Source organism: Simiduia sp. (assembly GCF_058345725.1).
Window position 1 is genome coordinate 1 of sequence record NZ_JBTUOC010000065.1, and the last position, 57671, is coordinate 57671.

The window sequence follows — 57671 nt, forward strand, 5'->3', positions numbered from 1 at the left end:
GGGGGGGTTTTTTCGGGGGGGGGGCGGGGGGGCTTCACCCCCCCCCCCCCCTGCATCGGTTCCCCCCCCACTCCCCCCCACAAACACCACATGAGGCCCCTGGTTGGGGGCGGCCCGGTAGCCCGGGTGCAAATCCAAAAGCGCCACCTGATCATCGGTGAGTGGCAACCGTACTTCCACCACTTGGCTATCAAAGATACGGGCCACACGCGTACCCGGGCTCACGTACTGGCCGAGATTCACGTAGGTTTCGCGAACGCGGCCGTCAAAGGGCGCCGCTATGGCAGTTTTTGCCAAATCCAGTTGGGCCTGGGTCAGGTCGGCCTCGGCCGACGCCAAGGCGGCCTCCGCGGCCGCCAGTTGCGGCTCGCGCAGAAACAGGGCGTTGGCCTCTGGGTTACCCAGATCCCGCCATTCGCGTTGGGCTTGGCGCGCGCGGCCCTTTTCTGTGGCCAGCAGTTGCACCGCCTCGGCCACGCGGGCGCGCGCGCGCACCAGTGCCAGCTGGTAGTTGGCATCGTCGATATGCACCAGCGGCGCCGAGGCCGCAAAGAAATCGCCGGCTACGAAATTATCGGCCACCTGGGTCACCCGGCCCGCCACTTCGGCCACCAGGTCAATTTCGCGCAAGGGCGCCACCGTGCCCTCCGACGCCACCGTCAGTGCCATCGTCTCGGGCGCAATGGTAACCACCGGCACCTGGGGTGGCACAGGCGGCGCCTCGGGTTTGGGCTGTGGGCGCGGCTTCAGCAGCACCAGTGCGGCGGCCACGACTAGGCCCGCCAGCAGAATTACCACCCACAAATAACGGCGCTGCAATTGCATGAAAACTCCTCGGCAATGATTTTGGCTCGATTGTAATGAGGCCCGTCAGCAAGTTCACACCACTTTACGCAACTTGACGCCCGTTGGTCTAAACCTTAGCCAGCGTCACAGTTCAGGGCGAATTTCAAGGCTGTTTTTGGCGGGGCTTTTGCGCATAATGCGCCAGGCCGTGCGCCCCTGCGCACCCGAGAGAGCTAGTTAAAGAGGTTTGCATGAAGAGCATCGCCCTGCGCATCGCAGAAGAATTATCCGTCAAAGAAGCCCAGGTAGCCGCCGCGGTGGCGCTACTGGATGAAGGTGCCACCGTACCCTTTATCTCGCGCTACCGGAAAGAGGTCACGGGCGGGCTAGACGACACCCAGATGCGCAATCTGGAGGACCGGTTGCGCTATCTGCGCGAGCTGGAAGATCGGCGTGCTGCCATTCTCAAGAGCATTGAAGAACAAGAAAAGCTCACCGACGCGCTGGCGCCCCAAAACAACGCCGCCGACACCAAGACCGAACTGTAATATCTGTACCTACCATATAAACCCAAACGCCGCACCAAGGCCATGATCGCCCGCGAGGCAGGCCTGGAACCTCTGGCATTGGGCTTACTGGAAGACCCCACGATAGACCCAGAAGCGGAAGCGGCCAAATATTTCAACGCCGAGCACAAAATTGAAGACACCAAAGCGGCCCTGGATGGCGCCAAGCAAATTCTGATGGAAAAATTTTCAGAAGATGCTCAACTGCTGGGCAAGTTGCGCGATTACCTCAAACAAGAGGCGCACATCACCGCCAAGTTGATCGACGGCAAAGAACAAGAGGGCGCTAAATTCCGCGACTATTTCGAGCACTCGGAGTTGCTCAAAGACATTCCCTCGCACCGGGCTTTGGCGCTGTTTCGCGCCCGCAACGAAGGCATCATTACCTTGTCGATGACCGTCGGCGACGAAGAGGCCAATCGCCTGTCGCACCCCTGTGAGCCCATGGTGGCCGAACACTGGCAGGTAAAAGACCTGGGCCGCCCAGCCGATAAATGGCTGGCCGAATGTGTGCGCTGGACCTGGCGGGTCAAGCTGTTAACCCACCTGGAAACGGACCTCTTTAACGAAGTGCGCGAGCGCGCAGAAGAGGGCGCGATCGGCGTGTTTGCCAGCAACCTGAAAGACCTGCTACTGGCAGCTCCAGCGGGCCAAAAAGCCACCATTGGCCTGGACCCCGGTCTGCGCACGGGCGTTAAGGTAGCCGTGGTAGACGCCACCGGCAAAGTGCTGGATCACGGCGCTATGTTTCCCACGCCGCCGCAAAATCGCGTACGCGAGGCCGAGGCCATGTTGGTAGCATTTTGCAAAAAATACGATGTGGGGCTAATCGCCATCGGCAACGGTACCGCCTCGCGGGAAACCGATAAATTTGTGGGCGACGTGCTCAAAGCCCACAAGGATATTAAGGCGCAAAAAGTCATGGTGAACGAAGCCGGTGCCTCGGTGTATTCCGCCTCCGAATTTGCCGCCAAGGAATTTCCAGATTTAGACGTGACTATACGCGGCGCCATATCCATCGCCCGTCGCCTGCAGGACCCCCTTGCGGAATTGGTAAAAATTGACCCGAAATCCATCGGGGTAGGCCAGTACCAGCACGATGTGTCGCAGGTACAGTTGGCGCGTTCACTGGACGCAGTAGTCGAGGATTGTGTAAACGCCGTCGGCGTGGAAGTGAACACCGCCTCTAGTGCATTGCTTTCCCGGGTCTCCGGCTTGAACCAAACACTGGCCAATAATATCGTCGAGTTCCGCAACGCCAACGGCGCCTTTAAAAGCCGCGACCAGCTCAAAAAAGTGCCTCGTTTGGGCGAAAAAACCTTTGAACAAGCGGCGGGCTTTTTGCGCATACGCGATGGTGAGAACCCTTTGGATGCCTCGGGCGTCCACCCCGAGTCCTACGCGGTGGTGGAACGCATTGCCGGCAGCCAGAACCGCAATTTAAAGGGCATCATTGGCGACACGCAATTTTTGCGATCCATCGACGCCAAGGCCTACGTGGATGAGAAATTTGGTCTGCCCACCATCACCGATATTCTGAAAGAACTCGACAAGCCTGGGCGCGATCCGCGCCCCGAATTTAAAACCGCGCAATTTACCGATGGCGTAGAAGAGCTCAAAGATTTGGAACCGGGGATGATCCTCGAAGGCACCGTTACCAACGTCACCAATTTTGGCGCCTTTGTTGATGTGGGCGTGCACCAGGACGGCCTGGTACACATTTCGGCGCTGTCGAACACCTTTGTGAAGGACCCGCGCGAGGTGGTCAAAGCAGGCGACATCGTGAAGGTCAAAGTAATGGAGGTAGATATTCCGCGCAAGCGCATTGGTCTATCTATGCGCATGGATGACCAGCCCGGCGAAAAGGTCAGCAGCGGCAGTCAAAGTCGGCGCGCCAGTACCCACAATCGCGCAGCTGCGCCGGCCAAACCACAACAGGGCACCATGGCGGCACTCTTTGCGCAGGCCAATAAAAATAAAAACAATCGCCTTTAGGTGAGCGCCTTCTAAACCCATAAAAAAACCCACCGATCGGTGGGTTTTTTTATGGCTGTTATTGCCTCAAATGGGCCGGGAGCCGTAATTGCTGGTGGGCTTGCGCGGCGGATCGGCGGTAACATTGTTGTCCACATGATTGATCTTGCCGCCGCGCGACAAATACTCTTCGATCTGCGCATTTAACGCCGCGCGGGTGGCCTCACGGGATTTCACCGAGTAGTCCACCAGGTGGTCGTCCGGTATGGCTGGACTGCTGTCGTCATCACTGTCGCTGTCGCCATCAAAATCTGCCGAGGCCGAAACGTCGCTGCTGTCGTCGTCATCGCTGTCGTCTGCCGCCTCCAGTCCCGACTCAACCAGGTCTTCCGCCTCTTCTGCCTGAGGCTTGGCTTTTTTGGGTTTACGTGTTGCCATTTTTATCACCTAACAACAGTTGAACTAAGTCTGCAATCCGGGCGCCCGGCGCCTGAATAAGACAGCCAAGTCGCACAGAGGCTTTGCGTGATTTTTAATGACTTTGGGCCCGTTCTGCAAGAGCCCACCATCAAATTTTTTACCCCGTCAAACACCTGCCGCGGGATTGTTACCAGGGGTAACTTTTTGCGATACATCCGGTACAGATCGTGCGCCGGTACTAGCGCCGATGGCGATAAAGCTCCCTCGAACCATACATATAGTTCAAATCGACCGGTGTGGAAAATAATTGATTGTTTTTTTTAGGCCAATTCGTAAGCATGGACCCAATACTGAAAACGCTAGGTTATGTCCCATGACTGCTCTGCCCTCGCTCGCTGCCCCTAAACCAGTCGTTCTAGTCAGCCAGTGCCTGCAGGGGCAAGCCGTGCGCTACGACGGTGGTCATAAAGACCAGCCACTGTTACACCGGCACCTTTGGCCCGCAGCCCAGGCCTTAGGCGTTTGCCCAGAGCTGGCGGCCGGACTGGGCTTGCCACGGCCACCGATACGTCGGCAGCGGGGCCCCGAGGGCGAATATCTAGCGCTGGCTGAAACGGGGGCGCCCGCGGCGGCGCAACTGGTACCTCACTGCCGTACTGCAGCCGGCCGCCTAGCCGAAAACCACCCCAACGGCGCGCTGCTTAAAGCCCGCTCACCCAGCTGTGGCTATGGCACCAGCCCACTGTTCAACGAGCGGGGCCAGCAGGTGGCTATCGGCGATGGCGTGTGGGTGCAGGCTCTGCGCGCCCAGCTGCCGGGCCTGCTCATTGTAGATGAGACGCAGTTGCAATCGGTGTTGGCCTGTCGACAATTTTTAGGGCTGCTGCGATTGCATTGGCTAGTGTCACGGCAGGCGCTGCCGGCGGCCTGGCGGGCCTACTTGCAACAGGCTAACCCGCACCATGCAGGCGCTGATTTAGGTTTGGCGCAAGTGGCCAACGCTGTGGGGAGGGAAGGGGCAGCGCTGAAGTACTTGGAAGAGCTGCCCTGGCGCCATTAACTGGCGGCCGTTAAACGGCTTCTGCGCCGGTTTCACCGGTGCGGATGCGGATAATTTCTTCCAGTGGAGTAATAAAAATTTTGCCGTCGCCAATTTTGCCAGTGTGCGCCGCTTTAGTGATGGCCTCTACCGCCTGCTCAACCATGCCGTCGTCAACGGCCAGCTCCAGTTTCACTTTTGGCAAGAAATCCACCACGTATTCCGCTCCGCGGTACAACTCTGTGTGGCCCTTCTGGCGTCCGAAGCCTTTCACTTCGGTAACGGTCATGCCCTGCACGCCCACTTCAGACAAGGCGGTGCGTACGTCGTCCAATTTGAAAGGTTTTATGACTGCCGTAATCAACTTCATGAGAGGGTCCTTTAATAGCTCGCAACCAATGGAGTGGCGGAACATTACACGCTCAGCGCGACAAAATCACCCGCTAGCCGCGATTTTTTGCGGAGTTACCTGGCCGGCGAGAAAAATGCACAAAAACGGTGCCAAAAAAAATCCAGCCAAAGCGGGCGCCGTTGCCCGATTATAGCTGGATTTTCTTTGCACCTTGTGGGGGTTGGTCGCAGCCAGCGCTCAGCCCCCGGCACATTTACTTGGTGGTGAACTCAGGATAGGCTTCCATACCACACTCTGACAGATCTACACCGTTGTACTCTTCTTCGTCGGTGACGCGGATGCCGATCAACAACTTCAGTACCACCCAGGTGGCGCCACTGGCGACAAACACCCAACCAAAGATTGTCAGTGCACCAATCAGCTGACCGCTCAGCTTTGCATCGGCATTGGTGTAAGGTACAACCAACAGGCCAAACAGACCGACCACACCGTGCACCGAGATGGCACCCACGGGGTCATCGATTTTCAGCTTGTCTAAGGTGAGAATTGAGCCCACCACTAACAAACCACCGATGGCACCGATCACTGTCGCTTGCAGTGCAGAGGGTGTATCGGGACCCGCGGTAATGGCTACCAGCCCCGCCAGTGCACCGTTGAGGGCCATGGTCAAATCCGCTTTGCCAAACAGAATCTGTGCCAGCAATAGTGCGCCAATCAAGCCGCCGGCGGCAGCGGCGTTGGTGTTCATGAACACGATGGCCACGCTGTTGGCGCTGTCCACTGACGCGGTGGCCAGCACCGAGCCACCATTGAAGCCAAACCAGCCCATCCACAGGATGAAGGTACCCAAGGTTGCCAATGGCAGGTTGGCGCCGGGAATAGCAATAGCTTTGCCGTCGGCTGTGTATTTGCCTTTACGCGCACCGAGAATCAACACACCCGCCAACGCAGCAGCTGCACCGGCCATATGCACAATGCCCGAGCCCGCGAAATCCAGGAAGCCCAACTCGCCCAGGTTGTACAAACCAAAGACGTCGTTGCCACCCCAGGTCCAGCTGCCTTCCATTGGGTAGATAAAACCCGTCATTACCACAGCAAACGCTAAAAACGCCCACAGTTTCATGCGCTCGGCCACGGCGCCAGACACGATTGACATGGCCGTTGCGACAAACACTACCTGAAAGTAAAAGTCGGCAGAGGGCGCGTAGGTGGCATTTTCTTCGCCGCCTTCCACAACACCTGAGCCCAAGATATCACCTAGGAAGAACCACTCGGAGGCCCAGCCTTTGTACATAATGCCGTAACCGCAAATCATGTACATGGTGCAAGAAATGGCAAACAGGGCCACGTTTTTAGTAAGAATTTCGGTGGTGTTTTTGGAGCGAACGAGGCCCGCTTCCAACATGGCAAAACCCGCTGCCATCCACATAACCAGCGCACCGCACACCAAAAAGTAGAAGGTGTCCAAGGCGTACTGGAGCTGAAAAATATCGTTTTCCATGAGAGTCTCCACAGAGCTAATAATTAAAATATTTATTACAGTGCGTCTTCGCCGGTTTCCCCGGTACGAATACGAATCACCTGCTCAAGAGGCGACACAAAAATTTTGCCATCACCAATTTTTCCGCTGTTAGCAGCTTTGGTGATCGCTTCCACAATGGTATCTACCTGGGCGTCGCCGACGGCCACTTCCACTTTGGTTTTCGGCAAAAAGTCCACCACATACTCTGCGCCGCGGTAGAGTTCTGTGTGGCCTTTTTGTCGGCCAAAGCCTTTGACTTCGGTGACGGTAATACCCTGCACGCCGTTTTCAGACAGCGCCTCGCGCACAGCGTCCAACTTGAACGGCTTGATTACTGCGGTAATCAGTTTCATCGCTTTCACTCCTTAGGGGAAAGCGCCCGTCGGACGACGGGCGCGAATGTCATTACAGATCGAAAGACTTGCTAATGGAGAAGTTAAAGGCCTGACCGCCTGTGGCTTCACCCTGTGAATTCAGCTGATCGGATAACTCCTCGCTGTTAAAAATTACAGCGGCGCCAAAATCGATTTCGCTGATGGTGGTGCCGTAGCCAAACTCCAGGTACTCACCTTCAAAGTCTTTGCTGTAAGAGCCCACTTTGCCGTAGAAACCGTTGTGCGACAGGGTCACTTCCAGGAAGCCGTACTTGTTGTCTGAACCGCCGTCAACGCCGTGAACACCGTCTGAGTAACCGATGCTCAAGAATTTGTAATCCAGGCCCAGGTTCACTTCGCGATAGTAGGTATCGAATTCACCGGTGTACTCGTAATCGGTCACGCCCACGGTGAGCGACAGATCTTCAGTGGCAGTAAACGTGTAACCACCGTATAGATCCACTTCTAAGCCATCGCCCACATCGGCACCCCAAACGCCTGCGTAGAAACCGTTGGCTTCCACGTCAAAACCACCGTTCGCAGAAGATGCTTTTTGTAAAATACCGCGGTAGTAGTACTCGGTGTTAAAGCCCAGGTTTGCGCTGACATCGGCAGCCATAGTGGGTACTGCAACGCTTGAAGCGGCCAGCACGGCCGAGGCAATAAGAGATTTGACAACCAGTTTCATGTTTTCCTCCTCAGGAATTTTTTTAAGCCCGAACTTTGTTGTGTATTTGAGCGGACTACCCCGTAATCAGGTAGAAGGCCTTATACAAAACCCTTGCCAACTTTAAATTAGGCTTTTAATAACAAAGACTTACCTAATTTTATGGCACTCCCGTTTTGGCCAGCTAAGAAGCGACACCCACCTTTTGCTTTATATTGGTGCGCACCGAGCAGCCTGCGCACCAAGGATAGGCACAGCCCACAGGCGCGTGCATTTATCGCCGTAAAAAGATTGAAAAAGCCCCAAAAAGGGGCCCAAATAGACGCCTGAGCAGGTAAACTCATGGGGCAGGAAAGGAGCTATGGCTATGTTGCCCCACGAATTACTGAACGAATTTAAACAAGCGCTAAACACCGGGGCGCCCGCCGGTGCGAACGAGGCTCGCGCACTGCTCAACAGCCTAATGACGCGCTTTAACCTGGTGAGCCGAGAGGAATTTGACGCCCAGACGGCCGTGCTCGCGCGCACCCGGGCAAAGCTGGAAAAAATGGAGGCCGAGTTGGCGGCCCTGAGCCAGCAGCTGAACGGCAAATCCCGCTAACGCCTAAGTGACCACAACTGGATTCAAGGAAGAAACGCTGACAAAGGAGTGTCTATGTCCCTCGCAATCGTCCACTCGCGCGCCCGCGCCGGTATTGACGCCCCCCCAGTCACCGTCGAGGTACACCTGTCGAACGGCCTACCGGGCCTGGCCATCGTCGGGCTTCCGGAAACCGCCGTAAAAGAGAGCAAGGATCGCGTGCGCAGCGCGCTGATCAACAGCCACTTCGAATTCCCCAGTCGGCGCATTACCATCAATTTGGCACCGGCCGATCTGCCCAAGGACGGCGGCCGCTTCGACCTGCCCATTGCGCTGGGCATTCTGGCGGCCTCCGGGCAGCTGCCTTTGACGGCGCTTAAAAATCTGGAGTTTATCGGCGAGCTGGCGCTGTCGGGCGAGCTGCGCGGGGTGACCGCCTGTTTGCCCGCTGCCATGGCCAGCCACAGCGCCGGACGACAATTGGTGGTGGCCCGCGCCAATGGCGCCGAGGTGGCCTTGTTTGATCGGGGCCAGTCGCTGGTGGCCGACAATCTGCTGCAAGTGTGCGCACACCTGCAGGGCCAGGCATCGCTACCGGTGGCCGAATCACAGCCGCCCACGCCACTCTGCACCAACCAAGACCTGGCCGATGTGCGCGGTCAGCCCCAGGCGCGCCGCGCCCTGGAAATCGCCGCCGCAGGGCAGCACAACTTACTGCTCTACGGCCCCCCCGGCACCGGTAAAACACTGCTGGCCAGCCGCTTGAACACCTTATTGCCGCCACTGAGCGCGGCCGAGGCGCTGGATGTGGCGCTGGTGCATTCGGTGGCCGGCGCGCCGTTGCACTGGGGCCAGCGCCCCTTCCGACACCCCCACCACACAGCCTCGGCGCCGGCGCTGGTGGGTGGCGGCTCGCAGCCCAAACCGGGCGAAATATCCCTGGCCCACCGCGGCGTGCTGTTTTTGGACGAGCTGCCGGAATTCGCGCGACCGGTGTTGGAAGTACTGCGCGAGCCCATCGAGCACGGCGAAGTGCGCATTGCGCGCGCGCAGGCCCAGGCCAATTTTCCCTGCCACTTTCAATTGATCGCCGCCATGAACCCCTGCCCGTGCGGCTATTTCGGCGACAGCCGAGGCCGCTGTCGCTGTAAACGACAACATAAAGCAGGAATAAACAACGCTAAATGGGAATATACAAAGTTAGGATGGAACATGAATACAGACCACCCGTTAGATAAGTGTGCATGACAAAAGAGCGGGGGAAACCTCTAATGGAGGGATTTACGGCGAGGGTGTTCATGACACCATAGTTTGGCCACGTTTTGACACCATAGATTGGCCATTCGAAGGCTTACTTTCAACTGCCCCCCTGTTTACTCAAGATTCGCGGCAGGTGCAGTGTCAAAGCTCAGACTCCAGTGGGGATTCTGGATCGCAAGGCCAAAACCCTCACAACAGGTCAGACGTCGCCCAATAAACCACGCTAAGGATCTTCGCTCTTCGTTCAATGCTCCGGCTTGGCTATACACCACTTATAAGCATCTTAAGTGTGTTCCATAACGTCGGCATATATTGACCGTTGCCGACATTATGGAACATAATTGACGTATGAAAAGTGCCGGCCAACAAATCCTAGAACTGGCTCGTACCCAAGGGCTTATCCGTCCCCGCGATATTTCCTCACAGGGGCTGCCCCGCGTCACCCTCACCAGGCTAGTTCGGAATGAGCAACTTGTTCGAGTTGGTCGCGGTCTGTATGCACTCCCTAACAGGCAGTCCTCAGAACATAGCTCACTTGCAGAAGTTGCCAGCAAATATCCTGAAGGAATCATTTGCCTACTCTCCGCGCTGCGTGTACACGAACTTACCACGGCATCGCCATTTGAAGTTTGGCTTGCCATACCTCATAAAGGGCGAGCGCCGAAAATAGACTACCCGCCACTGCGAATTATTCGGTTCTCAGGGAAAGCACTAACCGAGGGCATTGAAGAGCACTCAGTCGACGGAGCAACGGTCAAAGTGTCTAATGTCGCGCGCACGGTAGCCGACTGCTTTAAATTTCGAAATAAGATCGGGCTGGATGTTGCACTGGAAGCCCTACGAGAGGCTTGGGACAGCAAGCGGGCCAGTATGGATGACCTGTGGCGGTACGCAACGATGTTCCGAGTTGCGAATATTATGCGGCCATACATGGAGAGTCTTTCATGACCAAGCGAAATGTGGCCGCTTCAGTGCGAGAAAACTGGCTGAATGGCTGAAAAGTGCTAGGGAAGCGCGCGGCTGGAGTATGCGTGATCTGGGTGACCTAATCGAAGAGCCCCACTCCTTCGTTCAAAAGACAGAAAGCATGGAGCGCCGCTTAGATCTATTCGAGTATGTTCAATATTGCTCTGTTTTAGGGGTGAACCCTGAAGAGGGAATCTCGCTTATCAAGCGGAAGTGATTCTGCCATTCTGAATAGTGAGAAACGAAAACTAAATCACGGCTTTTATTTTGTTCCATTCCTCGGTATTTATTCGGATTTACCTAGATTTCGTAACAGAGGAGCTAAGAGGAATACATAATCTTCAGGGGACTGATGATTTGCAGTGAGCCTACCTTTTCGGAATTGGAAAGCCCTGGGCGGCGGCGCGGCCGATGGGGCTATTTGCCAAATGGACTTTGGCGTCAAACTTCCCTTCCTTTCGAGCTTTTTCCATTGCCTGCCGCTCTAACTCAGGCATATCTGCAATATGCCTAGGTAATGGTTGGTGTTTCAAATTATCTTCAGGTTGCGCCTTTTTCACAATAGTCGTACCTGTTTACTGGCCGTTTATAGTAAGTTTGATGATATCTTAGCTCGATTTACCCCAAGCTAATAAGGGCTGACTCTCAGGTAAAGAGGAGCCAGGCAACCTGCCAGGCTCCTCAATAGGTTGACCGGAACCGCCTCTGGGACCATGCACCAAGCCGGGCGGGCGGCCATCTTTCTGAGGCGTTTGCTATGGCAAACGCCTTTGAATCACCTTTGTTTTGCGAAACTCACCCAATCTAGAGAGAAGTGTTCGATACAGTTTGTACCTTAGCACATTTCATAATAGCTGGTGGAACCTGCATCATATCCAAGCGGTTTAGCTTGGTCCAAGAAGGAATAGCTATACCTTTCTCAATCTGATCTTCGATAAGGGGCCAACAGACTTCAACGTCCTCGACGGAGCTTTGGAGCTTGCCCTGAATGCAAATAAGAAACGATTTAAGCGTGTTGTAGTGATCCCTGAGAGCCGTTGTTTGTTGTTTGAATAATTGGCGGTAGTAGAGAGTTAAAACGGGTAACTGTCAGATCAAGTCTGAGCTACTACATCTAACTTAATCCCAAAATTTCAGGCCATCTGCGTGCACCAGCAAGGCCTTCGAAAGATGGTCGCCCGCTTGGCTTGGTGCTTGGTCCCACAAGCGGATCCGACCAACCTCTTTAGACTGAATGCATGAGGTTTTGGCAACCTTTTATCCTAAACCTAATTGTTTGAAAGCAAAAAAACTCTACTAAGAACAGCGCTCACTTTATGTGGGATCTAACCCTAAGAATAATTTAGGACGCAAAATTAACCTGGCAATCTAACTTCGCGGAAAGACTCTCCAAGCTGGAGAGCTGCGCTACGTCGATCTCCCATATCAACCAAAATATCGAGTATTCTCAAAAATTTCTGAGCCAACTCTAAATTAAGTGGCGTATCACGATGCGCAAAAAACTGAACCAATTCAGCTATCCGAGCAGGAATAAATGTTCCGTGCCATCCCTTTAGGTTATCGCTCCCTCCATGGATTATTGAGATAATTTGATCTGCAAATACCTCAGCCGGATAACATTCCTTGGATCTCTCGCAAAGAGTCAAATATGGATCCATTACGGACGCAGCCCAACCCCCAGCCCTAATAAATTTATCGACCAAAGGAATAATAAACCGAATATCCGACCAGTCCCCATTTACAAACCTGGCCGCTAGCTCTGCACGTTCGATGGAGACAAACATCAATGTCTCTACCAACCTCGGTTGATCAAACCCTGAAAATTTCCCACTTCTATAGCTATCACGTTTGAAGACAGGAGCTTCCAGAAATCTATCAAGGCAAAGATCCAGTATCTGCTTGGCATCCTCTGGCATCACAGTCGCATCATATACATACCCACAAATATAAGTATTTGCGAATGGAGACAATAAAGCCCAGCAATTTTCATCTTCCAACCGCATTACTGGATCAAACAGAATGGGCTGAAACTCTTCAAAAGGAATAAGACCTGCTACGTGCCCCAGCCGCGAACCCAAAGCATGGGTCCATTCCATAATACGAGTGGACGATTGATTTCTTCGTCCTCGCTTTACCCATGGAGGAGAGTTTTTTTCATTGGTCCAAACGAGTACAGATGCTAAAAAATCAATAAGTAAACCTTTTGCTTCACTATTTAACACCTCTTCAAATGGAATTTTACTGATAATTTCCGAAGCTTTCTTTGAATTCCAGAAAACATTAGGCTCACCCCAGCTGACTGAAGTGTCTTCAATATCATTCCATTCGTAGTCTTCATGAAAATGAAATCTGTTCGCTTTTTCTTTACTGACTCGAACCCATGCGGGAGGAGGTAATGGCAGAGCCGGCCATTCTTCACTCTGGGTATAAAACTCTATTGCCTTATGAATTGTAAGAACTAAATCGTCTGCACTATCATCCGACGGTTCATCGTACTTCTGTCGACGAGGGACATGACACAACGAAAAAGCCAGCCAAAGTATGACCCAAACCAACTTCGGATCATCAGACCACAGTTTGACAGCCTCTTCAATTGCAGACAGGGACACTATCTCGAGTGGATATGCAACAAGACAAATCAAATCGATTATTGCGCTTTCAGTTGCAGTACCATATCGAATTTCAGAACCAATAGCTTTCGCAACGAAAATTAAATGGTGCCATGGAATAAGACTTTGCTCAGACCACATTGGTCCACGTTTTTCTTTTAGACCAATTGCCCTGGATAATATGCGACGCCCCCAATCAAGATCACTGTCGCTAACACCATCTCGAAAAGTTAGAGCTATGGCAGATGCCGATGCAACTGCTCCACGACGAGTACCTATTTCTAGTCGCTGATCTTCATCTTCAATCAAATCATCTGAATTCTCAAATAACGCTTCGGAATCAATTTCCTTAGCAAACTTTATTGCTCCTTCTACGGTAAACCCTTCTCGCAAAACTCTATCTTTCAAACATTCTGATGCCCAGTTCCAAAGATTCGATTGTCGTAGGTATGTCGATGCTTCTTTTGCCTTAACAACATTTTCCGGAGTTGACGCAGATGGGCTCACATGAACAATAGCAATATCATCAGATTTTTCTTCCACTCGATATGCTTGATAATTTTTCTCGTCTACCAGTTCGGCATACTTATTCGCTTGTGCAGTCAAATGTTCAGTCGCGGCTGTAATTTTACGATGTTCTTCATATTGATAGGGAAGGTTATGCTTAAAATTTAAGATGGCCTCGCTTATTCGCTGGCTGATTGATTCCCTAGAAAAAACAAACCTGGGCACCATCCAGCTCAACTCTTTTTTTCGTGCCAGGCGATCGTTAGCAGCCCGAATTGCATCCACGTGAGGCATATCGGCTTTATTCATAAATCCCATCAGATTTGCTGAAGACGAGAGATCTTGTCTCATGCGATTGAAATCTGCAGCCAAAAGCCGTTGAGAAGAAACTAGAGATAGTGTTACTTCAGAAACAACCTCAGTATGAATTGTAATCATTGATGCAATACCCAATGCTGCGATGCATTCGTTTCCTTCAAGGATTTCCTTAATCAACTCGTCAACATTCCTGCCTCGTTCTAATTCAGAAAAACACCACTCTTCTAACGCCATGAATCCACAGCCAATTGCATCCGGCGCCCACATCGATCGAAACCATAAATACTCTCTATCCGTCCCCCAAAATAATTGCTCTCCCCAGGGAAACATAATTTTTAAAGGCAAAGGTTTGCCTTTTGGGTCATGAGAAAATTTGTGCATTTGTCGCCATGCGGTCATAGCATGATTGCAAAGATCTTTTAAAAGGATAAGTGCATACTTAGGCTGAGATTTAAAAAGAGATAAAAAGGGCTCTCTAAGTGGAGAGGGAGGATTAAAGTTTCGATGGTCATCATTCAAGCATGCACCATCTGTTTCGAAACTCATGGAGTCATAACCTATCTCAAACCCAAAATCCAGCATCAAATTTTCATCATCTGTTCGATCAATCTCATTTTTTGCCAATATAGCGTCTCGAGCATCCTGCTCCTTCTGTCGTTCTCGTTTCTTACGTTCAAACTTATCTTGAGGCAGTTCTTCTTTTAAATATCTCAACGTAAGCTCTACTAGAAGTTCTGGTATAACATCAGCAATAATCGGGCTAAAGCTAATAATTGAACGAAATTCTTTCTCGTCGATGCGATTAGACTTTATTAATCGCTGTAAATAACTTGTGACGAATTTCGGCTCGGATTTTGACGACCTCAGTAGCATCTGTTCCAGTGATTTTCTAAACTCGGCTTGATTTGGAACTTCCTGCCAAAATGTAGTATTTTCGTCTGGCTGCTTCGATTCGGTTGCAATATCAATTCGATCCAACCATGAAGCACAGAGATTCAAAATCGCTCGTGATGTTGGATTAGACAATTCAGAAAGCCCGTTTTGCCAAACTTCGAAAATAGCAACAACATCTGGATAGAGCTTCTGGGGGATCGATGAAATACGCCGAACAACAAAATTGATTAGCCGCCACCAGGCAGAAAAATCTGAAGGCCAGCCAAGGTAATCAGCAATACGTTGACGCTGCTCAACAGGGAGTTCTCCTGCAATAATTTCAGTGTTTGGCGAGGTTTTTTCAGCCTGAAACCATACCAAAACCTTCTTTAAAAATCGAAAATCATCAGTAAATGTCGCTTTCTCAAATTGCTCTTCATGCTGTTCGAATTTGGCATTTCCAACTGGGCCCGCAAGCCATGCTCGTTGCCATTGCGACCTTAGCTCCGGATCTTCGGTCTGACTGAGGTAGTCTATCCAGCCATCCCCATTAAAAAACTCCCATTGAGAAACCAGTTCTACAACCCTGGCAACGGCTGGAGGCTCGCCGCACGCCTTTATTTCGCGGATCCATTCTGCTTCTTGATCTGCCAAGACATAAAAGTAAGCCCATTCGAAAAAGATATCGTGTGTGAACCTGACTGATATTCCTCTACGTACTTGCTGAAGAATCCCGTCGGCAATTAGTCCATCAATTTGATCTACCGAGCCAAGCTGACTTATTCGAATTGGCTTACTCAGTTCTCTTGAGCGAATTCTCGCAAGGTCAAGCAAAGCTCGCTGACGCAATAATACATTTTTGCCATCAGTGTCGTATCCACCACGAAGCCACCAATGCTCAATTAAATCTACCTCGGACCCGGGAACGAATTTAGTAGTGCTTGTATCACCTCTATAACTTTGATCAAGAATCTTCGCAAAAAAGGGACGACGAACAATTTCTTGTACCTGTGGCACGCCGAAAAGAAGACTCTTCAAATGAGGTTTTGCTTTCGCCAGAATTTCAGCCTCATCATCGTTCAAGTGATTTACGGGAAGTGTTTCGATCGTTTCCTGGCTCAAAAAGCTTTCAAGCCAATTTCGAAGCATTTCAATCCCGGTATCACGAAGAGAAACAACAATTTTCCAGTTGCCCAACAATTCCGATTGTGTGATAACCCGAAACAAGTCCAGAACAATCGGCTGCTGTGACTTTTCAATACGATCGATGGCATCTATAAACAGAATTGGTGTACCTGACGCTCCAACCTCTACGAGTAATGTTTCCAAAGAAACACCAGAAAGTCCCTGCGAAGCTGCATAGCTAATCCAACTGGTACCTTCGAGTTGTTCCGCTTTTAAGAAGAGTGTCGGACCAATCTCTAATGATCGTTGAACTTCACTACGAACTAAAACAGATTTACCGCTGCCTGGCAGGCCTGTTATTTGGACAAGCCTTGCCTGCTTCAGTTTTGAACTCAATTTATCAACAAGTGAGCCTCTATCAAGCTTTGTTCCACCTACATCATCAGGTATTAGTGCAGCATATCCTTTCGCCAGCGCTGAAATTTTATTCAGATCGCCGCGCAAGGAGTTTGCACCATTAAGACGTGTATTTTGGGAAATTAATCGCACAAGCCGGGCACGATTAAACTGACCTGACCTTCCCGCAGATGATCTCGCGAGTTGTACAAGTTGAGACCACACCAGTGGAGCTTTCGAGGCCTCGTCCGGCGACAAACAACCCCGAATTCGATTGATTGCTTCTGCCAGATCTGTCTCACCTTCTCGAAGGAAGCCAAACTCAATAATTACAAAGTGTGAAAGAAATTGATAAACCTCATCGTTTGTACAGGTGCTTCCCTTTGCAAGCTCAAGCAACGATACAATATCATTCTTAACTGCAACAATATCTTCACTGGCGTTGCCCCCTTCGGCAAACCGAGAATCAAAGTGGTCGCAAGTCACACTTTCACGAGCCAGGTCACAGAGTGTGGCTAGGGCTCGCTTTTTGGCGGCACTTATTGTGCCAACAGCGGCGCCATAACGATCGACGTCAATACGAAAATCGGTATTTTTAAGAGTAAGCCAGCTATCACGAATGATTTCGCGAAAATCCTCATTGGATTTAGCACTGCTTATTGTGAGAGACCGTTTTACCTGTAAACTCAGTCGTGCGGGATTATCGTTCGAGTCTTCGAAATCGACTATTACGTCGTCAAGTGGTTGGCCAAAGTCTCGCTGTTGAACGGAGACCCGAACAACAGCTCGATCGTTAATACCCGGAGCATAAGCTTCCGCCAGAAGTGTAGAAAGATAATACGCAGCAACATCGCCTTCATAGGTAAAGCCTTCACCTCCGGCCAACTCTGATGATTGCTTCATCGTCTCTCCATCTATTTACCTGATTACCGCCTAACCTATGCCAAGCTTCAATCGGTCGCGCTGTGACAAAGCTAGCGAAGCGTTAGAAACCTAGAGCTATTCTCCAACCTCATAATTCAGTCTAGCCAAACGAAAACCCAAAGCCTGCTCACTCACGCCTAAGCGTTTAGCGAGCGAGCCTGTTTCAAACTCATCAAAGAAATCAACACGAAGTTCATCCAACAAAGCTTGAACTATCGCTTTGGGCATCAATAGTGAAGAAGCAAATAAATTCGCCTCTCTCTCCTTTTCAATGGTACCCAAGCTAGATTTATGATCTCTGTGGTGAACTGTATATTTCTTATCTATAAACAAGCCCTCTTCAGACTCCACATGAAGAACATAGTGGCCCAACTCATGAGCAATCGTGAATCGCTGCCTATTCGGATGGTGATTTTCGTTAATTACTGCAACTGATCTGCTGGGATCTACGGATAGAAACCCGGAAACATCATCATCTAAATCGTCGAATTCGATCTCAACTCCCAAGGTTCTCGCAACCAACTCCACATCGACAGGTGCCGAGGTGATGCCAGACCGCTCTAACAGTTTACGCGCTTTAGCTTCGACCCTTTTCGAACTCATCATAAAATAGCCTCCACCAGTCTTTCGTTGTTATCAAACATTTCGAATACGCTTCAATGCTGCCATCGTTTTACCACCTATTTCGACACCACTATCACTCTGATTTGCCTCAACTTTATGACGAAGCAAGTCGTCAAATTCAGGCATTACATCAAGAATATTGACTTCTAACTCATGGCAAATTCGATACAACACAGGAATCGTGACCATCTGCTTGCCAGCTTCGATGTTGGTGATTGAGGTTCTCTTCAAATCCACCGCAGATGCTAACTCTAGTTGCTTCTTGCCTGACTTAGTACGCAATTCCTTGATGCGCATTCCAATTATTTTCTTGAGCTGTTCTTCATCTATCACTGGCTATTGCTCTTAAGCGATTTTAATCATAACTCAAGGATAGCAGGTTTTACTGACCGATGTCAGTAAAAATGACATTTCACCAACTAAAAGGTTATTTATATTGACTTACGTCATCCTTGTTGACATTTCAAAAAGACTGCCTCATCATATTGTCTAGCAATTGCACAACAGTTGGTGGCCCTAACTAGGAGAGCACGGTTGAGATTCCAGATACTTGCATTGTCGGGCGGAGGCGTTCGAGGTTTATATACAATTTCCATATTGGCACAGTTAGAGCAAGCTTTAGCTGAGACACATAACGATAACTCTTACAACATTGCTCAGCATTTTGATCTAATCGCTGGAACATCGATTGGAGGCATCTTAGCGTTGGGGCTTGCTTCAGGAATAAATGCCAGGCAGCTATGCAACGTCTTAGACGAGAACCGTAAACAAATTTTCCCAAGAAAACGCGGCAAAATGTTTTGGCAGGCTTTTGGCTCGCTCTACAGTAGCGACCCTTTAAGATCCGTACTTGAGCAATGCTTTGAAAATAAGTGCATTAAAGACCTCAACACTCGCGTCACTATCCCTGCTGTAAATGGAACCTCCGGTTCACCAAAAGTTTACAAAACACCTCACCATCAAAACTTTCGAATAGATAAAAACCTAACTTTAGTAGATGTTGCATTGTCGACCAGCGCCGCGCCGACTTTCTTCTCGCCCCACTTGATGAATGATTCCTTCAATGTTGACGGCGGACTTGTCGCCAATGGGCCGGCACTCATTGCGTACCATGAAGCAACACATTTTATAAATGTTCCAAAAGAATGTATTCACTTAATGGGTGTGGGAACAATGGGATCGAAGAGAGTGCTGAATAGCGAGCGCGGTTGGCTACGTGGGTGGGGCTATCTCACTGGCTGGGGGGTTGGCCGAAAACTTATTGAAATGACGTTAAGTGCAAATGAAGAAATGCAAAACAAAATGGTAGAGCACCTTCTCGGCGATCAATGCACCTTTATTGATGAAGAACTCACTCCGGATCAAAGCAAAAGCATCACCTTGGATAATGCAAGTGACAATGCAGCTCAAATGCTTCGAGGAAGGGGGAAAGAGAGAGGACAAAAAGCGATTGGGCAAAGCAATATTATGGAATTTTTTAACCACAACGCTCAGCAACAAGTTTTTACCCAGGAGTGATCAAAGAAATGAAATACGATGCGCATAAATTGCTAGCACAGCAATTTCTTTCCCGACTTGAGCCTGATGCAGAAGATGTTGCTGAGCTTAGAGCGGCCAAAACGCTAATTCGAATTGCAATTCGCGACGCATTCACGGAAACCCATCGAAGCGTCACACCAGACCAGAATGGACGTTTTTTCATTGATGAAACCAAATTATCTCCAAGCCTTGTAGAATCGATAAGAAAGCTAGACTCCAGACAAAAAGAAGCGCTTCGTCAAACAAAACCTAAATTCGCACCGCAAGGCTCTTTCGTATATAAAACAGCTAACAGTCCATGTCACATACCTCCCCAACAAATCGATTTTGATGACGGCGTCTATCTTCCAACCGATTTATTTGAAGATAAACCCATAGTGAGCAAAGATTTATTTTTTAAGATTGTTGATAACTCCCTGATTAAACTTTGCGATTCAAAGCCTGGATGGAAGTTTGACGATTCCAAACCGACCTGCGCACGAATCATTCTAGACAAGAAAAAACATATCGATGTACCACTATACGCCATACCGAGAAAAAAATTCGAAGAGATGGCTCAAGCCATAAATAAATCGCACTTCAGAGATACAAGCATCGAAAGAACGCTGCTTGACAGTAAGAATGTATTCATGGCGATGAGAAACAAAGAACATTGGATAAAGTCCGACCCGAAACAAATCAACCAATGGTTTGTCGGTAATGTAAAGGACTATGGTGAAATAGTTCGCCGCACTAGCCGCTACATGAAAGCTTGGCGTGATTACGAATTCAAAAAAGGTGGTCCATCCTCCATCACTCTCATGGCTTGCGTAGTGAAAACCTTCGAAGACCACGCTTCAAAAGGCGCCATTTTCAAGAATGACAGTGAAGCCCTTTTATGCTGCGCTAATAATTTATACACCCAGCTATCCAGTGGAGTAGATAGCCCGATTGACGAAACCGAGCCCGCGCTTTTCCCAAGAAATATTTCCGATGATGAACGGAATATAATTTTGGGAAAGGCACGTGAATTTGGCTTGCTCGTAAAGTCTGCACTACTGCATGCAAGTAGTAGCCAGGAAGCAAATCAAAAACTACTTGCCGCTTTTGGTTCCAGAATGCCATTTATGCCTTCACTAATCACTACAACGGCTGCGGCAATCGTTAGGCAGAGTAAACCTCGCCCCCAACCCCAACCAGAAGTTAAAAATATGTCGGGTGGCTAATGGCTTTAGGGGCACAACAATTATCGGAATGCATGGTAAGCCTTGGCTACATACCAAAACGTACGCCACCGAGTTTTGACCAAGTATTTGTTGGCGAGGTGCAATCAGAGTTTGGCCCAGTCAAAGTACGGCTCGAAGAAATTTATGAAGAGCTGATACCCTATCCTAAAGCCTATATCGTCGAGCTTCCTCCTGAGCTAGAGAACAGGTTTCTACCCCACCTTAATAGTGACAAATCACTTTGCTATTTAGATGAGGAGACAACCAGCTTATGGGTCATTGATCCAGAAACAACGTTAGCAACGTTTGTGGAAGCGATTAAGACTCGCATTCAGGAATGGGGAAAAGACACCATCACATCTCGCGATTTTCAGCAAGAGTTGACGTCATATTGGAATGGAGAATACCAAGTATTTGACGTTAGTAGCGATAGAGAAAATGGTATTTACACATTTTATAAGCGTCAGTCAATTCATGGAGAGGACCAAACTGAAGTAGTGCTTTCAAACACTTTAGAAGAGGCGGAACAGTGGATAAAAAAGCGTAAAGGATCAAAAACACAATGCACGGGAACCTTTATCCCAGTTGAATTTAGGCAACCTCCCACTGTACCGCACCATATTGAATGGCCACCGAAAAATTTTAGCGATTTTATAAACTGGTTATCAAGCATCGATCCTCACGCAAAAAACTCTCTAATACATAAGGTGATTAAATATGTTGATAAAAAAGGAATCATATTTATTAGCCTTAGGTATCAAGAGGAAGACATCGGCTTTTCTGTTGATATAACAAAACAATCAATCCCGATTATCCAGCGATTTAAACCAAAAAAGAATGGCGTAAAGAAATCACAAAAGCGGCAATCTAACATTCATCAAGCCGCGTCAAGCATGGCCAAGCTAACACGATCATTTACAAGAGCAAACGTAAAAGACGTATCAAATAGTTTTATTATAAAGCGCAATAGAAATTCCGACGATGACAATGGACTTGAAGGCAAGCGAGTGGCGCTAATTGGCTGTGGAACTATTGGGAGTTATGCTGCGCATTCTTTAGTTCAAATCGGAGCTGGGTCTGGCTCTACAGGCGAATTACATTTGTACGATGACGACACCCTTGGGCCAGGTAACCTTGGCCGACACCTTCTTGGTGTTGAATATCTAGAAGAACAAAAGTCTTTTGCCCTAAAACATTTTCTCGATAATCAAGGCATCGCTAACACAATCGTTGGACATGGTAAATTTCGTAGTAAAGACATTGAAAAACGCTGGGACATAATTATAGATGTGACAGGTCACACTGAGTTCTCCCTTAATTTGTCTCGCTGGGTAAACACAGCTCAATGGAAAGCAAAAAGGCCTTCCTTAATACATGGCTGGATTGATGCTTATGGCATGGCTTCACGAGCCTTACTCAATACAACTGACACAGCTTGCTTTGGATGTCTCACAGTCGAAAGTGGTGAGTCAAGGAAACCACGGTTTGCATTATTCAAGTCAGGTAATGAACCAGATCACGCAGAACAATTTCGCCGAGGTTGTGGAAAAACTTACATGCCGTTTAGTGCACAACCTAGTCTCAGTGCAGCCGGGATGATTCAGCAGTTATGCTTACAAACTGGGCCGACGTTTATGCAAACGCGATTTTCAGATCAAGTACTATTTGTAAAGAACCAAAGGCTAACGCCTTTGAGCTGCTGCTCAATATGTTCGAAGTAGCCACCCAACTGCCGACCGGAGGAATCCTCTTGATTGAGGCGGACGTGATGTCCATAGTCAAGTCTTTCAGACAAAATACGCCCACCGCTACTGAATCAGCGGGTGTTTTAATTGGTGAATATCGGGAGCACCAGCATATCCGTATTGTTGATGCTACTAAGCCCAGTAAATACGATAAAAGCACACGAGTGAGCTTTTGCCGCCAAAGCTCCCATCATCAACGATCAGTGCTTTCTGCGTGGCACTCATCGGGGAAGACACAAACATGGGTGGGGGAATGGCATACCCACCCTGAGGCATACCCCAAGCCCTCATCCCTGGATATTGCTGAATGGAAGAAGACGCTTCCAAGTCGCCCAATGATACTACTTATACAGGGGACAAAGGCATATTGGCTCGGTTTATCGATTAACGCCAAGATAACGACAATTACTGCCCCAACAGGCCAATATTGGACATCAAACAAACAACATTAAAGATAGACGCCAAACTGTGGAGAGAAACCCAGATTGAGACCATTTTAGTTCCCCCATATTTAGGTTTTTGAGTATGATCTCACCCTGTTATTGGCGTTGTAACCTAAATTGAAACCCTGCTACCAAGGAATCTCGAATGACAAACGATGACTTTTTCAAGAAAAAGCTCGATTTACTAAAAAAGGACAAACAAGGGGTATTCGGAGATATCGCAGACCCCCTGAGCAGCCAGGTGGGCAAACAAAAGAATAATGTGTTTGAGGTGCCGTCTGATGGCAACTGGTTCAAGGTGTCGTTCTCGGCAGTTCAAATAAAGGTAGACCGCCTTGTAATCACGGCAGAACGCATCCGAGAGGGATTCCTTGGTGAGCAATATGTAGTCGAATTCCGTGGTACACGGGCCGCTTATTTGCGGGGCTTTTACGAACACTCTCATAGAGCAGGGCGCTGGCCCTACATACACTGGGACATTCGCTCCTATGCAAATCATCCGCAAGATCCAACTAAACGGGTGTACGTTTCTGGTTTCTATGCGCACCAGGAACTAAAAAAAATGATTCAGCGAATGGAGCAGCGTTTTGGAGTTAAAAATATCGTCAACACTTACATTAACGACAACCTTCTCCGCCTTCAGCTTGGGACTCGTACAGGAAAGTCGCCGGAACAAATAGAAAAAGAGTGGTCAAAAGGTATGATGGAATCTCTCGGTTATCGGCATGTTGAAGCGCTTGATACAGGTATAAAAAAAGGTGCCTGGCAAGCAGCGAAAGTACATTGGTTTAAAAATAAGGAGGATGCCTTGTTATGAGTGATAGGAAACCAGACCTTTACTCCATTGAAAACCCTCTTATCGACAGCGTTCCACAGGCACACGTTAATCGGTTCAAGACAGACATTGATAGCGGCATCTTACCGTCACAAGCCTTAGCAACGTTCATCAATGAACAGCGCCTCTCCAGCCTAGACTCATCAATTATTCTTGATCTTCTCCGTCGTGCTTACCCCGGTATCGACATTAGTGCTATTTCTGGGCGCATTCATGATTCTGGCTACCCCTTTGGCGATCAATCAGACCTCAGTGACGCAGATTTTAACTCAATAATCAAAGAAGCCTACGAAAACCCAGCAGAGTGGTAACCAAGTACACCACGACTGCTCGGCGGAATGATACGTTTTCTAGGTACTTGTAAATAAATACCGAGAAAACGTAACATTCACCCTGATTTTCGCGCCAACATCTATGGGGAATGCCTAGAGCAAATATCGTGAGCGCCACTTGAGGCCGGCCCTCCCAGATTGCACTTTGCTCAACCCAATTGACCAAGTGGGCTACCGAAACCTATAATAAGCAGTGACCGGGTATGAATCCCCCCTGTCTATAAACAGCAATGGGATCTGCGAAGCGCCATAGGTGGCCAGCGATAAGAGCAAATAGCCTACAGAGCCTGAGAGCAGCAGGTCATCCATACTATAGTAGCCTTCGGGACACCACTATCAGCCTATAACGTCAAGATTCGTCTTTACCCAGTCTAAAATAAAGCTGTATTTGAGTCCCACGAGGCACTTCTTTTTGTTGTCTAGCGCCAACAGAACTCCATATGGAACAGAGATACCATCTTTATAGACCAGATGCATCATCCCTCCACTCATGCCTTTGAGCTCTCTTCTATCTATGGGTACACCGTCATCATCACACAGATTTTTCTCATCATAGTGGTATGCAAAATGAATATCAGGTAAGTAACGATCGTCTGGAAAATAGTGGTAATTTGGATGATGAAGAACAACATGATGGAAGTTTTTTACAACTGGCTTTCCACGACTTTTCATCTTATTTCGATTAGCAGGAAACCCTTCCAAAATGCAAATTGATTGTTCATCAATCTGGAAAAACATTTCTTTGCAAACGACATGTGCCTCTTCAAACACCTTATCGATTTCGTCATTTATCAATTCTGTGACAGAGATATCTGCTTCGAAATTAGTATGTACTTTCTTATTTTCGAGAGATAATACATCGTTGTTTAGTTTTAGAAATACAGGCTTTCCTTCTGCATACTGGGCGGCGTGTGCAGGCGTCACAATAAAAAATCGATTCTCAACACATGCGACGGTTGCAGATGCGAATGTTGCAGGTAGTTGATTTCTATCTTGATCCACGGAAATTAATGGGAGCGTGATAAACTTTTTAATTCCTCTTAGATCTGAGATGTTCGCCATGAGATTTCCTTATTGTCTAGAAGGAGATTCGACTTTCGGTATTACGACATGATGGTTTATTGTCTTTACCCCGATAATTTGAGCATCCCCAGAATCCCTGCGGCCTCCGACGCATATCGCCCGCACACAGTTTACATAGTGGCACTTTCCAACCACAAGATAGACAGGTTTTAAATTTTTCTTCTCGGCACATCACACTACTACACTTTTCACAGCATGACTCAGTGTACTTACAACGACTATAATGAGAGCAACCGACAAATTTCATACCCGTTAGACTATTTTCCCGAATCGATAATGTTCCGGTATTGCACTCTGGGCAGCGCAGCGATTCGTATTCGGCTTGCTCGACAGGCGTATCAAATTCATCCAGACACAAATCATACTCTCCCTTGCGCAAAAGCTCGCTCATAAAAACCGATGCTTTTTCCATATCGGCTACGATATAGGCGCGTTTTTTCGCCCGCGTGAGCGCGACATAGAATAATCGCCTTTCCTCAGCGAAAGGGTATAATTCTAAGCTAGGGAGGAATAGGTCTAACAATGGGTGGGTGATCTTTTCTGAGGGAAAACCATTCTTACCTTTTTCCAAACCAATTATTACAACGTAATCAGCCTCCTTCCCTTTGCTTGCGTGCATAGAAACTGGCTTAATCGTTAACATTGGAAATGTGTTGTTAAATAATTTAAAAAGGTCACGACTTTTCTGTGTTGAAAAAGTGTATTTATAACGGCATATTACATAGACTGTGGAGGGCCTCTCCGCTATCCTCGAAATGTTTTCCAGTGCTAACCTAACATGGTCCAAATCAGTCGCGTTTTTTCTCCTCAAAATAGAAACTGCTGGATCAGACACTAGAGTATGGGTATGCAGAGTTTTTTTAACCTGAACTGGATTGGCCGTAATAAATTTAGATGCGACATCACAAATACTGTTGTTAAAACGATAGGTTTTATCCAGCGAGGTCACCGAGTACGAACCAAAGTACTTTTCAAACTGGGTTGTGAAATTTAAATCACTTCCAGTAAACCGATAAATTGACTGCCAATCATCACCAACACAAAATAGCGTTGCGTCTGGGCAAGCATCTCTCAAAGCTCGAATCAAATCTGCCCTAGCCGATGCAATATCCTGAAACTCGTCAACCAAGATATATTTCCATCTCGGCACAAATTTCCCGTCAAGTGTATACTGAACCGCCCGATGAATCATATCGCTGAAGTCAATCTCGCCGGCCGATTTCAAATGATTTTCATAGGCTTCTAAAATGGGAGTAAGCAGATCCATTGCTGCAGACGCCTGTTCGGAATTATTGGCATTTCGTGCAATCTCCTTCGCCTCACCTATATTGCGACATCTAGATTTCACGCTTGTCATGAGTTCACTCAGCAACCGAGACAACATGGATATTTGCCCAAACTCATTTAGTGTAGCTAGCACACTTTCCTCTGGCAAAGGAGATAAAGTTACACCGTTTTCCAACAATAGTTTTGTTAGTTTGCTAAGGAGTGAACCCTCAACTTTTTCGTAATGATATAATTCAAGACACTCTGTTTCATTTGCTTTGTGTAGCTCGCGCTTCCATTCAATATCCGAATTATATTTTTCAGCATCTATATATGGTGCTGTCCTGCCTTGACGATCAATACCGTAGTACTCAAGATAAATACCATACTCCGGCAAATAGAAATCCGGGCGGTATTGTTGAAATGACTCAGTGTACGTCGTCACCTTATAAGGCGCTTCATACTGGTACTCAACCCCATTTAAGAAAAGGTAGTTCGCGATTAGAAGCTCACCGTAGCTCTTTACCTCATCACCTTTTAGTGACCGTATTTCATTACTTTCTAAGTAGTCGAGATACTCACCTTTCGATTTAAAATCAAATGGGTTTTCGTCCGGGAACAAATAACGATCGAAATACAGAATCACTTTCTTTTCATATTCTGGATCCTTTAAAAGATCGCTGAGACAATCATCAACGAACTTGTTGAATTTCCTTCCATCTGTTGCCATGTCCGATATCGAAGGCGATCGTTTTTCTACCGACGCGATAATACTTTTACCGATAGAGTGAAACGTTGCTGATCTAACTTCAGGGTTATTTAATTTTATATTTATACGCTCTTGCAGCTCTTTAGCAGCTTCGTTACCGAAAGCCAACATAAGGATGTCATTCGGTTTAGCCTTTCCACTCGCGACAAGATAACCTGCCTTCCCTACCATCGTGCTCGTCTTTCCTGTACCAGCACCCGCTAAAACCAAGTTATTGTCATTATCAATAACGCACGCCTCACGCTGTCTTCCTGTTAAAGGGTTGCTTTCAACAGAATCAAATAACTCTTTATATTTTTCAGTTTCACGTTTTGTAAAAACACTACGAGCCTCCTGTATAACAGAATCAGTATGACGGATTAGTCGTTCTACGAAGAAAAATGGGTGCGCTTGTTCAGCGTCTAGAAGATCTGTCGGTGGCGGTGTGATATACCAATTTTGTATTTCCTTTGCCTTGGATACAAAATTCACAACCTGTGACTCGCGTATGTAGCGAGATATGAACTCAGACTTACAATATGACACGAACGATGCTACCTTTTCGCGCCGAAATAAATACCAACCTGAGCCAACAATCTTAACTAATGATAAGGCAGAACGTCTTTTAAACCCCCAGTATTTATTTCCATCAATTTCAATTGAATAGAACATGATAGAGGGCTCCATCTTTGGAGGAGCACTCAAACTAGACAGGTCGATGACCGAACGATTGTTTTTTGAAATAATTTCGATGCTAGATTTATAAACATGAATGCTGTAGTCAAACCAGGGCAATGCACGAACATACCAAGGTGGGCTAAATAAATAATGAGGGTTTTTCATTTAGATGCGTTTTCTACTTTACTAAACACGAAAAGCCTACTGAACGGATTCCGCCAGCATTCCTGATAGTTTATGGCCAAGGACCAGATTCCCTGGAGCGCTGTCCAAAGGGGTCATTCCAAACCGACTCAAGAATGCTACAGCGCCCGACCCGGTGTCTATAAATGGCATCTTGTAGTGAAGTAGAATACCAACCGTATTTTTAGACATCCCTTCGAAAATATTCTGAAACATTAATCCCCACTTGCCGACTAACTTTCGCATTGTTATCTGCATTTCATCGATATCAGCGTATACGCCCCGAGCGCTGACTCCGACAGCTTTATGAATCATTTTCGAAACTGAAAGTGCAACAACTCCTCGACACGCTGGATCGCCATTGCAGCGTCTATCAACCTGACTCATAGCTTCGATTACCAAATTGTATAGACGCTTCTCATCAAAAACACGCTTACACTCAACGTGAAAGCGCATGCTACTAAAGCTAAATTCAACATCAGATATTGACTCTAACCCAACATTAAATCCGGCTCGTGCCAATCTAGCGGCACAATACAACTCAAACGTATAATTTCTTCCTTTATTTCCGCCTGCTTTGACAGATTCGTCATCCAATAACAACGGCCCTTTCATGGCTAGCTTCAAGTTCTGGATAAATTCAGGAGATGTGTGTTGTGAAAGATATTTGTGAATCTGGCAAATATCATCAAGCTCAACGTTCATCCATAGATATTGGAAACTTTCTTCTACGTCTCCGGTGTAATCTGCTCGCTCAAGTATTTTTCGATACTGGTTAAAGCGAGAGGGGTTAATATTGATTCCAATTGACTCTAACCAACGCTTGGCTTCGGTATAGCGCTCCAACACAGCCTCAGTCGGCAATTGCGTAATACAAAACGTATCTCGTAGCTGCATACGGCTCTCTTCCAACTTTGGTTACATAAAGTTAATCAAAAACGACTAGGTCGAACGTTTTGTGCAAGTCACTCCATACCCACCCACGCTGGCGAACCATGTCTCCCACATTTGCGACAAGGCTTAAGGGAATAGATTGTCTAGCAATATCTTGATAGGCAGCGATAATTTCGTTCGCAAGCAACTCAAACTTTTCCAATTCAGCAATTCGCATGTCGGTCGACGGATTCGCTGAGTCAGTTGCAGGGAGTTCAGGGCCCGCAAATATCGGAATAATTAAACCGATATCTGGATATTCTGCTTTCACCCAATTGATATGATCTGAGAGTTGGCCTATGTTCTTTTTCGTGTACGTCCCTTTGTGCTTCTTACCAGATTTCGCCTCTATACAATACGCAATACCACTATCCATCCATAGCACATCAGGCCCGGTACCCACTTCATTGTCAGGTCTAGAAGCATTCAACCCCAAGTACTGACCTAATGCCCGTAACGACTCTTCCGTTGCATTGCTGCTAGCACTTTGCTTTAACCCCTGCAGACTACTCACCATATTTTTGGGAATTGATATTTTTGATCCGCCCGCCACTTCAAACTGGTCAGCAATCTCAACCACCTGCGTAGGTATAGCAACCTGAGACAAGTCCGATGTCACCGCCAATTTAGGCAAATTCTTCGCTACGCCTGAAGCTCTTCGGTAAAGTGTTTGCGCGTTTTCCTCATCCCCAGCTAACATAAAACAATGACCCAACCAATGAGCATACCATGCGCCCAAACTGTCACTAACTGTAAAGGCTTCATCAAGTATCCCGCTCAGAAACCTTGCAGCTTCCGGGTAGTTTCGGTCCCAGAGACACTCTGAAAACATGACCTCATTTTCTGCAAATCTGATTAAGATACCGGACTCATTTTCGTCAACTTCAACGTTACACTCGTCCATATAATTTTCGTAGAGATCGAGCCACTCTTCATCTCTATCTAAACACTGACGCATCACCTTATAAAGATCATCAAAACCACTTGAAGCACTCGAAATATCATTTCCCAACATAAACTGCTTTTGGATGAACTCGGGTAAACACGCTTGATTTTTAGGTTGGCTCAACCATTTGACGTATTCTCGTTCAATGACAATTACAACGCCGTAGTCGCTCATGCCACGAGAGATACGCCCCATACTCTGAATAATTCGGCAAGCGATGATTGATCGTAGTGACTTTGATAAGCGAAGGGATTCCCATTGAAATTTATCGAGCAGACTTGACCCCATCGGCAACCCATCTAGTACTAGCACTCTACAAGTGTCACCAGGAAGATCGATGCCGTCATATCTAGCAGCGACAACAATCTTGTCTGCATTAGTGGAAGATTTGAAACTATTTATCGCATCAACAAATTCCTGCCGACTGGGGACAAGCGCAACGTCGCTCCAACGGGCCGTACTACTTCGTGAAGGGGTAATGATGAGGGTTTTAGTATGAGATACCAACTCCTTTGCTGACATCAAATCATCCACGACATTTTCAGATTTCGCAGGAAATAAAATAAGCCTCTCACACTGACCCGCCGGCGTATCCGGCATAATCGTTTTCTGTGGTAGCCGGCTAAATGTCCTTACGAAGGCATCTTCTCCTAACATCGTTGCCGTTAAGTACACCCGTCTGACTTTGTTAGAAAAATAAGGAAGCCGAGATACTGGAATAAAAGGTGGCGTAATTTGAATTGTGCCCGCTGAAATCAGCACCGCACATATATCGATGTGGTCTTTAAGATAGTTCCACGCGAACTTGGTATCAGAGTTCTCATTCACTCCTCCGCGTTTCAACAAATCGACAAGCGTGGCGTGGTTAAACAGAACTTCGGAAGGTGGCACCAACTCCACATGGCTATTTTGCCCACTACAGATTTCCGAGAAAGTACCCGCCTTACCCATTTTCTGGTAGTAGGGCTGGAAAACTGCGCAGAGTGCATCGTACAGTTCTTGAAAATGATTCCGTCTGATTTCAAGCGAAAAATGGTTTTTAATCATACCCTCTGCAGTGTGGGCATCGTCAAAAATTACGGCTCCAATATCCTCCTCGAAGAAACGCGACCGGCCATTGAACAGCGCTTGATAGGTTGTAATACACACAGCCTGACACTGATCAAAATTGTCATTACTAAACTCACCACTAATGTACGTAGTTGGTTTAAGACCGTAGCTCTCAAACTTTTCACGAGTTTGCTCGACAAGCTGTATTGAGCCACACGCATAAACCACCTTACCTCGTATTTCGTTAACGAGCGATTGAGATACCAATCCACCGATCAGTGTCTTTCCCGCGCCAGTGTTCAAAACAAGGCAAATATCAGACTCGCCCCTATTTGCGTGCCACTCTCTCAGAGCATCTACCTGCCCAGCCCATAGATCATTGACCCCAGATTCAGACATTCGAGCGCTGTTCTTACGAAAAATTTCAACCGGATCAACGGTAAGTGCTTCCCTTTTTTTAGCTTTGATTTTTGATAGATCCAACATACGAACGAGGCCCCTATATTCTCAATGAATAATGTTTGCCAATGCCTGCTTTAACACCGCAAATTGGGAACCAATATACCCAGACGGTATGAAAATGTCGGCAAAAAAACACCTATATGTTGGAATAAGGCGGAAAATGGCACCTAAGACATCCGCGCCACGCAAAACGCACTTTATAAACAATACATCGATACGTTAGAGTATTCTGCGTTCAAGAGGCCTTACTGCGGTATGACGCCTCAAACGTCAACTAGACACGCGTGAATCAGATGAACAATCAAGCCATCGATAGGATTGTATCGGATCTTCCCGAGGAGGTTCTGTTCAATCTTCTACAAGCATATTATTGCAACAGTCCCAAGATGACCCTAGAAAAACTGCGTGAGTCGTACGATCTTGATGATCTCGCGATACCAGATGCATTTGGTCACTACAAGCACAACGAACGATGCCCGCTGTGTAAAGGCGAAGTAACCTCTCGCTTCGTGAACCGTTCGGCTTCGCTAAAACATACGAAACATGGGAATTGCCTAGATCGCTACAGCCTAATTGATATCCCAAAACGGGCTATAAGAACTGAAGAAGGCTACAAAATAGGGATACCCCAATGCGTGGATTGCAAACATTTTCTTGTTGATGACTGTCGATGTGATGCCTGTTTAGCACTCATGGAAACCAACAAACAATTGGCGATAGAGCAATACGAGGTTGAATTTGAACAGAGCTTTACTGAAAAGCGACTAGAAGATCTCACACCCGAGCAAAGCCTACTGATAGCTTGGTTTAGGCGAGGCCAAAAAAAGGGCGCGGTTTCTCATAAGAATGGAACCAGTTTAATTAAGCATGAAAGCTTTGAACCGCCATGTACTTACTTTCTCAACATGTCAGAGGCAGAAACCATCGATAAACTACGCTCCTATGGCCTCCTTAAGTTGGATCCAGCGTCGCTCTCCGACGCAGTGCATATGACATCTGTGGATAAACATGAACTAATAGAAAGCCGCCTGCGGTTCATACTCCCTTTTGATGGCGCGACGATCGACGACCGACTTACTTCCCACGCCAGATCCCTATTTATCAATTTAGAAACGCGTGACGATGTCCTGCGCTTGATGGGCGAACTGTGTGTCCGCGAAAGCATCCAATTTTTCGTTGACTTGTGCCGAAATAGAAACTTAAACCCTGTTATTTCTAAAGAGTTTGCCAGCGTCATTCGAAAGGCGATACTTAACCTTGGCCTATACAAAACCATTTATGCTATTGACTGGTCGTTCAGAAAACTTACGCCTAACTATACGGATCATGGGGTACCAAAATATGTCGTCGTTAATCAGATCAAATCCAATCTCACCAATTATTGGTTCAACGAGGACAAGGAAAAGAAATTCGATATCGGGCAGCACAACAGAAATGAAACGACATTTCGTGAGCCCGAAATCGTCAGCCTTTTTATAGAAACATTCCTTCCATTCACAATTGATTATGGCGATCCCATAAAAGAAACCGCGAAATATCAACGGCAAAACGAAGAAACAACCTCTGAAGAACTTGAGCCAACTACCGAAGTGTAAGCGAGTACCTACCTAAAAGAGAAGGTAAATAAATGCTAAAACCATTATCAACCTTACCTAAAGATAATCAGACCTATCACGTTGACTCTATTGGCCATATAAGACATAACCCATACTGCAAAACCAATCACATAATAGAGCTCAACGTTTCACCTATTCCGGAGACGTTCGTTCAAAGCTCCGCGCAAGATATCGCGATGCTCTATAAGCGAGATCGACAAGAGCCAGTAGCCATATCAGTAGGTGAATTTTTTGGCTTTCAGGCAGGAAGCCTTCTAAAAAACGGAAACATAGTAAGCAGACCAAGCACATGCAATTTCTCTATTCCTGTTACGATCAACACCGAGACAGTAACAGAAAATATCGTAGCCAATACATTCTTCAGAGATCGTAACAATGCTTCACATAAAATAGGCACCGCTGTCATTCCGTCAAATTTATTTGGCTTTGGAGCTAAGTGGGCGGGGAAGCTTGTAGCAGTGAGACGTGAAAATGACCCCTATGGCCTGCTGATCCCAACGGCAGAGTTAATTCGTTTTTATCATTGCAGCAGTTCTACGCTAAATAAATTACTCTTCTCATCTGCCATCACCGATAAAAATTATTTTGCTAACTTATCAAAATCAAAGTTCAATAGAGAAAAAAGGCAAATTAAAGTCGTTCTTCGCCGAGAATTTCCCGACGAAGATGCTTACGTAATTGCCCGATGGCTAGCTTGTGACAAGTATTATGCCTCAGCACACAGTATGTGGAACCATCTTATTAAAACAAACCGTTCTTCTGATGAGGAAAGAATTGCTATTGACGCTAACTTTCCATTTGAAGGTGAAACCACATTAAGTGGACATGGCATAGAACTTCCGACGCCAAGCGAATATGCACATAGGCGAATTCTTGTTTTGTCTCTTCTAGGCTGCACACACGCACCACCATTTGATCACCTCATTATCGACCGTGAAACACCAGTAGCCGATGACACTGAGGAGGAAGGAAATGATATCAATGGGGAACCGACAGCACGTAAAAAGCGATTGTTAAAATTCACAGGAGCGAACGATGAAGGAAATGGCGTTAACGATCCTTATTCACTGCCAAGCGGGTATTTTGATACTAAACTATTTCGCATTCCATCCAAACGTTTTTACCCTGTAAACATAGAGCGACAATATTCAGTCCGCTACAAACCTAGCGCAGAGACGACTGGGAAGCCACCAGGTAACACCCCAACTAATCAATCCACTTCCGATATATCGTTTACTGACGACGATTCACGCCCAATCTCAATTGTCCCTTCAGACCAAGAGAATGACGAAAAAGATAAGGATGAAAAACCCAGAAAAAATCTTGTCCCAGCGAACTTTTCTACGTTTATTGCCGTTTCCAAGGAGCTTGAGATAAATGAAAATATTGACAGCATATCTGACATCATTACAGTTCCAGCAAATGAGGCTGGCTACGGCGCTGTATCCGAGTTTACTGTACCTAAATCAAAAGTTGGACAAACGTGGTCCAGAATATATCAAGACGGAAAGTATATTCGCCCTCGCCAATATATGCTGAAAAAAGTTCATGCCAGCCGTAGAACCTATTATTTACTCTACATCGAACACAGAAATAACAACCCACACACTCATGAATATTATGCCTTGTATATCTTTCGATCAAAGAGCGAAACAACGCTAAAAACGAGCTACATACAGCTATTACTCGACACATTGGCGCAAAATTCTTTCAATGCCTACAAGCGTGAATTCACTTCATGGGGAATGTATGTAACATCTGTCAAACGAAGCACAAATATATCTTCAATTTGTATGTCAGTCCTACGCGCGCTAGACACGCCGAAATGGCAAACAGCCTCGCCAACAGTTAGCATGAGCCAAAATAGATAAGACAAAGGAATACCATGTCGTCGGAACTAAAACGAATAAGAAAACGAAAAGAAGCGCGCAGACAGATTGAAACGCTATTTGACAGCGCGGAACATGTTTTAATCATCCATTATTCATGCGAATCATTCTACGATATAAAGGATGGACGAACGCCTCGTGTCACATCAATTGCAGTGCGAAATTTAAAAACCGCACAAACCGAAAGCTTCTCTATTCACAAAATAGCAGAACGGCGCAGAGTAGCGATTAAAGATATACCAAATAAATATGATGACCTAGAGAAGGAAATGCTTTCTGATTTTTTTGAATATCTAAAATATCGGCAAACATTTCATTTTATTCATTGGAACATGCGAGATGGAAATTACGGTTTCTCCGCAATCGAACATCGATATCAGGTTCTTGGTGGGGAGCCTTATATTGTTCCCGATGACAAGAAACATGATCTAGCAAGAGTATTGGTATCGCTATTCGGCCGGCAATACACAAATCATGGTGAATTTGGAAGGTTTCAAGAGCTGATCACCATGAATCGAATGACAGATAAAGGCGCTCTGACAGGGAAAGAAGAAGCAGAGGCTTTTGAGAAGGAAGAATATATTAAACTTCACCAATCGACACTTCGGAAAGTTGACTGTATGTCTAATATCGTGGAAAGGATAGTCGACGGTTCCATAGTCACAAACGCTACGTGGAAGGATAAGTATGGCGCGCATCCAAAAGCTATCATCGAGCTTATAAAGGAACATTGGCTGTGGTCGCTATTTGTCATGCTTGCTGTAATTATTGGCCTTGCTGGGCGCATCATTGGACTATTCTAATATAGCCGCCAATCAACCACTACGTTAGTGAGAAATGTTAATCGTATGACGACAGCTCTAAATAATTATGCCACCAGAATTAATCGATTGATGGGAAATGGCACAGCCAAATTTAGTCTTTCTAGCTCGCACACAAATACAGTTATAGATGCGCTTAATCATCAACAGTTTGATAAATTTAAAATTAACTTTGATGAACGTGTCACCCGCCTTAAGAAATGGAGTCAGGGAAATCAACACGCTGAAAACTTTATCATTCACGCGTTAAATGAGCTATCAAGCAAGAACAACTGGGATGGCGCTTATTCGGAATTATCTGCAGCAGATTTTTTTGCAACCACCTGTAACTTACCTTCTCGATACTTAACCTTTGATCAGTCGATTTCTGCAGAAAAAACACTCGCCTCACATCTGGGAATGAATAATATCGACTATGATTTTGGGGTTCAGGGGGGACTTTGCTATTTTGATGTAAAGGTTTTATCGGATAAATCCAAACAAATCATTGAAGGTATTGTAAATCAGGTACAGAAGAAGCTCGGCCTTACTCAGGTTAAAATTCATAGCTTTTACCCGGCGGGCTTAGATTATAACGAATTCATTAATAATCGTGCTCAACTAATAAACGAACTGGACGCAGAACTGAGTGGAGGGAAACAGCCAAACTCCATCAAAAGCCAAATAATTACGGGGTTGAAGTATGAACCAGTATGGTCCTCCCGCGTAGTCAGCAACGCTTCAACATACAGCCCAGAAAAGCATGGTGAGGCTCATCACAAACTGCTTTTCCAACACACAAAAAAGTTTCATAGAACTCGGCCATCACTACTTATATTGGTTCATTTTCCTTGGTCGGGAGAGCCTCTTTTCCCCATGCCATCAAATGACATCCCCAAACAGTTTTTTAAGTCGATGTGCACTGAGTTTTTTCACAATTACAATGGATCTAGCCTGCCAGCCTCTGATCTAATAGGAAAGATTCAAACGGACATCACCGCCGATACTGTTACTCAAAATCTCTCCGGGGTTATTTTCCTTGAAGACAAACTTATAACAAGCGGGCAGCCTAGCTGTGTAAATCTGACTGCAAGCACCTATATGAATCCCCGCTACTCTAGAAGACTCCTTTCTGCCCCCGTATGTTTTTATTTACGAGGTAAAACCGTAGATTTAAATGGTAAACTTTGATCATCACTAAAGAGGTCGGATATCTTTTTTGGCGCATATTAAAATCCTATTGAGACCAACTGTTTATAGAAATTTCCGAACTCTCCAAATATGAATCAAAACTCAATCTATCGAGATTTAAAAGTCAAATTCGCTCTCCTTAGATATTTCAAAGCTACGGAGGAAAACCAGTACGGGTGAACATCCCTCGGCTGGATCCAGTCGCCATAATTTAATTTAAATTCGGCATTAATTGCGATAAATGTATCAGGCCAATCTTCTAGTAACGCATGGGACAGTGTAAGCAAAACAGAAGCCCTATGGAGCGGCAAAAATTCAATTTCTTGTTGAGGTTTCATTCCGTCTGAAAGTAAATTTCTAGCTGCCAAAGAAGAGTTCATAACATAATCTAATAGTCGTGGCTTCAAAACACCCTTCGCCACTAAACGCAAGCCTTGAAAATATAGATGCGAGTACTGCAGTTTAGCTGAACCGATACTGCAATAACCATTTTGGAGTGTTGTTTGATTAAATCTTACTGCATCAATTTGCTGAGGCGTCGCTAACTGCCGAGTTGATAGCCTGTAATCAAAGCCACAACTATAGCAATAACAAAGTGAATCCTTCGGGCAATGATCAACAAGATCTGGATATATGCGATGAGTAGAGACAGGAGAACCGCAATAATCACAGCGATCCTTGAGTTCAATACCATGCTTTGCGCACACAAAGATAAATGCAAGCCTAAACTGAAGCAAATGGCACGGACGCTCCCGCAAGCATAATGGACAGAACCTCATACCATAATGATTCTCTGTTTTTCGGCGGATATATGCAGGGGCCACCCATCTTGGCAACGCTGTCGATGTACCATCATAGGGCGAAAAATTAGCTCGCCAGTACTGTAGACTATTTTCGCAAACATTCTCTGCAGCCAACTTAAGCTTGATTATCCCGAGCACATCCTCAGGAATAACAACATCTAAATCCTGCTTCCACGAATCTGCTCGACTAGGGCAAGTATGAAGAAAAAAAGTGGAGGGAACCTGAAAATGATAAACACCGAGCCGACTAAACCAAGATGTAAAACACTCTCCTGGGAATGGTGAAAAATGTACCGGCCATACTTTCCCAGAGAGTCTTACATGGTTTTTTGTCGTTTTGACGGAAGAATCCAATTTAAAGAATCAAGCATTTCAGTTGTGATTTTTTCCTGACCTCGGCGAAGCGCTATAACCGCTGATTCAGAAATTATTTCAGCCATTTCGCCCAGAATACCCTCAGACATCAAGTAAATTTTCTTGGCCATTTCTTTTGAAACCAAATTAGAAGGTTCTTTCAAAGAGAGTGTTTTTTCAAACGCTCTTAGTAGGTCGAGGTAATCTTGACCAACAGCCCATTTATCTAGGTATACATGCTTAAACCGATTTGAAAGCTGATCGTCAGAACGTATCGCAGAAAAAGCCTCTTTAGTTCCAACAGCTACAATTGGTATTTTAAGTTTTATACCAAGGACTTTAATCGCATTGATCTGTCCCTGTCGACGAAATTCAGGCCCTGCAATCATGTTCTGAATTTCATCAATTATTAGCATTTTAGTTCCAATTGTATTTAAGAGACGACAAACTAATTGGGCTTTTTTTGCTGGCGAATCGGATGTTCTATACGGAGCATAGAGTTCCTCTAATATTTGATCATACAAACGACCTTCGTCAGGTACAGGTGGAGCAACAGTATATAAAACGGGAAATTTTACGGCACCACCATCTGGGTTGTCACAGGGAGGGTACCTATTTACAAAGCGCTTAATGAGAGTTGTTTTGCCATTATTAGTGTGTCCTGCAACGAGGAAATTAGGCATCCTATCGCACTTTGGGTAAGTCAATAGATCTTCTAGCTTATCCAATGTCTCCGTTGCCAATTTATAGTCAAACCATTTTGATTTACGGATATAGTTAATACGCTGATCCAGCGGTAGGCTTAAAGCCGCATGCGCGTTTTTCGTTATCCGATCACCTTCAGCAGTAAATTCAGTCGTCGTCAATGTGCAACTCCTTTCCTTTATCATCGTAATCAAGCAACTCAAACGGGTCCGTTTCTATCGCTGGCTTCATCACTTTATTGTCGCTCATTCGAGACATTTGACGATTGTGATCCCGCTTACGCTGAGCTTCGCGCCTATGCTTTTTCCTCTCAGTTCTAGTTTTATTAACCGCAGATCTCTCGAGTTCTTGGAGGCGATCATGCGCGTCGAAAATAATATCTTCATTGATATTTTTCATGCCCTCAAGGCGAGCAAAACGGTTCGCTTCTTTCAGCTCCCAGAATGAAATAGGTGGATGACGGTTATCCCGGTATGGGATGGAAAAGTATTGTTCAAGATCAGGGTCCCAAAAGTAGTATTTTGATACGTCCCTTGGGTCATAATGAAAGACAAACAGCCTTTTCTTTTTTGTCTCGGGGTCAATGGCATTCACCCATGGACGTAAAACGTCATGGTAGTAGTAAACTTTCTGATTTCTCATACCATAGTTTTGAACGGTTCGTTTTACAAAAGGCATAAAATCGATTCGAAATGTTTCTTCATCGACAACCCTTGGAGCCATACCTACCCCTAACTGCCCGGTCGTCGGATCACCTAAAACACCCTGTTCAAATCGACGGATGGGACTCATATTGATCCCTTCATGAAAACTTTGGTGGTACTTATCAACGATGAACGTTGTTAACCATTCTTCAAACTCTTCGAGTGTGAACGCCGAATATTTCTCTGCGTTGTAATATTCTCTTTCTTCGACGCTCGAGAATGTTGTACCCGGCAATTCATGAATTTTCGCATTGATAGTTCTAAATACCCGCTCTACATGACCGCCATACTGAGGCTCACCAACCGGACGCCATTCCAAATCCATCTGATGCTGGTCGCAAGCGCGCTTAAGTACATTACTCCTAAACTCAAGCGCGTTATCGACATGAATGGTTTTCATTTTTCCAGCAATCGGCCATGCTGACTTGGCTTCTAGTTCATCAAGATAGCGGTCTTTGGGAAGTACAGAGTGAGCAATACATAAGCCAACGGTATGGCAGCTAGGCGAATCAAATGACATATAGAAGCCCGCAACCATCCGACTGAAGACATCAATCGCTAAGGTAATATTCGGGCGCCCAATCGGCTCGCGGCGGACATCATCAACAAGAATGATATCCAGTGGCGTATGATCGATTTGAACATAGCCAAGAGGCCAGTCTGCACCTGGAAACTCACCAATGAGGGGCTCGTACTTCTTGGCAATTTGACGACCACGCCTTTTTTTATCACGGACCACGTCAGGTAAAGCATTAATTCTGGATCTAACCGTATTAAGGTGAGGAGCCGTTAAACCTTTTTTTCGGCAACGAGATACAACTTCTTCGTGTACCGACGTAACGCCTATGCGCTGGGGGGTCAAATACTTCTCTTGAATAACATCGAGAATAATTGACTCCACCTCAGGAGAGATCTTCGAACTGCCTTTGTCAGAACGCTTACTTCTGATTAGCGCGCTCATCAACCCGGTAGCTTCATAAAGGTCTAGCCACCGATAAACGGTTGACAGGCCAACTTTGTGCTCTTTGGCTCTGGCTTCAACTTGCTTCTGAGTGCGATAGAATTTTGGCGTAGCCAGCAGGGGCTTGATTATCTCGTACCTTTTTTGAGCTTGTTCCCACTCTTTCTTAGGGACATCAATAAGGTTTATCAGCTGTGAACTTCTGGTCCCATCTTTTGTGGCTCGCAGTGATTTTATGGGTAAGGGGTAGACCTTATTATCATCATGAGACTTAGCTAGCACAGTATGGAGGTCTAACATCGTGGTTATGGTGTATTGCTTCCCTTCGCTCCATACTGCAGCATCGCGCTCGATTTTAACTACTTCAGGGTCTCTCACTGTAGAAACCATCATGCAGGCCCTCCCAAGCGACGCCAGATCGGACTAGTCATGGTGAGAGGCTCTGACAGGTCGGCACCGATGATCTTGTCTGCCACCAACTGCCAAAATATATGAAGCAACTCCGCTTTGGCTTCATAACTTTGTGCGCTCAGATTGACGAGCTCGTGAGGGGTGCTTTCTTCTAACAGCTCTAGCTTTTCAAGCAACAGGGCGTATCTTGGGTCGTAATCTTCTGTACTGAGATATCTGCTGAGAAACTTGATATTTTTTAGATAGTCCGTTCTGATCTCGCGCTCAGTAATAAGCTTGAACTTGCAATCGTGCTCTTTTCCATAGCGTATAGCCTGTTTAAACTTCGGCTTGAGCTCGCCCCATTTCTCAAAAAGGTTCTCCCGAGGCTTTATTTCATACATAACCCTTGAACCGTTATGGTACTGGACAAACACATCAGGGGTGTATCTCCGTTTGACTCCACTCTTGCATGTGTAATGAATAACCGGCGTCTGGCTCTCGTACGATGCAACGTTCTCGGTGTCAAACCTCAATATCTCAATGAAATCACGCTCGAGAGGGGATTCGAAGGGTGTGCTGACGCCATCTGGCCGTGAATACGAGACACCTGTGATGTTTCTGTGGCTGAGCGGTATATTGCGTCTGAGCATAAAATAGTCTCACGTATTGTTGTAAGTCTGGACTATATGCCACGTGCCCAGACATCAATATTCTAACGTATTGATGTAGATACAACGAAAATGAAACCTTATATTCTCATATACTGATGTCGTTTACAGTCGCTGCACGCCCGATCAGATCCGGCGCTACCGCGGCCGGCTGAGCGGTCCGCTCTTGGATCGCATCGATATGCACGTGCCGGTGCGCGCCATTAGCCCGGATGTGCTGCGCGGTCAGAGCCACGAGGAGTCCAGCGAACAAGTGCGCGAACGGGTGGCCGAGGCGCGCGCGCGGGCGTTGGCGCGCCAGGGCAAATTGAATCAGGCGTTGAGTGTGAAAGAACTGGAAGACCTGTGCCCGCTTACCGAAAATCAGCACAGCTACTTGGCCGGCGCAATGGACAAATTGGGCCTGTCGATTCGAGCCTGGCACCGTATTTTACGGGTTGCGCGCACTCTGGCCGACCTGGAGGCCAGCGATACCTTGGCCGATCGGCACCTGAGTGAAGCGGTGGGCTATCGGCGCCTGGATCGGCCGCTGGTGGTTTAACGCTCGACCCTAGGCGTCCAGTAGCGCGGCGGGCGCGGCTATCAGCGCGAGGATATCGGCCACCGGTTGCGGCGCGCCCAACCAGAAACCCTGCACCTCGTCGCAGCCCAATTCGCGCAACCGGCGCAGCTGCTCGGCGGTCTCTACACCCTCGGCGACAATACTCAGTTTCAGGCTGTGCGCCAGTTGTACCACGGCCATGGTGAGCGCGTGTTTATCGCGGTCCTGGGCCACACCGGCCACCAGTTGCGGGTCTATTTTGAGCCGGCTGAAGGGCAGCTGCTGAATCACCGAGAGCGACGACATAGCAGAGCCGAAGTCGTCCAGCGCGAAACTGGCGCCCGTCACCGACAGCAGCCCCATCACTTCCTGCGCCAGCTTGGCGTCTTTCATCAAGGTGACTTCCGACAACTCAAACTCCAGTTGCGAGCCGCGCATGTCGGCCGCATCCAGCAAGGCCACCACCTTATCCACCAACTTGTCGTCGCGCAGCTGGCGCTGCGACAGGTTGACGCACATCACCACATCGGCCATTCCGTTCAGGCTGAGCTGGCGGTAGTCTTCGCACACCTGCGCCAACACCTGATAACCCAGCTCCACAATCAGCCCGCTGCCCTCGGCCACCTCGAGAAAGGCCGCTGGCGCCAACAGGCCCTGGGCCGGGTGGCGCCAGCGCACCAGCGCCTCCAGCGCGCAGACTTCGCCGGTGATAGTATCCAGACGCGGCTGGTAATAGACCGCTAATTCGCCCCGGCCCAGACCGCGCCGCAGCTCCTGTTCGGTGGCGAGCAATCGCCGGGCGTCCTGGTCCATGACCTCCGCGTAAAAGCAATACTGATTGCCGGACGCCTGCTTGGCGCGGTACATGGCCATGTCGGCCTGACGCTGCAAATCATCGGCATCGCTGCCCGAGCGGAAGGGCGCAATACCCAGGCTGCAACCCACGGTAATCTCCATGCCGCCAATATCGAAGGGCGCGGCGATGGATTGAATCACTTTGCTGGCCAGGTGGGCCATATCGGTACTGGCGCTCATGCCGTCCAGTAGCAGCGTAAACTCGTCGCCACCCACCCGCGCCACGGTATCGCTGGCGCGCACACAGGCCTGCAGCCGCTGCGCCGCCTCGCGAATGAGCTGATCGCCCACATCGTGGCCGTAACAGTCGTTGACGGGCTTGAAACCATCCAGGTCCAGGTACATGAGGGTGAAGGGGTGGTCGCCGCGGCGCGCCAGATCGACGGCGTGATTGAGTCGATCTTTAAACAGGGTGCGGTTGCTGACACCGGTCAGCGAGTCGAAATGGGCCAGCTCCGCCAACCGCGTTTCATTGGCCTTGCGCTCGATGGCGTAGCGCATGGTGCGCTCGAGCAGTTGGGCGTCGATCTTACCCTTAATCAGATAGTCGGAGGCGCCCACGCTCAGGGCTTCGCGATCGACATCGGCCTCCATTTCGTCGGTCATCACCAGAATTGGCGCCTTGGCGCCCTGGTTGCGGGCCGCTTTTATCACGTCCTTTGCGCTGCCCTGGGCCCACTGGTAATTGAGCAGAATAACGTCGTAGTTTTCAGACAGAATTTCGGGCAGCGCTTGCTCCAGGGCGGGCAGCCAAGTGATGTCGTAGGCAGTGTGAAAGATTTCGGACAGAAGGCTGCCGATTAACAGGTATTCAACCTGTTCAGCATCGATAAAAAGCAACCTTATGTGGGTGTCCATGGCGTTAAATCCGGCCGCTGCCGCGCTTCCTGCTAGCTGTGTGTTTTTGTTTTAAATTTTTCTGTGGCAAGCGAGAACTCTAACCCAGCCGCGCCGCCAGGGGAACCAAGCAGAGGCCGATATAGCGTTTTAGTGGTATAAACGGTTTTGACCTACCAGCCAGTTATCAACTTCAGGCTTAATGGATATCACTGGGTGAAGGCCACGGCCAAGCCTGTTAGCATTTGCGCTTTTTTGGGGACGTGAACTTGGCCACCCATATCGCCGGCATCTCAATCCGCGTCCACGGGCTACTGTGGGGCGCGGCACTTCTGCACCTGGCCCTGGCGGGTCTCCTGCCGTTGACTTTCTTCGAAGCCCACTACGCCCTCTACGGTTACTACCTTCAGCTCAGTTACGTCGATCATCCGCCGCTCATGGGTTGGCTACAAGCGCTGGCGCTATGCTTGGGCGATGGGAAAATGGCGCTGCGCCTAATTCCCATCGGCCTGACCCTTGCCACCCAATATTGCCTCATCGCTATCGCCCGCCGCCTGTACCCGGGGCGCCCGGGGCTGGATCTCGCCCTGGCCTGGCTACTGCAACTGATGCCGGTCTGTCACATTGTCTTTGCCGCCGCGCCGGATCTGCCGCTGGCACTGTGTTCCTCCTTGGCCCTGTGGGCGCTGCTGAACATTCTGACCTACGACCGCTGGCGCGACTGGCTGGCCCTGGGCGCCTGCTTCGGCTTGGCGGGTCTGTCCAAATACACCGCCATTGCCCTGGTGCTGTCGCTGCCCCTGGCAATGTGGGTGGGCGGGCGCGGCGGGCGCTGGCTGCTGTCGCCAAAACTCTGGGCAGCGGCTGCACTGGCAACCGCTATTGTCAGCCCGGTGATCATCTGGAATGTCCAACACGACTGGCTGAGCTTCCGTTTTCAGCTGGGCTACCAAGAAGGTGATCAAGGGAGCTGGTCACCGGCCGCCTTTGGCCAGGCCCTGGCAGCCCAATTGGGACTCTATTCACCCTTAGTGCTGTTGGTGCTGGGGTTGATGCGCGCGAGCGCGCCAAGCGTGGCGCGCGCTCACGCACTCTGCCTGACCTGGGCACTACCCGCACTTTTACTGTTCGCCTATCAGGCCGGCGCCGGGCGCAGCTCGCCCCACTGGACCTACACGGCCTGGCTCGCACTAACGCCCGCGCTGGCGCTGCAATGGTTGCATTGGTGGCACAAACCCTGGCTGCGCTACGCCAGCTATGGCTGGGGGGCCTTGGTGGCGGCAGCCTTAATCTTTGCGCTGGCCTTGCCCTGGCTCAGCTTTGACGACTTTAAACACCCGCTGCGCCGCTTTATTGGCTGGCAGCCAGCCACCGCCCACGCACTGGCGCTGCGCGACCAATGGGCGCAAGAGCGCGAGCCAGGCTACCGGACGCCGCCCACGCTGCTGGTTTACAATTGGCACTTTGCCGAGCCCATCGGCTGGTATGGCCGCCCCGCAGCGGTGCGCGACGCGCGCGGTAAGGTGTCGCAATTCAGCCAGTGGTTTGGTCACTGGGGGCCGGGTGATCGAGGACTATTGGTACGACCGCGCAAAACCGAAGAGCCAAATCCGGTACACTTAGACGGCGCCGAGTGCACGCCAGTGGATCGCTACACGGCAACCCTTAACGGCCGCAAGGCGCAGGCCTACCACTTCTACCGCTGTTACTGGCCCGCCCAACCCTAGAGTTATTTGAGTGTCAAAACACGTCAGCAAATTAAACCCGCGCCAGCGCGAAGCCGTCTTGCATATCGACGGTCCCTGCTTGGTATTGGCCGGCGCCGGTTCAGGCAAAACCAGTGTGATCACACGCAAAATTGCCTATCTCATAGAGGAGTGCGGCATACCTGCGCGGCACATTGCGGCGGTGACTTTTACCAACAAGGCCAGCCGCGAAATGAAAGAGCGGGTGAGCGGACTGGTCAAGGGCGCCGCCGCGCGCGGGCTCACCGTGTCGACCTTCCACAATCTGGGCTTGAATATTATTCGGCGCGAGCACAAACAACTGGGCTTTAAACCCGGTTTTTCCATTTTTGATGCCGAAGACGCCCGCGCACTCCTCAAAGAGCTAATGCTGAAGGATGGCGACTTGGATTCCGATCACTTAGATCTGGTGGCCAATCAAATTTCAAATTGGAAAAACGACCTCACGGTGCCAGAATTTGCCGCCTCCAAAGCCCAGAGTGAAGGCGAGGCACAGATTGCCGAAATTTACCGGCGCTACAACCAAGCGCTTAAAGCCTACAACGCCGTGGATTTTGACGATCTGATTTTAACTCCAGTGCGGCTTTTCTCCGAACACCCTGACATACTCGCGCGCTGGCAACGGAAAATACGCTACCTGCTCGTGGACGAATACCAAGACACCAACTCGAGCCAATATTTGCTGGTGAAACTGCTGGTGGGTAATCGCGGCGGCCTTACCGTGGTGGGCGACGACGATCAATCCATTTACGCCTGGCGCGGCGCGCGGCCGGAAAATCTATTTTTACTAAAAAAAGATTTTCCGTCGCTGGTACTCATTAAACTCGAGCAAAATTACCGGTCCACCAGCCGAATTTTGCGCGTGGCCAACCATCTAATCGCGCACAACCCACACGAATTTGAAAAGGCGCTTTGGTCGGAAATGGGCTTGGGCGAAGAAATTCGCGTCATCCGCTGCGCCAACGAAGACGCCGAGGCAGAACGGGTGGCGATGGAAATTTTGTCGCAGCGCTTAAAGCGTCAGATTAAATTTCGCGACTTTGCCATTTTGTATCGGGGCAACCACCAGGCGCGGTTGTTGGAAATTAAGCTTCAGGCGCACCAAATTCCCTACAGTATCTCCGGTGGCACCAGCTTTTTCGCCCGCGCAGAAATTAAAGACGTGATGTCCTACTTGCGATTAATTGTAAACCCCGACGACGACAACGCTTTTTTGCGCATTATTAATACACCGCGCCGGCAAATTGGTACCAGCACACTGGAGGCCTTAGGCCACTACGCCAATCAGCGCCAGATCAGCATGTTTGCCGCCTGCCACGAAATTGGCCTGTCGGAGCACGTGCCCGCCGCCAGTTTGGAGCGCATCCAACGTTTTTGTCACTGGCTCAAACACATTGGCGAATTGTGCCGAGGCGATGATCCAGTTGCCGCAATTCGACAAATGGTGGAAGACATCGACTACGAGGGCTGGCTGCACCAAAATGCCTCCAGCCCTAAAGTGGCCGAAAAGCGCATGGAAAATATTTGGTATTTGCTGGATTCCATTAAAAATATTTTGCAGAAAGCCGACGACGAACACGTCACCATTGAAGATGCCATCGCCAAGTTGGTGCTGCGCGATATGCTGGATCGTCAAGCGGAAGAAGACGAGCTAGACCAGGTGCAGTTAATGACGTTGCACGCCTCAAAGGGGCTCGAGTACCCGCACGTTTTTATGGTGGGTATGGAAGAAGACCTGCTGCCCCATCGCACGAGTATTGAAGAGGACAACATCGAAGAGGAGCGACGCCTCACCTATGTGGGTATCACCCGCGCACAAAAAACACTGACCATGACCTGGGCCGGTAAGCGCAAGCAATACGGGGAAATTATTGAAACCTCCTACTCGCGTTTTCTGGATGAATTGCCCGAAGAAGATGTGCAATGGGAGGGCAATGGCCAACACAATCCCGATGCCAACCGCGCCCAGGGCAGCGCTACCCTGGGCAGCCTGCTCTCCATGCTGGGTGGCCCAAAGCCAAAATAGCCGCACCAGGCCGCCAAGGTTTAGGCTTGACCCGCTGATTTTTTCCCTTTATTGTTATTTTGACCATAAGCTAGCTGTATCGGCCCGTGGCGGTCTGCGCAGAGACGCGGGCCTGATTGGCAGCGATAGCCGCCAGATCCCAACAATAATAAGTGAGACACAGCATGAGCAATCGAATTCAAGCCCCGCAGCGCGGGCAAAAGGCGCAGCCGCGCCCCTTCCAACGCACCGCCCTCGCACTCTGCATTATGGCCGCCAGCGCTGCCGCGGCCCAAAACAGCAGTACCGACATTGAAGAGGTACAGGTACTGGGCGTAAAAGGGGCTCTGCAAAATGCGCAGGATATGAAACGCAATTCCGCGACTGTGGTAGACGCCATTTCCGCGTCGGATATCAATGCGCTGCCCGATAAAAGCGTGCTGGAAGCGTTGCAGCGGGTGCCCGGCATCTCCATAGAAAACTTTGCTGCCGCCGAAGACCCGGACCACTTCTCCATAGAAGGCAGCGGCGCAACCCTGCGCGGCATGCCCCAAACCCGAAGCGAATTTAACGGCCGCGACAGTTTTTCCGCCAACAACGGCCGGGGCCTCAGCTTTCAGGATGTACCACCGGAGCTTATGGGTTCGGTGGAAGTCTTTAAAAACCAGACCGCCGACATGATTGAAGGGGGCATCTCGGGCACCATCAATCTCAATACCCGCAAACCCTTCGACAGCGAGGAGCGGCAGCTGGCGGTTAACGGCGCACTCAATTACAGCGACCTGGCCGAGGCCACCAGCCCGGATTTATCGGGTATCTACAGCGATCGCTGGCAAACCGAGGCGGGCGAATTTGGTCTGTTGGTGAGCCTTGCCAATTCGCGCCTGAAATCCGCTAACAATTCCATGCAAAACGGCGTCAACAACCAGGTGGATGTCCCGGGTGTTGGACTGCGCTGGACGCCCATCAATGCCGGCGCCCGCCAGGTAGAACAGGAGCGCGAACGCACCGGCGGCAGCCTGGCTGTGCAGTGGGCAAACCCCGCTGAAACCTCGCTCACTACCTTTGAATACATTCAATCGGATGCCAGTCAGACTTGGTTGGAGCGCGCCGTTCAATCCGACGATACAGTGGGTACCGCCAGTGCCGACAGCCGCTATAACAGCAATCAGTTTGTAGCGGGCCGGTTGAATGGCGCACCCAATTACAACAGCTACACCCGCCAGAGCGACCAACAATCTAAAGTTGAGGACTTCTCGCTCAATGTGGCGCTAACCCCCAACGATGATTGGTCGATCACTCTCGACGCCCAGTATGTGCGGGCCCACAACAATGTAACCGACCTTTCGGTGTTCGGCGCCCTGGCCGCCGATGTGGCCGTGGACTATTCGGGCAGCAACCCGGAAGTGGCTTTTGTGGCGCCGGAAGCATCTGGCCAGACAGATGCCGACTATTTTACCGACCCGGCAAACTTTTATTACCGCGCAGCCATGGATCATTTGGAAGAATCGGAGGGCACAGAAAAAGCCCTGCAACTGGACGTGGAATACCAAATCAACGACGGCTGGTTGCACTCGGTGAAAGGCGGTCTGCGCGCTTCCGATCGCGACCAGACGACCCGCTGGACCACCTACAACTGGGGTGTATTGTCCGAGTCCTGGGCCGGCGGTCAAAAATTTTTCAATGGCGTCTACGACTCCACGCCCTGGGATGGCCAGCCCGGCACTGAAAGCTACCCAGCGCCCAACTACGATACCGTTAGCTTCGATGATTTTTATCGCGGCCAGGCCGTGGGCGTTAGCGGCGGAAAAATTCTCGCACCGGCCGCCAGCCTAGTGCAAGATTACGATCACTTCCGATCGGAACTCGAGCGCATTTTTGGCTTTGCCCATCTACAAAGTCGCGGCGACCTGGTGGACGACTACTACCTGCCCACTGAGTTAAACAACACCAATGAAAAACGCCAGTCTGCCTATCTGATGCTGAATTTCGGCAGCCCGGATGAAGCCTGGGTGGGTAACGCCGGCCTGCGCTATGTACGCGTCACCAACGAGACTGACGGCGGCGTGTCCTTTGGGTCTTTCGGCAACTCCGCACTCTTACCTGCGGAAGATGTGGCGTTCATGAACGGCGCCAGCTACGCCACGGCGTCCAGCAACGCGTCCAACGCCCTGCTGCCCAGCCTGAATGTTAAATACAATATTAACGACGATTGGCTGGTGCGCTTTGGCTACTCAAAAGCCGTGGCCTTTCCCGATCTTGGCAACCTACGCAACTACATGAATATCTACGGCATCGTAGAAGAAGTGGATATCGATAACGATGGTCAACCGGATTCGGGCAGCGTCAGTGAATACCGCGCCAGTACCGGCAACCCCTACCTTGAGCCCATGGAGGCACACAATTTCGACGTGACACTCGAGTGGTATTTCGACGATGTGGGTGCGGTTACTGCCGGCGCTTTCTACAAAGATCTCAGCAACTTTTTTTCAGCCGGCACCTATCCACAATCAATCACCAATAACGGCATTACCAAAACAGTAGAAGTCGAAGGGCCGGTGAACGCCGGCGACGCCAGCATAAAAGGTTTAGAGCTAGCTTATCAGCAATTCTTTGAAGACTTGCCCGGTGCCTGGAGTGGTTTAGGTATCCAGGCCAACTATACCTACCTGGCCAACAGTGGCGCGCCCAATCAAAACCTTAAACCCGACGAGGGAGCCGTGGTCGACGTAGAGTTTGAGGGCCTGCCGCTACAGGGTATGTCTAAGCACACCTATAACCTGGTGGGCATGTACGAATACGAAAGCGTATCGGCCCGGCTGGCCTGGAACTGGCGCTCGGAATACCTGCTGACCACCCGCGACGTCATCACCAAGCTGCCCATCTACAACGCACCTGAAGGCCAGCTCGACGGGTCAATTTTTTACAATATCAACGATAATGTAAAAGTTGGCTTTGAAGCTACCAACCTGCTCAACAAAACCACTCAAACGAAAATGCAGGTGGATCAGGCGGGCACCAAAGTGGATCGCAGCTGGTTTATTAACGATCGTCGCTTTGCCGCGGTGGTACGCCTGACATTTTAATCTGTATTGCGAAAATTCGAGCGCCGATTACCCTTGCAGCGCTCGAATTTGCGTACTGCCGTTGGGCGCAACGCTGTTGCGCCTTTTTTTCGCCGCGAAACCCGGCAAGCTTCAAGGTCAGTTTCCAAACCGAGGACAATTACTAAGAGCACACCTATGGCAGATTCCGAAGTGCGTATTCGTACCTTACTCATCGTCGGCGGCGGCACTGCGGGTTGGATGGCCGCCGCTGCGCTGGCGCGCGTATTGGGTCGCGGTGACATCCGTATCCAGCTGGTGGAATCCGATGTCATAGGTACCGTGGGTGTTGGCGAAGCCACGCTGCCTGAAATTGTAAAGTTCAACCAAATGCTGGGTATTGATGAAGCGGCGTTTATGCGCGCCACCGGCGCCACTTTTAAACTGGGTATTGAGTTTGTCAATTGGGGCCACCAAGGCGATCGCTACCTGCACCCCTTTGGCAGTTTCGGCGCGGATATTCACGGCATTCCCTTTCACCACTATTGGTTGAAATTTTTCCAGCGCGGGCAGGCATCGCCACTGGCTGATTACTCATTGGCCGTGCGCGCGGCCATGGCCGGCAAATTTTCCCACCTGGCCACACAGCCTCCCATTGTCAGTCCGCCGTACGCCTATCAGTTTGATGCCGGACGCTACGCACAACTGTTGCGCGACTACGCCGAAGCGCGGGGTGTTGAACGCTGCGAAGGGGAAATCACACACACTTCAAAAAATGCCGAAACCGGTGCTATAGCAGCGGTACACCTCGCTGACGGCCGGCAACTGGCGGCGGATTTTTTCATTGACTGCAGTGGCTTTCGCTCGCTGCTTTTGGGTGAAGCGCTAGAAGTTCCCTTTGAAAACTGGCAGCACTGGCTCCCCTGTGATCGCGCCTATGCCGTCGCCAGCACTAACACCGAGCCAACACCACCATTTACCCGCGCCACTGCACACAGCGCTGGCTGGCAATGGCGGATTCCGCTGCAACATCGCACTGGCAACGGCCTGGTATTTAGCAGCCAGCATTGTCGGGAATCACAAGCGCTTGAGCTACTGCTAAACAACCTCTCGGGCGAGCCCCTAGCTGAACCCAAACTATTGAAGTTCACCACCGGCAGGCGCGCCGTCTTTTGGGAAAAAAATTGCGTGGCCATGGGGTTGGCCGCTGGCTTTATGGAACCCTTAGAAAGTACCAGTATTCATCTGGTGCAATCGGCCATCACTAAGCTCATTGCGCTGTTTCCGCGCCATTCCAGTGAAACACACAACCGGCGTGTATTTAACCGGCGCAGTATCTACGAGTTCGACCGCATTCGCGATTTTTTAATATTGCACTACAAGGCCACTGCCCGCGATGACTCGCCCTTTTGGCGCGAATGCGCCGGCATGGCCATTCCCGATTACCTAGCGGAAAAAATGGCGCTTTACCGCAGTACGGGCCGGCTATTTCGGGAGGACAACGAATTATTTAGCGAGTCCAGTTGGTTGGCCGTACTTCAAGGGCAAGGAGTATTCGCACAGGACTATCATCCGGTAGTCGACACGCTGCCCGAGACAGAGGTGCGCCAATTGCTCGAGCAATTTCGCGCGGGCGTTGCAAACTATGTAAACGCCATGCCGAACCACGCCGACTATCTTGACCGCTATTGCTCAAGTGCCGCCGTTAAACACCTTTGACCTTATTGCGCACAGCCGATACCGTGTATACAACGAGCGAACGGAGGGCCTCTCATGTGCGGGCGATTTAATGTGATTCAATCGCCAGCGGTCATAGCGCTGATGGCAGAGCTGGGGTTAAACGGGCAAAGGTTACGCTTTAACGACGATTGTGCACCCTGCAATCCTATCAGTATTATCACTGGATCAGCTCAGGGACCAGCACTGCAAGACGCCATCTGGCACCTTTATTTGGAATCCACTGCCACCGGCTTCAAACCCCATAGTCGCTACTGGTCGATTAATACCAATTGGCAGCAACTGCCCAAAAAACGTGAATTCAAAACCAGCCGCTGCCTAATCCCAGCCACCAGTTTTATCGAGTCGCAAGACGGCAAGCACCCGCATCAACTGTCTTTTGACGAGCAGGCCTTTTGCTTTGGGGGCCTCTATAAAACCTGGACCCACTCCGCCACCGGCGAGACGGTTACCTCGGCATCCATAATCACCTTGCCCGGGCACCCAAAACTGGCACATATCCACCGAAAATCACTGCCATTGATTTTTAATCAGTGCCAAATTGCCGACATGCAAACCTGGTTGGACCCCGCAACCCAAACGAGTTCGCTCGCGCCATTTTTAGTGAGCCAATTGCGGCTACCCCTGCAGGCCTTACCCGTGGATAAATCCAGCACCAAACGCGCCATCGGAGCCGCCTTGGAAATTGCACCGGACACCAGCCAATAGGGGCTAGTGTTCATTGACTGGGCTTTGTGCTGGCACTGGGTAGTGCAGCTGCGATTCCCGCGCCCAGGCCTGCGCGTGCTGCTCGTTGAGAAACAACATTTTTCGGCTGGGTAGATCTACCCGGTGAATAATTTCACCATAGTATGCCTGAAAGAGTTGATTTAGCTCGCCATTATTCACCATGGTAGTGAGACCGCGCTCAATGCGTTGCGCCAACCTTGGGTGCTCTGGCGATACGTAGGTGTAGGTCAGCGCCGGAATATACAACAGCAGGTGCGGCACAATCATCAGGTTGCTGTTGTCGGGATCGCGCCAGTCCAGTTCACCGTACGCTTCGTGGGCTCCGCGCAGCATGTAGTCGAAACGTTGCTGAGCCAGCATGGAAAACAGACCGTCGTAATTATTGCCCGTCTCCATTTCAAATCCGTACTGCGCTAATATTTCGCGAGTTTCCCAGTCATTTTGAACACCCAGTTTAAGCGCCTTAAGTTGTTCGAGAGTGGAGATCTTGCTGAACATGTCGGCGTTATCTTTGTGAATCAATATCACCCGATAATTCAGAATTCCTCTGCGAATTGGAATTGGGATTTCGATGGCATTGGCGCGCCAAAGGGGGCTTTCTACCGAAAAGTACACATTGATCAGATCGCCAAATTTAATGGCGGCCGCCGCGCGCCGGCGATTCATGGCTGGACCATCCCAAATAACGTGGAACGGGCCGTATTCCTCCTCTGTAATTTCCAGTGCTCGCTGCAGAACAGCATTTTTATAATCGTTGCGGACGCCCACGGAGGATTGAGGCTGCGGCATAATAACGATATCTTGTGCCTGTGCCGGCACGCCGGCCGCCAACCACAGCAGCGCTAGCAGGCAAAGTAGGTGGCAAGCGGGTTGCCGTAAAAATAATCGGCTTAGCTGAGGCATTGGCAAGTCAATCACGGAGTGCTGTAGCCGCTAAGTATAGGTGAATATCTTCCACGCGCGCAGCCATTCAGACAGAGGTAACACCTATGACCCACACACTCGACGACGCCGAACTCTACGCCCTTAAAGTGGCATTCAGCTACATGCCACAGCGCATTGAAGTAACCCGCTACGAGTATGGCGAGCGGTACGAAAAAGTACTGGAACACATAGACACGGTGCGCGAAACTTTGCTTGCGCACGGCGTCGACCCCGAAGAAGTCTACGGCGAGATCCACAGCGATATAGCACCCAATTCCTCTTATTGATTGCGCGCCAATCTTTGGGCCCGACGCTTTTAGCAACTTGCCCTGTGTTAATCTGCCCAGCGGGCGCCGACACAACCGCCGTATGGCCCCAGACAATTCACTTGTTAGCAGCCTAAGGATACCCATGAAACAGCTACCCAGCGATGTCGCGCCCTACAAGCAAACGCCCGAATTTACCGAGACGACCGTACCTACCGGTTTGCTCAAAGCGCACCAAACCAAAGCCGATGTGTGGGGCAAAATTGTGGTGCTGGAGGGGCAGCTCGAATACACCATCAACGAACCGCAAGAGGAAGTTCAGCTACTCGATTGTCGAACTTTCGGCGTGGTGGAACCCCAGGTATTGCACCAGGTTAAACCCTTGGGGCAGGTGCGTTTTTTTGTGGAGTTTTATCGCTGATTCGCACACAGTCACCAACAAAATCATTCGACCTTAGGAGTTTTTTATATGCGCCCTGCAATTTGCCGACTCATTGCCCTGCTAGGGCTTGCTGTCACACCCCTGAGTTTTGCCGACACCTCGCAGGGTACCGGCTTTGCCGAGCGCTATTTTGCCGCCTGGGTGGCCACCCAACAGCCCAACGCCCAGCCGGAGCACCTGGAGGCCTACCTGGCGCTGCTGACCGACGATGTGGGCTATCAGCATTTGCCCTACGCCGCAGATGACAGCCGCGCGCCGGACAACAAAGCGCGCATGCGCAAAGGTATGACCTATTACCTGGGCAGCCACAGCGCATTTGACGCCGAGCTCACGCAAGTGACAGAGGGCGTGAACGTGCTGACACTGGCCTATCGCGCGGCCGCCAAAGGCGTCCACCCGGATACTGGCAAAGCGCACGCCTACGACCACGAGGTTTTGGTGGTACTGGAACTGGACAACGGCAAGGTATCGGTTATTCGGCAATACGACCGCTCATAACTGCCCCGCACCAAGGGCTCATGGAGATCATTGGATGAACACAACCCTCGGCGCCGACGGCAAGCACCGCTGCCATTGGTGTGCACAAACGGACGATTTTATTCCCTACCACGACCGCGAATGGGGCTTTCCCGTGGCCGACGACCAACGATTGTTTGAAAAACTGACTCTGGAAAGTTTTCAGTCGGGTTTAAGTTGGCGCACCATACTGGCCAAACGCGAAAATTTTCGCGCGGCCTTCGCGCACTTCGATTTTAATCAAGTGGCGCAATTTACCGAGAAAGATAAACAGCGGCTGCTGAACGATGCAGGCATCGTCCGGCACCAAGGCAAGATTGCCGCCACCATTAACAATGCCCAGCGCGCCTGCGAACTGGTGCAACAGGAGGGCTCGCTAGCGGCTTTTTTCTGGCGCTACGACACCCACAAGCTGGCCCCCGGCGATGCGCCCAGCGACCGAGCCAAGCGTCTGTCAAAGGATTTGAAACAGCGGGGCTGGCAATTTACCGGGCCCACCACTGTATATGCGTTTATGCAGGCCGCCGGGCTGGTTAACGACCATGCACCCGACTGTTGGAGTCACGCCAAAGTGACGCAGCAACGCGCCAAATTTACGCCGCCAGTCCCGGTGCCCAGCCATGATTAACACTCACGCCTTGCGAACACTGCTGGTGGGTTTGACGCTGGTGCTACTGTGCTCCTGTCGGTCGCAGTCGCCCGAGCCCTGTTCAAGCCAATGGCAAGCCCAGGTAGATGCACAACTGCACACGGGCGACGGCCAGGGTCACGGCCCCGATCTGGGGTCCAAGGAGTGGCAGTCGGTGGTCACTTTCAAGCTAGGACTGCGCGACCATGCAGACCTGCCCACCTTGGGCACCCACGATTGGTGTGTGTTTATCGATCGGCAGCTGGCCGCGCGCCGCACAGGACCTTAAGTGAGGGCCATCGGCCTATTTGGCAAAACAGAAGAAATTGAGCTTATTGCCGTCTAGATCGCGAAAATAGCCGGCGTAGAAGCCGCCCTCGCCCCGTGGCCCCGGCGCGCCTTCGTCGGTGGCCCCTAGACTCAACGCCTTGGCGTGCAAGCTGTCCACCTGTGCCGGCGAGGCCACGGCAAAAGCGACCATCACGCCATTGCCCACGGTGGCGGGCTGCCCGTCGTGGGGCCGAGTGATGCAAAAGCCCGTACTTTCTGGGTTGTTAGACCAAACGATAAAGCTGTCTTCCTCCATAAAGCGCGTGGCGTCTATCTCTGCCAACAGGGCGTCGTAAAAGGCCGCTCCGCGCGCCAAATCGTTGCACCCTAGCATCACATATCCCATCATTTGCGTATCCTCCATTGAATTTGAACGCCGGTTATAGCAGATTGGCGGCTGTAGCACCTCAGCCTTGCCGCTGATTCTACGGCCAATGGCTTTGATTTCGCGACCAATCTGGCCCCAGCCGGCCACAACCGTCGCCCCAGGCCCTTATAATAAGAACTCAAATAAAGACGCAGTTACCCCTATGCAGCCGCTCAACCAACAACCGCTGGTTCAAAAAATTCTCAATCAGCCCAACTACCAGTTCTGGGCACTGAATATTTTTGGCTGGGCCGGCTACGGCTTTTTTGTGGCCCTGTCTGCCGTGTTCTGGGACAGACACCTGGGTTTGCAAGTGGCCTATACCCTTATGTCGGTTACCTCTGGCCTGGTGCTATCGCTGTGGCTGCGCAGCTTTTTTAAGAAGATCTGGAACAAAAACGCCATCGCCCGGGGCATCTATTCACTGTTAGCGGTTGTCGCAACCACCGGGGTCTGGTCGTTTTTAAAGATGGAAGTCTTTTTCTACCTCAACAAAGACATGATGGATATAAAAGACAAGGAGGTTGCCCACAGCCTGTACGAGTACCTGGGCTGGTATACCTACTCATTTTTTATATTTTTAAGTTGGGCGGCGCTCTACTTCAGTCTGAAATACTACCGTATGCTGCAGGCGGAAAAAGAAAAGACACTTAAAGCCCAGGCCATGGCCCACGAAGCGCAGTTGAAAATGTTGCGCTATCAGCTAAATCCGCATTTTTTGTTCAATACATTGAACGCCATTTCCACGCTTATTCTTGAAAAAGAGACCGCCACCGCCAACGGCATGGTCACCGAGCTCAGCAAATTTTTGCGCTATTCGCTCGATAACAACCCCATGCAGAAAGTCACGCTGGCGCAGGAAGTGGAAACCCTGCAGCTATATCTGGGCATCGAAAAGCTACGCTTTGAGGAGCGTTTAAACATTCACTTTCGTATCAGCGATGCCGCGCGCAATGCCCACATACCCAATTTGCTCATGCAACCGCTGATTGAGAACGCTATTAAATACGCCATTGCCAAAAGCCCAACGGGCGGCACCATAGAACTGGACGCAGACGTGTTGCACAACCAGCTGTCGATTCAACTCACCGACAACGGACCCGGCATTGCCGACATTCCCGTGGCACTGCGCGAGCGCGCCGAGGGGCAGCACGGCGGCGTCGGCCTGGCAAATACGCGCGAGCGCCTGCACGAACTCTACGGCTCGGCACACAGTTTTGAACTTGAAAATATTACCCCGCACGGATTGCGTATTACGATTCGCATTCCCTACAGCAGTACGGAAAGGAGC

Annotated in this window: 47 protein-coding genes and 2 pseudogenes (1 of these 49 running past the window's edge); 28 read left to right on the forward strand and 21 right to left on the reverse strand. The window is 49.4% G+C overall.

Annotated features, from left to right (window positions below):
• Nucleotides 1-825: efflux RND transporter periplasmic adaptor subunit (locus ACW8F6_RS13770; RefSeq protein WP_491576454.1), on the reverse strand; the 825-nt coding region annotated here is incomplete at its 3' end.
• A 212-nt stretch (nucleotides 826-1037) separates the two neighbouring features.
• Here ACW8F6_RS13770 and ACW8F6_RS13775 point away from each other — a divergent pair.
• Nucleotides 1038-3347, forward strand: a pseudogene (locus ACW8F6_RS13775) (Tex family protein).
• A 66-nt stretch (nucleotides 3348-3413) separates the two neighbouring features.
• Here ACW8F6_RS13775 and ACW8F6_RS13780 read toward each other — a convergent pair.
• The gene (locus tag ACW8F6_RS13780; protein WP_491576455.1) at nucleotides 3414-3764 is read right to left on the reverse strand and encodes a hypothetical protein; all 351 of its coding nucleotides are present in this window, start codon (nucleotides 3762-3764) and stop codon (nucleotides 3414-3416) included.
• 355 nt (nucleotides 3765-4119) lie between these two features.
• Between ACW8F6_RS13780 and ACW8F6_RS13785 the strand changes: the two genes are divergently transcribed.
• A complete protein-coding gene (locus ACW8F6_RS13785; RefSeq protein ID WP_491576456.1) occupies nucleotides 4120-4806 on the forward strand; it encodes a 2-thiouracil desulfurase family protein in 687 nt (228 codons plus the stop codon).
• A 10-nt stretch (nucleotides 4807-4816) separates the two neighbouring features.
• Here ACW8F6_RS13785 and ACW8F6_RS13790 read toward each other — a convergent pair whose 3' ends face one another.
• The 4 genes from ACW8F6_RS13790 to ACW8F6_RS13805 all read right to left on the reverse strand — a co-directional run bounded on the left by ACW8F6_RS13790 (nucleotide 4817) and on the right by ACW8F6_RS13805 (nucleotide 7721).
• Nucleotides 4817-5155, reverse strand: a complete 339-nt coding sequence (locus ACW8F6_RS13790) for a P-II family nitrogen regulator (protein ID WP_253358268.1) — start codon at nucleotides 5153-5155, stop codon at nucleotides 4817-4819.
• A gap of 235 nt (nucleotides 5156-5390) precedes the next feature.
• The gene (locus tag ACW8F6_RS13795) at nucleotides 5391-6638 is read right to left on the reverse strand and encodes an ammonium transporter (protein ID WP_491576457.1); all 1248 of its coding nucleotides are present in this window, start codon (nucleotides 6636-6638) and stop codon (nucleotides 5391-5393) included.
• 35 nt (nucleotides 6639-6673) lie between these two features.
• Complete coding sequence (locus ACW8F6_RS13800) at nucleotides 6674-7012, reverse strand: P-II family nitrogen regulator (protein ID WP_491576458.1); 339 nt, start codon at nucleotides 7010-7012, stop codon at nucleotides 6674-6676.
• 52 nt (nucleotides 7013-7064) lie between these two features.
• Complete coding sequence (locus tag ACW8F6_RS13805; protein WP_491576459.1) at nucleotides 7065-7721, reverse strand: TorF family putative porin; 657 nt, start codon at nucleotides 7719-7721, stop codon at nucleotides 7065-7067.
• 340 nt (nucleotides 7722-8061) lie between these two features.
• On the opposite strand from ACW8F6_RS13805, the gene ACW8F6_RS13810 reads away from it, so the two are divergent.
• The 4 genes and pseudogenes from ACW8F6_RS13810 (at nucleotide 8062) to ACW8F6_RS13825 (ending at nucleotide 10723) form a co-directional block, all read left to right on the forward strand.
• Complete coding sequence (locus ACW8F6_RS13810; RefSeq protein WP_491576460.1) at nucleotides 8062-8301, forward strand: accessory factor UbiK family protein; 240 nt, start codon at nucleotides 8062-8064, stop codon at nucleotides 8299-8301.
• A 54-nt stretch (nucleotides 8302-8355) separates the two neighbouring features.
• A pseudogene (locus tag ACW8F6_RS13815) lies at nucleotides 8356-9438 on the forward strand (YifB family Mg chelatase-like AAA ATPase); the annotation flags it as partial.
• Nucleotides 9439-9888: 450 nt separating this feature from the next.
• On the forward strand, nucleotides 9889-10488 hold the full coding sequence (locus tag ACW8F6_RS13820; protein ID WP_491576461.1) for a type IV toxin-antitoxin system AbiEi family antitoxin domain-containing protein: 600 nt from the start codon (nucleotides 9889-9891) through the stop codon (nucleotides 10486-10488).
• On the forward strand, nucleotides 10415-10723 hold the full coding sequence (locus ACW8F6_RS13825; RefSeq protein WP_491576462.1) for a helix-turn-helix domain-containing protein: 309 nt from the start codon (nucleotides 10415-10417) through the stop codon (nucleotides 10721-10723). Before ACW8F6_RS13820 ends, ACW8F6_RS13825 begins: the two co-directional genes overlap by 74 nt.
• A 151-nt stretch (nucleotides 10724-10874) precedes the next feature.
• On the opposite strand, the gene ACW8F6_RS13830 is transcribed toward ACW8F6_RS13825, so the two are convergent.
• The 4 genes from ACW8F6_RS13830 to ACW8F6_RS13845 all read right to left on the reverse strand — a co-directional run bounded on the left by ACW8F6_RS13830 (nucleotide 10875) and on the right by ACW8F6_RS13845 (nucleotide 18215).
• The gene (locus tag ACW8F6_RS13830) at nucleotides 10875-11066 is read right to left on the reverse strand and encodes a hypothetical protein (protein WP_491576463.1); all 192 of its coding nucleotides are present in this window, start codon (nucleotides 11064-11066) and stop codon (nucleotides 10875-10877) included.
• A 795-nt stretch (nucleotides 11067-11861) separates the two neighbouring features.
• A complete protein-coding gene (locus tag ACW8F6_RS13835) occupies nucleotides 11862-17237 on the reverse strand; it encodes a hypothetical protein (RefSeq protein WP_491576464.1) in 5376 nt (1791 codons plus the stop codon).
• Between the two features lie 96 nt (nucleotides 17238-17333).
• Nucleotides 17334-17864, reverse strand: coding sequence for an ImmA/IrrE family metallo-endopeptidase (locus tag ACW8F6_RS13840; RefSeq protein ID WP_491576465.1), 531 nt, complete (start codon nucleotides 17862-17864; stop codon nucleotides 17334-17336).
• Between the two features lie 30 nt (nucleotides 17865-17894).
• Nucleotides 17895-18215: a helix-turn-helix domain-containing protein gene (locus ACW8F6_RS13845; RefSeq protein ID WP_491576466.1), complete on the reverse strand. Its 321-nt coding sequence runs from the start codon at nucleotides 18213-18215 to the stop codon at nucleotides 17895-17897.
• Between the two features lie 201 nt (nucleotides 18216-18416).
• Between ACW8F6_RS13845 and ACW8F6_RS13850 the strand changes: the two genes are divergently transcribed.
• The 6 genes from ACW8F6_RS13850 (at nucleotide 18417) to ACW8F6_RS13875 (ending at nucleotide 23960) form a co-directional block, all read left to right on the forward strand.
• Nucleotides 18417-19400 (forward strand): CBASS cGAMP-activated phospholipase, encoded by a 984-nt coding sequence (locus ACW8F6_RS13850; RefSeq protein ID WP_491576467.1) that lies wholly within the window; start codon nucleotides 18417-18419, stop codon nucleotides 19398-19400.
• A gap of 8 nt (nucleotides 19401-19408) precedes the next feature.
• Complete coding sequence (locus tag ACW8F6_RS13855; protein ID WP_491576468.1) at nucleotides 19409-20626, forward strand: CBASS cGAMP synthase; 1218 nt, start codon at nucleotides 19409-19411, stop codon at nucleotides 20624-20626.
• A complete protein-coding gene (locus ACW8F6_RS13860; protein WP_491576469.1) occupies nucleotides 20626-22347 on the forward strand; it encodes a ThiF family adenylyltransferase in 1722 nt (573 codons plus the stop codon). Before ACW8F6_RS13855 ends, ACW8F6_RS13860 begins: the two co-directional genes overlap by 1 nt.
• Before the next feature lie 47 nt (nucleotides 22348-22394).
• Nucleotides 22395-22823: a Mov34/MPN/PAD-1 family protein gene (locus tag ACW8F6_RS13865; protein WP_491576538.1), complete on the forward strand. Its 429-nt coding sequence runs from the start codon at nucleotides 22395-22397 to the stop codon at nucleotides 22821-22823.
• A gap of 136 nt (nucleotides 22824-22959) precedes the next feature.
• Nucleotides 22960-23631, forward strand: coding sequence for a hypothetical protein (locus tag ACW8F6_RS13870; protein ID WP_491576470.1), 672 nt, complete (start codon nucleotides 22960-22962; stop codon nucleotides 23629-23631).
• Nucleotides 23628-23960, forward strand: a complete 333-nt coding sequence (locus tag ACW8F6_RS13875; RefSeq protein ID WP_491576471.1) for a hypothetical protein — start codon at nucleotides 23628-23630, stop codon at nucleotides 23958-23960. Before ACW8F6_RS13870 ends, ACW8F6_RS13875 begins: the two co-directional genes overlap by 4 nt.
• Nucleotides 23961-24317: 357 nt before the next feature.
• Here ACW8F6_RS13875 and ACW8F6_RS13880 read toward each other — a convergent pair whose 3' ends face one another.
• From ACW8F6_RS13880 to ACW8F6_RS13895, 4 genes are read right to left on the reverse strand one after another with little or no spacing between them, the layout of a single operon-like run.
• On the reverse strand, nucleotides 24318-25043 hold the full coding sequence (locus ACW8F6_RS13880) for a hypothetical protein (RefSeq protein WP_491576472.1): 726 nt from the start codon (nucleotides 25041-25043) through the stop codon (nucleotides 24318-24320).
• Nucleotides 25044-25059: 16 nt separating this feature from the next.
• Nucleotides 25060-27921: a UvrD-helicase domain-containing protein gene (locus ACW8F6_RS13885; RefSeq protein ID WP_491576473.1), complete on the reverse strand. Its 2862-nt coding sequence runs from the start codon at nucleotides 27919-27921 to the stop codon at nucleotides 25060-25062.
• A 36-nt stretch (nucleotides 27922-27957) separates the two neighbouring features.
• Nucleotides 27958-28836, reverse strand: a complete 879-nt coding sequence (locus tag ACW8F6_RS13890) for a hypothetical protein (protein ID WP_491576474.1) — start codon at nucleotides 28834-28836, stop codon at nucleotides 27958-27960.
• Nucleotides 28837-28867: 31 nt separating this feature from the next.
• Nucleotides 28868-31354, reverse strand: coding sequence for a DEAD/DEAH box helicase family protein (locus ACW8F6_RS13895; protein ID WP_491576475.1), 2487 nt, complete (start codon nucleotides 31352-31354; stop codon nucleotides 28868-28870).
• Nucleotides 31355-31623: 269 nt separating this feature from the next.
• On the opposite strand from ACW8F6_RS13895, the gene ACW8F6_RS13900 reads away from it, so the two are divergent.
• Genes ACW8F6_RS13900 through ACW8F6_RS13915 form a run of 4 tightly spaced genes read left to right on the forward strand, consistent with a single transcriptional unit; the run spans nucleotide 31624 to nucleotide 36826 of the window.
• Nucleotides 31624-32925, forward strand: a complete 1302-nt coding sequence (locus tag ACW8F6_RS13900) for a hypothetical protein (protein WP_491576476.1) — start codon at nucleotides 31624-31626, stop codon at nucleotides 32923-32925.
• A gap of 32 nt (nucleotides 32926-32957) precedes the next feature.
• Nucleotides 32958-34817, forward strand: a complete 1860-nt coding sequence (locus tag ACW8F6_RS13905; RefSeq protein ID WP_491576477.1) for a hypothetical protein — start codon at nucleotides 32958-32960, stop codon at nucleotides 34815-34817.
• A gap of 14 nt (nucleotides 34818-34831) precedes the next feature.
• Nucleotides 34832-35638: a hypothetical protein gene (locus tag ACW8F6_RS13910; RefSeq protein WP_491576478.1), complete on the forward strand. Its 807-nt coding sequence runs from the start codon at nucleotides 34832-34834 to the stop codon at nucleotides 35636-35638.
• A 45-nt stretch (nucleotides 35639-35683) separates the two neighbouring features.
• On the forward strand, nucleotides 35684-36826 hold the full coding sequence (locus ACW8F6_RS13915) for a hypothetical protein (RefSeq protein ID WP_491576479.1): 1143 nt from the start codon (nucleotides 35684-35686) through the stop codon (nucleotides 36824-36826).
• 107 nt (nucleotides 36827-36933) lie between these two features.
• Here ACW8F6_RS13915 and ACW8F6_RS13920 read toward each other — a convergent pair whose 3' ends face one another.
• From ACW8F6_RS13920 to ACW8F6_RS13935, 4 genes are read right to left on the reverse strand one after another with little or no spacing between them, the layout of a single operon-like run.
• Nucleotides 36934-37983, reverse strand: coding sequence for a TniQ family protein (locus tag ACW8F6_RS13920; protein ID WP_491576480.1), 1050 nt, complete (start codon nucleotides 37981-37983; stop codon nucleotides 36934-36936).
• Entirely contained in the window at nucleotides 37947-38849 is a 903-nt protein-coding gene (locus tag ACW8F6_RS13925) for a TniB family NTP-binding protein (protein WP_491576481.1), read from the reverse strand. The genes ACW8F6_RS13920 and ACW8F6_RS13925 overlap by 37 nt, the downstream gene beginning before the upstream one ends.
• Nucleotides 38836-40746 (reverse strand): transposase, encoded by a 1911-nt coding sequence (locus ACW8F6_RS13930; protein ID WP_491576482.1) that lies wholly within the window; start codon nucleotides 40744-40746, stop codon nucleotides 38836-38838. The genes ACW8F6_RS13925 and ACW8F6_RS13930 overlap by 14 nt, the downstream gene beginning before the upstream one ends.
• A complete protein-coding gene (locus ACW8F6_RS13935) occupies nucleotides 40743-41396 on the reverse strand; it encodes a TnsA endonuclease N-terminal domain-containing protein (RefSeq protein WP_491576483.1) in 654 nt (217 codons plus the stop codon). The genes ACW8F6_RS13930 and ACW8F6_RS13935 overlap by 4 nt, the downstream gene beginning before the upstream one ends.
• Nucleotides 41397-41496: 100 nt before the next feature.
• On the opposite strand from ACW8F6_RS13935, the gene ACW8F6_RS13940 reads away from it, so the two are divergent.
• Complete coding sequence (locus ACW8F6_RS13940) at nucleotides 41497-41955, forward strand: magnesium chelatase subunit ChlI family protein (RefSeq protein ID WP_491576539.1); 459 nt, start codon at nucleotides 41497-41499, stop codon at nucleotides 41953-41955.
• Between the two features lie 9 nt (nucleotides 41956-41964).
• Here ACW8F6_RS13940 and ACW8F6_RS13945 read toward each other — a convergent pair whose 3' ends face one another.
• Nucleotides 41965-43668, reverse strand: a complete 1704-nt coding sequence (locus ACW8F6_RS13945) for a putative bifunctional diguanylate cyclase/phosphodiesterase (RefSeq protein WP_491576484.1) — start codon at nucleotides 43666-43668, stop codon at nucleotides 41965-41967.
• A gap of 248 nt (nucleotides 43669-43916) precedes the next feature.
• On the opposite strand from ACW8F6_RS13945, the gene ACW8F6_RS13950 reads away from it, so the two are divergent.
• The 5 genes from ACW8F6_RS13950 to ACW8F6_RS13970 all read left to right on the forward strand — a co-directional run bounded on the left by ACW8F6_RS13950 (nucleotide 43917) and on the right by ACW8F6_RS13970 (nucleotide 52886).
• Nucleotides 43917-45374 carry a glycosyltransferase family 39 protein gene (locus ACW8F6_RS13950; protein ID WP_491576485.1) on the forward strand — a complete coding sequence of 486 codons (1458 nt, stop codon included), beginning with the start codon at nucleotides 43917-43919 and terminating at the stop codon, nucleotides 45372-45374.
• Nucleotides 45375-45384: 10 nt separating this feature from the next.
• Nucleotides 45385-47418, forward strand: a complete 2034-nt coding sequence (gene rep / locus ACW8F6_RS13955; protein WP_491576486.1) for a DNA helicase Rep — start codon at nucleotides 45385-45387, stop codon at nucleotides 47416-47418.
• A gap of 164 nt (nucleotides 47419-47582) precedes the next feature.
• Nucleotides 47583-50483, forward strand: coding sequence for a TonB-dependent receptor (locus ACW8F6_RS13960; protein WP_491576487.1), 2901 nt, complete (start codon nucleotides 47583-47585; stop codon nucleotides 50481-50483).
• Nucleotides 50484-50639: 156 nt separating this feature from the next.
• The gene (locus ACW8F6_RS13965; RefSeq protein ID WP_491576488.1) at nucleotides 50640-52160 is read left to right on the forward strand and encodes a tryptophan halogenase family protein; all 1521 of its coding nucleotides are present in this window, start codon (nucleotides 50640-50642) and stop codon (nucleotides 52158-52160) included.
• Nucleotides 52161-52214: 54 nt separating this feature from the next.
• Complete coding sequence (locus ACW8F6_RS13970) at nucleotides 52215-52886, forward strand: SOS response-associated peptidase family protein (protein ID WP_491576489.1); 672 nt, start codon at nucleotides 52215-52217, stop codon at nucleotides 52884-52886.
• A gap of 3 nt (nucleotides 52887-52889) precedes the next feature.
• Here the strand turns inward: ACW8F6_RS13970 and ACW8F6_RS13975 are convergent, their stop codons facing one another.
• Nucleotides 52890-53810 carry a substrate-binding periplasmic protein gene (locus tag ACW8F6_RS13975; protein WP_491576490.1) on the reverse strand — a complete coding sequence of 307 codons (921 nt, stop codon included), beginning with the start codon at nucleotides 53808-53810 and terminating at the stop codon, nucleotides 52890-52892.
• An 86-nt stretch (nucleotides 53811-53896) separates the two neighbouring features.
• Here ACW8F6_RS13975 and ACW8F6_RS13980 point away from each other — a divergent pair, with 86 nt between their 5' ends.
• The 5 genes from ACW8F6_RS13980 (at nucleotide 53897) to ACW8F6_RS14000 (ending at nucleotide 55972) form a co-directional block, all read left to right on the forward strand.
• The gene (locus ACW8F6_RS13980) at nucleotides 53897-54118 is read left to right on the forward strand and encodes a penicillin-binding protein (protein WP_491576491.1); all 222 of its coding nucleotides are present in this window, start codon (nucleotides 53897-53899) and stop codon (nucleotides 54116-54118) included.
• A 124-nt stretch (nucleotides 54119-54242) separates the two neighbouring features.
• Entirely contained in the window at nucleotides 54243-54518 is a 276-nt protein-coding gene (locus tag ACW8F6_RS13985) for a TehB family protein (protein WP_491576492.1), read from the forward strand.
• Between the two features lie 48 nt (nucleotides 54519-54566).
• The gene (locus ACW8F6_RS13990; RefSeq protein WP_491576493.1) at nucleotides 54567-55037 is read left to right on the forward strand and encodes a nuclear transport factor 2-like protein; all 471 of its coding nucleotides are present in this window, start codon (nucleotides 54567-54569) and stop codon (nucleotides 55035-55037) included.
• Between the two features lie 34 nt (nucleotides 55038-55071).
• Nucleotides 55072-55683: a DNA-3-methyladenine glycosylase I gene (locus ACW8F6_RS13995; protein ID WP_491576494.1), complete on the forward strand. Its 612-nt coding sequence runs from the start codon at nucleotides 55072-55074 to the stop codon at nucleotides 55681-55683.
• Complete coding sequence (locus tag ACW8F6_RS14000) at nucleotides 55676-55972, forward strand: hypothetical protein (protein ID WP_491576495.1); 297 nt, start codon at nucleotides 55676-55678, stop codon at nucleotides 55970-55972. Before ACW8F6_RS13995 ends, ACW8F6_RS14000 begins: the two co-directional genes overlap by 8 nt.
• 15 nt (nucleotides 55973-55987) lie before the next feature.
• On the opposite strand, the gene ACW8F6_RS14005 is transcribed toward ACW8F6_RS14000, so the two are convergent.
• Nucleotides 55988-56362, reverse strand: a complete 375-nt coding sequence (locus ACW8F6_RS14005) for a VOC family protein (RefSeq protein WP_491576496.1) — start codon at nucleotides 56360-56362, stop codon at nucleotides 55988-55990.
• A 181-nt stretch (nucleotides 56363-56543) separates the two neighbouring features.
• Between ACW8F6_RS14005 and ACW8F6_RS14010 the strand changes: the two genes are divergently transcribed.
• Nucleotides 56544-57671 carry the 5' portion of a sensor histidine kinase gene (locus ACW8F6_RS14010; RefSeq protein WP_491576497.1) on the forward strand. It continues 12 nt past the right edge of the window, so only the first 1128 of its 1140 coding nucleotides appear in the window; its start codon is at nucleotides 56544-56546; the stop codon falls past the right edge of the window.

What these genes read in the sequence shown, in the direction of transcription:
- ACW8F6_RS13875 (WP_491576471.1), top strand. Translation starts at nt 23,628, where the DNA reads ATGAGTGATAGGAAACCAGACCTTTACTCCATTGAAAACCCTCTTATC.
- ACW8F6_RS13800 (WP_491576458.1), bottom strand. Translation starts at nt 7,012, where the DNA reads ATGAAACTGATTACCGCAGTAATCAAGCCGTTCAAGTTGGACGCTGTG.
- ACW8F6_RS13990 (WP_491576493.1), top strand. Translation starts at nt 54,567, where the DNA reads ATGCGCCCTGCAATTTGCCGACTCATTGCCCTGCTAGGGCTTGCTGTC.
- ACW8F6_RS13965 (WP_491576488.1), top strand. Translation starts at nt 50,640, where the DNA reads ATGGCAGATTCCGAAGTGCGTATTCGTACCTTACTCATCGTCGGCGGC.
- ACW8F6_RS13860 (WP_491576469.1), top strand. Translation starts at nt 20,626, where the DNA reads ATGGCTTTAGGGGCACAACAATTATCGGAATGCATGGTAAGCCTTGGC.
- ACW8F6_RS13810 (WP_491576460.1), top strand. Translation starts at nt 8,062, where the DNA reads ATGGCTATGTTGCCCCACGAATTACTGAACGAATTTAAACAAGCGCTA.
- ACW8F6_RS13780 (WP_491576455.1), bottom strand. Translation starts at nt 3,764, where the DNA reads ATGGCAACACGTAAACCCAAAAAAGCCAAGCCTCAGGCAGAAGAGGCG.
- ACW8F6_RS13785 (WP_491576456.1), top strand. Translation starts at nt 4,120, where the DNA reads ATGACTGCTCTGCCCTCGCTCGCTGCCCCTAAACCAGTCGTTCTAGTC.
- ACW8F6_RS13870 (WP_491576470.1), top strand. Translation starts at nt 22,960, where the DNA reads ATGACAAACGATGACTTTTTCAAGAAAAAGCTCGATTTACTAAAAAAG.
- ACW8F6_RS13995 (WP_491576494.1), top strand. Translation starts at nt 55,072, where the DNA reads ATGAACACAACCCTCGGCGCCGACGGCAAGCACCGCTGCCATTGGTGT.
- ACW8F6_RS13840 (WP_491576465.1), bottom strand. Translation starts at nt 17,864, where the DNA reads ATGATGAGTTCGAAAAGGGTCGAAGCTAAAGCGCGTAAACTGTTAGAG.
- ACW8F6_RS13945 (WP_491576484.1), bottom strand. Translation starts at nt 43,668, where the DNA reads ATGGACACCCACATAAGGTTGCTTTTTATCGATGCTGAACAGGTTGAA.
- ACW8F6_RS13820 (WP_491576461.1), top strand. Translation starts at nt 9,889, where the DNA reads ATGAAAAGTGCCGGCCAACAAATCCTAGAACTGGCTCGTACCCAAGGG.
- ACW8F6_RS13985 (WP_491576492.1), top strand. Translation starts at nt 54,243, where the DNA reads ATGAAACAGCTACCCAGCGATGTCGCGCCCTACAAGCAAACGCCCGAA.
- ACW8F6_RS13865 (WP_491576538.1), top strand. Translation starts at nt 22,395, where the DNA reads ATGTCCATAGTCAAGTCTTTCAGACAAAATACGCCCACCGCTACTGAA.
- ACW8F6_RS13790 (WP_253358268.1), bottom strand. Translation starts at nt 5,155, where the DNA reads ATGAAGTTGATTACGGCAGTCATAAAACCTTTCAAATTGGACGACGTA.
- ACW8F6_RS13880 (WP_491576472.1), bottom strand. Translation starts at nt 25,043, where the DNA reads ATGGCGAACATCTCAGATCTAAGAGGAATTAAAAAGTTTATCACGCTC.
- ACW8F6_RS13915 (WP_491576479.1), top strand. Translation starts at nt 35,684, where the DNA reads ATGACGACAGCTCTAAATAATTATGCCACCAGAATTAATCGATTGATG.
- ACW8F6_RS13980 (WP_491576491.1), top strand. Translation starts at nt 53,897, where the DNA reads ATGACCCACACACTCGACGACGCCGAACTCTACGCCCTTAAAGTGGCA.
- ACW8F6_RS13825 (WP_491576462.1), top strand. Translation starts at nt 10,415, where the DNA reads ATGACCTGTGGCGGTACGCAACGATGTTCCGAGTTGCGAATATTATGC.
- ACW8F6_RS13900 (WP_491576476.1), top strand. Translation starts at nt 31,624, where the DNA reads ATGAACAATCAAGCCATCGATAGGATTGTATCGGATCTTCCCGAGGAG.
- ACW8F6_RS13910 (WP_491576478.1), top strand. Translation starts at nt 34,832, where the DNA reads ATGTCGTCGGAACTAAAACGAATAAGAAAACGAAAAGAAGCGCGCAGA.
- ACW8F6_RS13855 (WP_491576468.1), top strand. Translation starts at nt 19,409, where the DNA reads ATGAAATACGATGCGCATAAATTGCTAGCACAGCAATTTCTTTCCCGA.
- ACW8F6_RS13795 (WP_491576457.1), bottom strand. Translation starts at nt 6,638, where the DNA reads ATGGAAAACGATATTTTTCAGCTCCAGTACGCCTTGGACACCTTCTAC.
- ACW8F6_RS13805 (WP_491576459.1), bottom strand. Translation starts at nt 7,721, where the DNA reads ATGAAACTGGTTGTCAAATCTCTTATTGCCTCGGCCGTGCTGGCCGCT.
- ACW8F6_RS13890 (WP_491576474.1), bottom strand. Translation starts at nt 28,836, where the DNA reads ATGCAGCTACGAGATACGTTTTGTATTACGCAATTGCCGACTGAGGCT.
- ACW8F6_RS14000 (WP_491576495.1), top strand. Translation starts at nt 55,676, where the DNA reads ATGATTAACACTCACGCCTTGCGAACACTGCTGGTGGGTTTGACGCTG.
- ACW8F6_RS13905 (WP_491576477.1), top strand. Translation starts at nt 32,958, where the DNA reads ATGCTAAAACCATTATCAACCTTACCTAAAGATAATCAGACCTATCAC.
- ACW8F6_RS14005 (WP_491576496.1), bottom strand. Translation starts at nt 56,362, where the DNA reads ATGATGGGATATGTGATGCTAGGGTGCAACGATTTGGCGCGCGGAGCG.
- ACW8F6_RS13885 (WP_491576473.1), bottom strand. Translation starts at nt 27,921, where the DNA reads ATGAAAAACCCTCATTATTTATTTAGCCCACCTTGGTATGTTCGTGCA.
- ACW8F6_RS13970 (WP_491576489.1), top strand. Translation starts at nt 52,215, where the DNA reads ATGTGCGGGCGATTTAATGTGATTCAATCGCCAGCGGTCATAGCGCTG.
- ACW8F6_RS13895 (WP_491576475.1), bottom strand. Translation starts at nt 31,354, where the DNA reads ATGTTGGATCTATCAAAAATCAAAGCTAAAAAAAGGGAAGCACTTACC.
- ACW8F6_RS13960 (WP_491576487.1), top strand. Translation starts at nt 47,583, where the DNA reads ATGAGCAATCGAATTCAAGCCCCGCAGCGCGGGCAAAAGGCGCAGCCG.
- ACW8F6_RS13930 (WP_491576482.1), bottom strand. Translation starts at nt 40,746, where the DNA reads ATGATGGTTTCTACAGTGAGAGACCCTGAAGTAGTTAAAATCGAGCGC.
- ACW8F6_RS13835 (WP_491576464.1), bottom strand. Translation starts at nt 17,237, where the DNA reads ATGAAGCAATCATCAGAGTTGGCCGGAGGTGAAGGCTTTACCTATGAA.
- ACW8F6_RS13935 (WP_491576483.1), bottom strand. Translation starts at nt 41,396, where the DNA reads ATGCTCAGACGCAATATACCGCTCAGCCACAGAAACATCACAGGTGTC.
- ACW8F6_RS13975 (WP_491576490.1), bottom strand. Translation starts at nt 53,810, where the DNA reads ATGCCTCAGCTAAGCCGATTATTTTTACGGCAACCCGCTTGCCACCTA.